Source organism: Nocardioides sp. 616, assembly GCF_002930065.1.
Taxonomy (GTDB): Bacteria; Actinomycetota; Actinomycetes; order Propionibacteriales; family Nocardioidaceae; genus Nocardioides; species Nocardioides houyundeii.
This window is the reverse complement of the sequence record NZ_POAG01000022.1, coordinates 171608-227713: the sequence shown is the minus strand read 5'-3', so window position 1 is coordinate 227713 and position 56106 is coordinate 171608. Positions and strand designations below refer to the sequence as shown.

At 72.1% G+C, this 56106-nt stretch carries 58 protein-coding genes and 1 tRNA gene (1 of these 59 running past the window's edge); 22 read left to right on the top strand and 37 right to left on the bottom strand.

The genetic code is table 11. The annotated features are described in order from the left end of the window. The 5 genes from C5H89_RS15960 to C5H89_RS15940 form a co-directional block, all read right to left on the bottom strand. A protein-coding gene (locus C5H89_RS15960; RefSeq protein WP_104107948.1) for an ABC transporter ATP-binding protein crosses the window boundary here: on the bottom strand, positions 1-633 show its 5' portion. Its footprint begins 423 nt before the window's first position; the window shows 633 of its 1056 coding nt (coding positions 1-633); it begins with the start codon at positions 631-633; its stop codon lies off the left edge, out of view. Then, entirely contained in the window at positions 630-1418 is a 789-nt protein-coding gene (locus C5H89_RS15955) for an ABC transporter permease subunit (protein ID WP_240181907.1), read from the bottom strand. Before C5H89_RS15955 ends, C5H89_RS15960 begins: the two co-directional genes overlap by 4 nt. Next, complete coding sequence (locus C5H89_RS15950) at positions 1415-2293, bottom strand: ABC transporter permease subunit (RefSeq protein WP_104107947.1); 879 nt, start codon at positions 2291-2293, stop codon at positions 1415-1417. Before C5H89_RS15950 ends, C5H89_RS15955 begins: the two co-directional genes overlap by 4 nt. A 2-nt stretch (positions 2294-2295) precedes the next feature. Next, positions 2296-3417, bottom strand: coding sequence for an ABC transporter substrate-binding protein (locus C5H89_RS15945; protein WP_240181906.1), 1122 nt, complete (start codon positions 3415-3417; stop codon positions 2296-2298). 70 nt (positions 3418-3487) lie between these two features. Continuing rightward, positions 3488-4552 (bottom strand): NAD(P)-binding domain-containing protein, encoded by a 1065-nt coding sequence (locus tag C5H89_RS15940; RefSeq protein WP_104107946.1) that lies wholly within the window; start codon positions 4550-4552, stop codon positions 3488-3490. A gap of 95 nt (positions 4553-4647) precedes the next feature. On the opposite strand from C5H89_RS15940, the gene C5H89_RS15935 reads away from it, so the two are divergent. Further along, entirely contained in the window at positions 4648-5064 is a 417-nt protein-coding gene (locus C5H89_RS15935) for a PLD nuclease N-terminal domain-containing protein (RefSeq protein WP_104107945.1), read from the top strand. 16 nt (positions 5065-5080) lie between these two features. Further along, positions 5081-6793, top strand: coding sequence for a fumarate hydratase (locus C5H89_RS15930; protein ID WP_104107944.1), 1713 nt, complete (start codon positions 5081-5083; stop codon positions 6791-6793). Positions 6794-6807: 14 nt separating this feature from the next. Here C5H89_RS15930 and C5H89_RS15925 read toward each other — a convergent pair whose 3' ends face one another. Further along, the gene (locus C5H89_RS15925) at positions 6808-7590 is read right to left on the bottom strand and encodes a cobalamin-dependent protein (protein WP_240181905.1); all 783 of its coding nucleotides are present in this window, start codon (positions 7588-7590) and stop codon (positions 6808-6810) included. 97 nt (positions 7591-7687) lie between these two features. Here C5H89_RS15925 and C5H89_RS15920 point away from each other — a divergent pair, with 97 nt between their 5' ends. Genes C5H89_RS15920 through C5H89_RS15910 form a run of 3 tightly spaced genes read left to right on the top strand, consistent with a single transcriptional unit; the run spans position 7688 to position 11315 of the window. Next, positions 7688-8392 (top strand): hypothetical protein, encoded by a 705-nt coding sequence (locus tag C5H89_RS15920; RefSeq protein WP_240181904.1) that lies wholly within the window; start codon positions 7688-7690, stop codon positions 8390-8392. 54 nt (positions 8393-8446) lie between these two features. Continuing rightward, positions 8447-9820, top strand: a complete 1374-nt coding sequence (locus C5H89_RS15915) for a class II fumarate hydratase (RefSeq protein ID WP_205305070.1) — start codon at positions 8447-8449, stop codon at positions 9818-9820. Between the two features lie 46 nt (positions 9821-9866). Then, the gene (locus tag C5H89_RS15910) at positions 9867-11315 is read left to right on the top strand and encodes an acyl-CoA synthetase (protein WP_104107942.1); all 1449 of its coding nucleotides are present in this window, start codon (positions 9867-9869) and stop codon (positions 11313-11315) included. Here the strand turns inward: C5H89_RS15910 and C5H89_RS15905 are convergent. The 6 genes from C5H89_RS15905 to C5H89_RS15880 form a co-directional block, all read right to left on the bottom strand. After that, complete coding sequence (locus C5H89_RS15905; RefSeq protein ID WP_162799415.1) at positions 11290-11940, bottom strand: lytic transglycosylase domain-containing protein; 651 nt, start codon at positions 11938-11940, stop codon at positions 11290-11292. The two genes, C5H89_RS15910 and C5H89_RS15905, sit on opposite strands and share 26 nt — an antisense overlap. Before the next feature lie 250 nt (positions 11941-12190). After that, complete coding sequence (locus C5H89_RS15900; RefSeq protein ID WP_240181915.1) at positions 12191-13468, bottom strand: PhoH family protein; 1278 nt, start codon at positions 13466-13468, stop codon at positions 12191-12193. 379 nt (positions 13469-13847) lie between these two features. Next, positions 13848-14507, bottom strand: a complete 660-nt coding sequence (locus C5H89_RS15895) for a TetR/AcrR family transcriptional regulator (RefSeq protein ID WP_104107940.1) — start codon at positions 14505-14507, stop codon at positions 13848-13850. A 54-nt stretch (positions 14508-14561) separates the two neighbouring features. Then, a complete protein-coding gene (locus C5H89_RS15890) occupies positions 14562-15272 on the bottom strand; it encodes an ABC transporter ATP-binding protein (RefSeq protein WP_104107939.1) in 711 nt (236 codons plus the stop codon). Next, positions 15269-16396 (bottom strand): FtsX-like permease family protein, encoded by a 1128-nt coding sequence (locus C5H89_RS15885; protein WP_104107938.1) that lies wholly within the window; start codon positions 16394-16396, stop codon positions 15269-15271. The genes C5H89_RS15890 and C5H89_RS15885 overlap by 4 nt, the downstream gene beginning before the upstream one ends. A 77-nt stretch (positions 16397-16473) precedes the next feature. Then, positions 16474-17250: an isoprenyl transferase gene (locus tag C5H89_RS15880; RefSeq protein ID WP_205305069.1), complete on the bottom strand. Its 777-nt coding sequence runs from the start codon at positions 17248-17250 to the stop codon at positions 16474-16476. Between the two features lie 173 nt (positions 17251-17423). Here C5H89_RS15880 and C5H89_RS15875 point away from each other — a divergent pair, with 173 nt between their 5' ends. From C5H89_RS15875 to C5H89_RS15840, 8 genes are all read left to right on the top strand, one after another. After that, positions 17424-18143: a hemolysin III family protein gene (locus C5H89_RS15875; RefSeq protein ID WP_104107937.1), complete on the top strand. Its 720-nt coding sequence runs from the start codon at positions 17424-17426 to the stop codon at positions 18141-18143. 34 nt (positions 18144-18177) lie between these two features. Next, positions 18178-18699, top strand: coding sequence for a hypothetical protein (locus tag C5H89_RS15870; protein ID WP_104107936.1), 522 nt, complete (start codon positions 18178-18180; stop codon positions 18697-18699). After that, positions 18699-19190 carry a YetF domain-containing protein gene (locus tag C5H89_RS15865; protein WP_104107935.1) on the top strand — a complete coding sequence of 164 codons (492 nt, stop codon included), beginning with the start codon at positions 18699-18701 and terminating at the stop codon, positions 19188-19190. Before C5H89_RS15870 ends, C5H89_RS15865 begins: the two co-directional genes overlap by 1 nt. Positions 19191-19279: 89 nt before the next feature. Continuing rightward, positions 19280-20740 (top strand): protein adenylyltransferase SelO, encoded by a 1461-nt coding sequence (locus C5H89_RS15860; protein ID WP_104108007.1) that lies wholly within the window; start codon positions 19280-19282, stop codon positions 20738-20740. A 27-nt stretch (positions 20741-20767) separates the two neighbouring features. Next, positions 20768-21439 carry a YcnI family protein gene (locus C5H89_RS15855; RefSeq protein ID WP_104107934.1) on the top strand — a complete coding sequence of 224 codons (672 nt, stop codon included), beginning with the start codon at positions 20768-20770 and terminating at the stop codon, positions 21437-21439. Further along, entirely contained in the window at positions 21436-23115 is a 1680-nt protein-coding gene (locus C5H89_RS15850) for a copper resistance protein CopC (RefSeq protein ID WP_104107933.1), read from the top strand. Before C5H89_RS15855 ends, C5H89_RS15850 begins: the two co-directional genes overlap by 4 nt. Positions 23116-23236: 121 nt before the next feature. Further along, complete coding sequence (locus C5H89_RS15845; protein WP_104107932.1) at positions 23237-24448, top strand: acetyl-CoA C-acetyltransferase; 1212 nt, start codon at positions 23237-23239, stop codon at positions 24446-24448. Positions 24449-24560: 112 nt separating this feature from the next. Next, entirely contained in the window at positions 24561-25136 is a 576-nt protein-coding gene (locus C5H89_RS15840) for a 1-acyl-sn-glycerol-3-phosphate acyltransferase (RefSeq protein WP_240181903.1), read from the top strand. Positions 25137-25267: 131 nt separating this feature from the next. Here C5H89_RS15840 and C5H89_RS15835 read toward each other — a convergent pair whose 3' ends face one another. Then, positions 25268-25543 (bottom strand): GlsB/YeaQ/YmgE family stress response membrane protein, encoded by a 276-nt coding sequence (locus C5H89_RS15835; protein ID WP_240181902.1) that lies wholly within the window; start codon positions 25541-25543, stop codon positions 25268-25270. A gap of 67 nt (positions 25544-25610) precedes the next feature. Here C5H89_RS15835 and C5H89_RS15830 point away from each other — a divergent pair, with 67 nt between their 5' ends. Next, positions 25611-26228 (top strand): class I SAM-dependent methyltransferase, encoded by a 618-nt coding sequence (locus C5H89_RS15830; RefSeq protein ID WP_104107931.1) that lies wholly within the window; start codon positions 25611-25613, stop codon positions 26226-26228. A 9-nt stretch (positions 26229-26237) separates the two neighbouring features. On the opposite strand, the gene C5H89_RS15825 is transcribed toward C5H89_RS15830, so the two are convergent. Continuing rightward, the gene (locus tag C5H89_RS15825) at positions 26238-26516 is read right to left on the bottom strand and encodes a hypothetical protein (protein WP_104107930.1); all 279 of its coding nucleotides are present in this window, start codon (positions 26514-26516) and stop codon (positions 26238-26240) included. A gap of 12 nt (positions 26517-26528) precedes the next feature. Then, positions 26529-27413: a mycothiol conjugate amidase Mca gene (mca, locus tag C5H89_RS15820; protein ID WP_101523704.1), complete on the bottom strand. Its 885-nt coding sequence runs from the start codon at positions 27411-27413 to the stop codon at positions 26529-26531. 30 nt (positions 27414-27443) lie between these two features. Between mca and C5H89_RS15815 the strand changes: the two genes are divergently transcribed. Both C5H89_RS15815 and greA read left to right on the top strand, forming a co-directional pair. Then, on the top strand, positions 27444-27839 hold the full coding sequence (locus C5H89_RS15815; protein WP_162799414.1) for a DUF4307 domain-containing protein: 396 nt from the start codon (positions 27444-27446) through the stop codon (positions 27837-27839). A gap of 148 nt (positions 27840-27987) precedes the next feature. Then, a complete protein-coding gene (greA, locus tag C5H89_RS15810) occupies positions 27988-28485 on the top strand; it encodes a transcription elongation factor GreA (RefSeq protein ID WP_101523702.1) in 498 nt (165 codons plus the stop codon). A 139-nt stretch (positions 28486-28624) separates the two neighbouring features. Here greA and ilvA read toward each other — a convergent pair whose 3' ends face one another. From ilvA to C5H89_RS15790, 4 genes are read right to left on the bottom strand one after another with little or no spacing between them, the layout of a single operon-like run. Beyond that, the gene (ilvA, locus tag C5H89_RS15805; RefSeq protein WP_104108004.1) at positions 28625-29857 is read right to left on the bottom strand and encodes a threonine ammonia-lyase; all 1233 of its coding nucleotides are present in this window, start codon (positions 29855-29857) and stop codon (positions 28625-28627) included. Next, positions 29850-31277 carry an AI-2E family transporter gene (locus C5H89_RS15800; RefSeq protein WP_240181901.1) on the bottom strand — a complete coding sequence of 476 codons (1428 nt, stop codon included), beginning with the start codon at positions 31275-31277 and terminating at the stop codon, positions 29850-29852. The genes ilvA and C5H89_RS15800 overlap by 8 nt, the downstream gene beginning before the upstream one ends. Positions 31278-31286: 9 nt before the next feature. Beyond that, complete coding sequence (locus tag C5H89_RS15795; protein WP_104107928.1) at positions 31287-32672, bottom strand: glutamate mutase L; 1386 nt, start codon at positions 32670-32672, stop codon at positions 31287-31289. Positions 32673-32676: 4 nt separating this feature from the next. Beyond that, the gene (locus tag C5H89_RS15790; RefSeq protein ID WP_104107927.1) at positions 32677-33849 is read right to left on the bottom strand and encodes a cystathionine gamma-synthase; all 1173 of its coding nucleotides are present in this window, start codon (positions 33847-33849) and stop codon (positions 32677-32679) included. Between the two features lie 96 nt (positions 33850-33945). On the opposite strand from C5H89_RS15790, the gene msrA reads away from it, so the two are divergent. Both msrA and C5H89_RS15780 read left to right on the top strand, forming a co-directional pair. Further along, entirely contained in the window at positions 33946-34590 is a 645-nt protein-coding gene (gene msrA / locus C5H89_RS15785; RefSeq protein WP_104107926.1) for a peptide-methionine (S)-S-oxide reductase MsrA, read from the top strand. Between the two features lie 35 nt (positions 34591-34625). After that, positions 34626-35966 carry an AarF/ABC1/UbiB kinase family protein gene (locus tag C5H89_RS15780; protein ID WP_104107925.1) on the top strand — a complete coding sequence of 447 codons (1341 nt, stop codon included), beginning with the start codon at positions 34626-34628 and terminating at the stop codon, positions 35964-35966. A 27-nt stretch (positions 35967-35993) separates the two neighbouring features. Here the strand turns inward: C5H89_RS15780 and C5H89_RS15775 are convergent, their stop codons facing one another. The 6 genes from C5H89_RS15775 to C5H89_RS15750 all read right to left on the bottom strand — a co-directional run bounded on the left by C5H89_RS15775 (position 35994) and on the right by C5H89_RS15750 (position 43026). After that, positions 35994-37103: an aminotransferase class I/II-fold pyridoxal phosphate-dependent enzyme gene (locus C5H89_RS15775; protein WP_104107924.1), complete on the bottom strand. Its 1110-nt coding sequence runs from the start codon at positions 37101-37103 to the stop codon at positions 35994-35996. 87 nt (positions 37104-37190) lie between these two features. Then, on the bottom strand, positions 37191-37946 hold the full coding sequence (locus tag C5H89_RS15770) for a hypothetical protein (protein ID WP_104107923.1): 756 nt from the start codon (positions 37944-37946) through the stop codon (positions 37191-37193). Positions 37947-38077: 131 nt separating this feature from the next. Further along, complete coding sequence (locus C5H89_RS15765; RefSeq protein ID WP_104107922.1) at positions 38078-40102, bottom strand: VWA domain-containing protein; 2025 nt, start codon at positions 40100-40102, stop codon at positions 38078-38080. Then, positions 40095-41507, bottom strand: coding sequence for a sigma 54-interacting transcriptional regulator (locus tag C5H89_RS15760; RefSeq protein ID WP_104107921.1), 1413 nt, complete (start codon positions 41505-41507; stop codon positions 40095-40097). Before C5H89_RS15760 ends, C5H89_RS15765 begins: the two co-directional genes overlap by 8 nt. 21 nt (positions 41508-41528) lie before the next feature. After that, positions 41529-42185, bottom strand: a complete 657-nt coding sequence (locus tag C5H89_RS15755; protein WP_275887132.1) for a hypothetical protein — start codon at positions 42183-42185, stop codon at positions 41529-41531. 70 nt (positions 42186-42255) lie between these two features. Beyond that, complete coding sequence (locus C5H89_RS15750; RefSeq protein ID WP_104107920.1) at positions 42256-43026, bottom strand: VOC family protein; 771 nt, start codon at positions 43024-43026, stop codon at positions 42256-42258. Positions 43027-43049: 23 nt separating this feature from the next. On the opposite strand from C5H89_RS15750, the gene C5H89_RS15745 reads away from it, so the two are divergent. Both C5H89_RS15745 and C5H89_RS15740 read left to right on the top strand, forming a co-directional pair. Next, positions 43050-43457 (top strand): YchJ family metal-binding protein, encoded by a 408-nt coding sequence (locus tag C5H89_RS15745; RefSeq protein ID WP_104107919.1) that lies wholly within the window; start codon positions 43050-43052, stop codon positions 43455-43457. A gap of 55 nt (positions 43458-43512) precedes the next feature. After that, positions 43513-45126, top strand: coding sequence for an FG-GAP-like repeat-containing protein (locus tag C5H89_RS15740; RefSeq protein ID WP_104107918.1), 1614 nt, complete (start codon positions 43513-43515; stop codon positions 45124-45126). 7 nt (positions 45127-45133) lie between these two features. Here the strand turns inward: C5H89_RS15740 and C5H89_RS15735 are convergent, their stop codons facing one another. From C5H89_RS15735 to C5H89_RS15725, 3 genes are read right to left on the bottom strand one after another with little or no spacing between them, the layout of a single operon-like run. Beyond that, positions 45134-45760, bottom strand: coding sequence for a YigZ family protein (locus C5H89_RS15735; protein ID WP_104107917.1), 627 nt, complete (start codon positions 45758-45760; stop codon positions 45134-45136). A 4-nt stretch (positions 45761-45764) separates the two neighbouring features. Continuing rightward, entirely contained in the window at positions 45765-46583 is an 819-nt protein-coding gene (locus tag C5H89_RS15730; RefSeq protein WP_240181900.1) for a TSUP family transporter, read from the bottom strand. Positions 46584-46634: 51 nt separating this feature from the next. Beyond that, the gene (locus C5H89_RS15725) at positions 46635-48047 is read right to left on the bottom strand and encodes a cystathionine beta-synthase (protein ID WP_104107916.1); all 1413 of its coding nucleotides are present in this window, start codon (positions 48045-48047) and stop codon (positions 46635-46637) included. A 42-nt stretch (positions 48048-48089) separates the two neighbouring features. Here C5H89_RS15725 and C5H89_RS15720 point away from each other — a divergent pair, with 42 nt between their 5' ends. Further along, the gene (locus C5H89_RS15720) at positions 48090-49130 is read left to right on the top strand and encodes an SGNH/GDSL hydrolase family protein (RefSeq protein WP_104107915.1); all 1041 of its coding nucleotides are present in this window, start codon (positions 48090-48092) and stop codon (positions 49128-49130) included. A 121-nt stretch (positions 49131-49251) separates the two neighbouring features. Here C5H89_RS15720 and C5H89_RS15715 read toward each other — a convergent pair whose 3' ends face one another. The 6 genes from C5H89_RS15715 to C5H89_RS15690 form a co-directional block, all read right to left on the bottom strand. Further along, positions 49252-50112 carry a Bax inhibitor-1/YccA family protein gene (locus C5H89_RS15715; protein WP_104107914.1) on the bottom strand — a complete coding sequence of 287 codons (861 nt, stop codon included), beginning with the start codon at positions 50110-50112 and terminating at the stop codon, positions 49252-49254. 137 nt (positions 50113-50249) lie between these two features. Beyond that, a tRNA-Leu gene (locus tag C5H89_RS15710) sits at positions 50250-50323 on the bottom strand. A gap of 19 nt (positions 50324-50342) precedes the next feature. After that, a complete protein-coding gene (gene def, locus C5H89_RS15705; protein ID WP_104107913.1) occupies positions 50343-50903 on the bottom strand; it encodes a peptide deformylase in 561 nt (186 codons plus the stop codon). Continuing rightward, complete coding sequence (locus tag C5H89_RS15700) at positions 50900-51448, bottom strand: ACT domain-containing protein (protein ID WP_104107912.1); 549 nt, start codon at positions 51446-51448, stop codon at positions 50900-50902. The genes def and C5H89_RS15700 overlap by 4 nt, the downstream gene beginning before the upstream one ends. Positions 51449-51452: 4 nt before the next feature. After that, entirely contained in the window at positions 51453-52274 is an 822-nt protein-coding gene (locus tag C5H89_RS15695) for a uracil-DNA glycosylase (protein WP_205305068.1), read from the bottom strand. Beyond that, a complete protein-coding gene (locus tag C5H89_RS15690; protein ID WP_104107911.1) occupies positions 52271-53203 on the bottom strand; it encodes an EamA family transporter in 933 nt (310 codons plus the stop codon). Before C5H89_RS15690 ends, C5H89_RS15695 begins: the two co-directional genes overlap by 4 nt. 73 nt (positions 53204-53276) lie before the next feature. Here C5H89_RS15690 and C5H89_RS15685 point away from each other — a divergent pair, with 73 nt between their 5' ends. Further along, entirely contained in the window at positions 53277-54260 is a 984-nt protein-coding gene (locus C5H89_RS15685; protein ID WP_104107910.1) for a LysR family transcriptional regulator, read from the top strand. On the opposite strand, the gene C5H89_RS15680 is transcribed toward C5H89_RS15685, so the two are convergent. From C5H89_RS15680 to C5H89_RS15670, 3 genes are all read right to left on the bottom strand, one after another. Then, positions 54188-55129: an exopolyphosphatase gene (locus tag C5H89_RS15680; RefSeq protein ID WP_104107909.1), complete on the bottom strand. Its 942-nt coding sequence runs from the start codon at positions 55127-55129 to the stop codon at positions 54188-54190. The two genes, C5H89_RS15685 and C5H89_RS15680, sit on opposite strands and share 73 nt — an antisense overlap. Next, entirely contained in the window at positions 55122-55643 is a 522-nt protein-coding gene (locus tag C5H89_RS15675) for a DUF501 domain-containing protein (RefSeq protein ID WP_101523682.1), read from the bottom strand. Before C5H89_RS15675 ends, C5H89_RS15680 begins: the two co-directional genes overlap by 8 nt. Beyond that, on the bottom strand, positions 55640-56106 hold a 467-nt coding region (locus C5H89_RS15670; protein ID WP_345840645.1), incomplete at its 5' end, for a septum formation initiator family protein. The genes C5H89_RS15670 and C5H89_RS15675, both read right to left, overlap by 4 nt.

The window sequence follows — 56106 nt, the reverse complement described above, 5'->3', positions numbered from 1 at the left end:
GTCTGCGACGGCGAGCGCCTCCTCCTGGTCGTGGGTGACGAACAACGTGGTGGTCCCGACCTCGAGCTGCACCCGCCTGATCTCGTCACGCAGCTGCACCCGCACCTTGGCGTCCAGCGCGGACAGCGGCTCGTCGAGCAGCAGCACGGACGGCTCGAAGGCCAGCGCGCGAGCCAGTGCCACCCGCTGCTGCTGACCTCCGGAGAGCTCGTGGGCGTAGCGGTCGGCCTGGGTGTGGAGCCCGACGAGGTCGAGCATCGCACCGGCACGCTCGCGTCGCGCCGCGCGGCCGGTGCCCCGCAGCCGGAGCCCGAAGGCCACGTTGTCGATCACGGTCATGTGCGGGAAGAGGCTGTAGGCCTGGAAGACCATCCCCATGTCCCGCTTGTTGGCCGGCACCCTGGTGACGTCCCGTCCGCCCACGCTCACGGTCCCCGAGGTGGCCCGGTCCAGGCCGGCCAGGATGCGCAGGGCGGTGGTCTTGCCGCAGCCCGAGGGACCCAGCAGCACGATCATCTCGCCGGGGTCGATCTCCAGGTCGAAGCCGTCCAGGGCGCGCACCGAGCCGTAGACGCGGGTCAGGTCCTTGAGCTGGACAGCGAGACCGCGTCCAGTCTTCGGTGGGGCGGTCATCGTCCGGCTCCTTGCTGGTGGCGGTTCCGGCTGAGGAAGGTGAACCCCAGCAGCAGGAACGTGGTCAGGGCCATGGTCGCGAGGGCGCCTGCCATCGCGGCCGGGCCGTTGCTCTTGTAGATGGAGGCCATCGCGACCGGCATGGTGTCGAAGTGCAGCAGCGAGGCGAAGGTGAACTCTCCCAGCACCAGGGCCACCGAGATGAAGGCGGCGCCGAGGACCCCACCGGTGATGTTGGGCAGGATCACCCGCAGGATCACGGTGGCCCAGCCCGCGCCCAGGGAGCGCGCGGCCTCGGCCAGGGTGGTGACGTCGATGGCGGACAGCGCTGCGTCGATCGACCGGTAGGCGTACGGCAGCACCAGCACCACGTAGGCGAAGGTCAGGGTCAGCGCGGAGTCACCGAGCAGCAGGGTGACCCAGGAGAAGACGTTGCTGAACCCGACCACGATGACCAGGGCCGGGATGGTCAGCGGCAGCAGGCACAGGAACTCGATGAGCCGGCGCGCCTGGGGCACCCGCAACCGGGTCCAGACCATCGTGGGCACGAGCAGCACCACCATCAGCACCACCGTGAACAACGCCAGCAGCAGCGAGGTGACGATCGCGGAGCGGAAGTCCTCGTCGGTGACCATGAAGCCCCAGTTGTCCCAGGTGCGACCCGGGGCGCTGCCCCGCACCTGGGTGGAGAAGTCGAACATCGCCAGCATCGGCACGAAGAAGTACGCCGCGAAGGCGATCAGGGCCAGGGCACGCAGCACCCGGAATCCACCGGTGACCCTCACGGCATCCACCTCGACGTCCGACGCAGCAGCAGGTTGTAGGCGAGCATGACCACCGAGACCACCACGATCATCTCCAGGGCCAGCGCGAAGCCGACGTTCGCCTGACCCAGCAGCACCTCGCTGGTGACGGCCTGGCGGATCAGCAGCGGCACGATCGGCTGGCCCTGGCTGACCAGCACCGCCGCGGTCGCGTAGGCGGCGAAGGCGTTGGCGAAGAGCAGCAGCGCGGAGCCGAGGAACGCGGGGAACAGCAGGGGGACCCCGACGTGGCGCCAGTACTGCGCTCGGGTGGCCCCGAGGTTGACCGCGGCCTCCCGCCACTCCTGCCGCAGCCCGTCGAGGGCGGGCGCGAAGACGATGACCATCAACGGGACCTGGAAGTAGGTGTAGACGACGACGAGGCCGGGGAGCCCGAAGAGCCACCCGCTGCCGTAGAGGTCGGCACTGAACCAGTCGCTCATCGCGTTCGTCACGATCCCGACCGGGCCGATGGTCGCGATCCAGGCGAAGGCCAGGGTGATGCCGCCGAACTGGGCGAGCACGCCGCTGACCGAGAGCGTGGCGCGACGGATGAGGCTGCTCGGCCCCATGGAGACCACGAGGAAGGCGAGCACCGCCCCGAGCACCGCACCGAGCACCGCGGTGGCGCCCGAGAGGATCAACGACCCGCGCAGCGCCGTGAGGGCGGCGTCGCTGGTCAGCGCGTCCAGGTTGCCCAGGGTGAATGCCCCGGACTCGTCCTGGAAGGCGCCGACGACCACCGTGAGCGTGGGTACCACCAGGAAGACGAGCAGGAACCCCAGGAAGGGCAGCAGCGGGAGGAAGGGGCCGACGGCTGGCCGACGGCCCCGCCCTCCCTCTGCTCGATCGGACATCGTCAGCGGATCGCCTTCGACCAGTTCTTGGCCAGGTAGGCGCCCGCGGTCTCGGTCTGCTCGTTGCTCGGGATCACCGGGTCACCGGTGACCTCCGGCAGGGCGTCCCAGAGCTTGGCGTCGATGGTGCCGGCCTCGGCCATGGCCTCGCCGCGCACCGGTCGGGCGCCGCCCTTGAGCCAGAGGTTCTGGCCCTCGTCGCTGTACAGGAACTCCTGCCACAGCCGAGCCGCAGCCGGGTGCGGGGCGTCGGCGTTGATCGCCTGGTAGTAGTACCCGGCGACCACGGCCTCTTCAGGCACGACGGTCTTCCAGGTGTCGACGTTGGCAGCAGCCGCGGCACCGAGGTAGTCCCAGTCGATGACGACCGGCGTGGTGCCCTGCTCGATGGTGGTGGAGTCGGGGTCCACGGTGAGGAAGTTGCCGGCCTTCTTGAGGTCGCCGAAGAAGTCCACCCCGGGAGCGATGTCGTCCGGCGAGCCACCGTTGGCGATCGCGGCCATCATCACGCCGCTGAACGCCGCGCCGGCCTGGGTCGGGTCGCCGTTGAGCGCCACCTTGCCCTTGAACTCCGGCTTGAGCAGGTCCGCGACCTCGGTGACGTCCGGCACGACGGCGGAGTCGTAGCCGATCGACATGTAGCCGCCGTAGTCGTTGACCCAGGAGCCGTCGGCGGCCTTGAACTCGTCGGGGATGGTGTCCCAGGTCTCGACCTGGTAGGGCGCGAACATGTCGGTGTTGGCCAGCGCGACGGACTGCCCGAGGTCGAACACGTCGGGAGCGCGCTTGGTGCCCTTGAGCTCCTTGGCGGCGTTGATCTCCTCCTGGCTGGCCGCGGTGGGCTGGTCGGAGTTGACCTTGATGTCGTACTTGTCCTCGAAGGTGGAGATCACCTCGCCGTAGTTGGCCCAGTCGGGCGGGAGGGCGATGACGTTGAGCTCGCCCTCTTCCTCGGCGGCCTCGACCAGGGCGTCGAGACCACCCAGGTCCTTGGCACTCGTGGCGCTGGCGGCATCGCTGTCGCCGCCCCCCGAGCCGTTGTCGGACTCGGGTGCGGCGCAGGCGGCCAGCGAGGCCACCGTGGCCATGGCCGTGAGCGAGACGAGCGTGCGACGGATCTTCACAGAACCTCCAGGCAGGGATCAGGGTCTTTGTGCAAGATAGCGTGCGAAGACTCGACTGCCTCGACGCCCATCATTCTACGCGTCGGTGTACGCCCGGTGAGCGCTGGTGGAACAGCAGGTGCGACCGGACCGCGACCGCGGCCGCGCGACCGGCCCGGTTGGCGCCGATGGTGCTGGCCGACGGGCCGTAGCCCACGAGCTGGACCCGGGGATCAGCCACGGCCGTGGTGCCGTCCAGCTGGATCCCCCCGTGGGCCGAGCGAAGCCCGAGACCCGCCAGGTGGCCGACCGCCGGGCGGAAACCGGTGGCCCACAGGATCACCTCGACCGGCTCGAAGCTCCCGTCGGCCCAGCGCACCCCGTCCGGCTCCACGCGGGCGAACATCGGGCGCCGCGCGTAGGCGCCTAGCCGGGCCGCCTGGGCCTCCTGGGGCCGCAGGTGCAGCCCGGTGACCCCGACGACGCTGAGCGGGGGCAGCCCGCGACGGACCCGCTCCTCGACCGCAGCGACCGCCGCCACGCCCTGCTGGGGGGTGAAGCGGTCCACCCACACCGGCTCCCGCCTGGTCACCCACGTGGTCCAGGCCACGGGCGCCAGCTCGCCCAGGAACTGCACCGCCGACGCGCCACCCCCCACCACCAGCACTCGCTTGCCGGCCAAGGGCCCGACCCCGGGATAGTCCCGGGTGTGCAGCTGCAGGCCCGCGAAGGTCTCCATGCCCGGGTAGTGCGGCACGAACGGCCGCGCCCAGGTCCCGGTGGCGTTGACCAAGGTCCGGGTGGTCCAGCGCCGGTCCCCCGCGGCCACCACGAGCAGCTCCCCGTCACTGCTCACCCGGTCCACCCGCACCGGTCGCTGCACCGGCAGCCCGTGGGTCCGCTCGTAGTCGGCGAACCAGGCGGGGACCACCAGGTTGGCCGGCTCCGCCCCGGCTCCCGGTGCCGGCCCCTCGGGCAGGTCGGCCACACCGTGCACGTCAGCCATCGTCAAGGAGTCCCACCGGTGCTGCCAGGCACCTCCGGGAGCGGCGTCGGCGTCCAGGACGACGTGGTCGAGCCCGAGCCGCCGGAGGTGGTGGGAGGTGGACAGACCCGCCTGGCCGGCGCCGATCACCAAGGAGTCGAGGACGGGCACGCCGCTGCAACACCGGGCCGCGTGTCGGTATGCCCGGACACCGACCCGTGCGAACCCCTACGATGCCGCGCAACCGAAGCTAGCCAGGGGGACACATGGGCCGGATCATCCTCTTCTACGTCGTGCCCCTGGTGCTCGGCATCTACTGCCTGGTCGAGGCGATCAGCAGCCGCGACGACGAGGTGCGCAACCTGCCGAAGGTGGGATGGATCCTGCTGATCCTGTTCTTCCCGTTCGTGGGCTCGATCGCCTGGCTCGCCGCGGGTCGGCCGGCCGGCGTGCGCACCGGCCGGTCGCCGTACGAGCGGGAGGTCCCGCAGTTCCCCGAGTACGACCGCCCGGGGCGAGCGGCCGCCCTCGACCCGGAGGCCGACGAGGCGTTCCTGCGCAAGATCCGGGAGCGGGCCGAGGAGCAGCGCCGCAAGGCGGCCGCGGACCAGGCCGAGGCGCAGGCCGAGGAGCAGCGCCGCAAGGCGGCCGCGGACCAGGAGCCGGACGACACTGCCAAGTGACGTAATCTCACCGGTCGTGAGCACTGCACCCACCGGCCCCGAGTTCCGCTACTCCGACCTCCTGCCCACCGGCCGGGACGAGACGCCGTACCGGCTGATCACCACCGAGGGCGTCTCCACCTTCGAGGCAGCCACCCAGGACGGCGAGGTGCAGACCTTCCTCAAGGTCACCCCGGAGGCGATCCAGCGCCTCACCACCGAGGCGATGCACGACATCAGCCACTACCTGCGGCCCGCGCACCTCGCGCAGCTGCGCAAGATCATCGACGACCCCGAAGCCTCGGGCAACGACCGCTTCGTCGCGCTCGACCTGCTCAAGAACGTCAACATCTCCGCGGGCGGCGTGCTGCCGATGTGCCAGGACACCGGCACCGCCATCGTGATGGGCAAGAAGACCGAGGGTGTGCTCACCGGGATCGACGACGGCGAGGCGATCAGCCGCGGCGTGTACGACGCCTACACCAAGCTCAACCTGCGCTACTCCCAGCTCGCTCCCCTGACGACGTACGAGGAGAAGAACACCGGCACCAACCTGCCGGCGCAGATCGAGATCTACTCCACCCCGCAGACCAGCGGCCGGCCGGAGTACAAGTTCCTCTTCATGGCCAAGGGCGGCGGCTCGGCCAACAAGTCGTTCCTGTTCCAGGAGACCAAGGCCGTCCTGAACCCGAAGCGGATGCTGGAGTTCCTTGACGAGAAGATCCGCTCGCTCGGTACCGCGGCCTGCCCGCCGTACCACCTGGCGATCGTGATCGGCGGCACCAGCGCGGAGTTCGCGATGAAGACCGCCAAGTACGCCTCGGCGCACTACCTGGACAACCTGCCCACCGAAGGTTCCATGGACGCCCACGGCTTCCGTGACCTCGAGCTGGAGGAGCAGGTCTTCAAGCTCACCCAGGAGTTCGGGATCGGCGCACAGTTCGGCGGCAAGTACTTCTGCCACGACGTGCGCGTGGTGCGGCTCCCCCGGCACGGCGCCTCCTGCCCGGTCGCGATCGCGGTCTCCTGCTCCGCGGACCGCCAGGCGCTGGGCAAGATCACCCCGGACGGCGTCTTCCTCGAGCAGCTCGAGATGGACCCCGCGCAGTACATGCCCGACGCCGGGATGGCCCACGACATCGCCGGCGGCGAGGTCGTCAAGATCGACCTCAACCAGCCGATGGCCGACATCCTCGCCGAGCTGTCGAGGCACCCCGTCAAGACCAGGCTCTCCCTGACCGGGCCGCTGGTGGTGGCTCGCGACATCGCCCACGCCAAGATCAAGGAGCGCCTGGACGCCGGCGAGCCGATGCCGGCCTACCTCAAGGACCACCCGGTCTACTACGCCGGTCCGGCCAAGACCCCCGAGGGCATGGCCTCGGGCTCGTTCGGGCCCACCACCGCCGGCCGGATGGACTCCTACGTCGAGCAGTTCCAGGCCGCCGGCGGCTCCATGGTGATGCTGGCCAAGGGCAACCGCTCCAAGCAGGTCACCGACGCGTGCGGCAGCCACGGCGGGTTCTACCTCGGCTCCATCGGCGGCCCTGCCGCGCGGCTCGCGCAGGACTGCATCAAGGACGTCTCGGTGCTGGAGTACCCCGAGCTCGGCATGGAGGCGATCTGGAAGATCGAGGTCGAGGACTTCCCGGCCTTCATCGTCGTCGACGACAAGGGCAACGACTTCTTCACCGACCCCTCCGGTGCGGTGACGGTGCCGCTGACCGGGATCCGGGTCCGCTCCGCCCAGTAGCGCGGGGTCAGGGGTCAGATCTTGGCGAGCAGCGCGTCGGTCATCCGGCGCGCTGCCGGGGCGATCTCGTGGCCGAGCCGGATCACGTCCCGCTCGATCTCGTCCTGGTGACTGCCCCCCACCATGATCGGCAGGTCCTGGTCGTGGCCGGTGACCGCCTCCACGACCTCCCGGGTGGCCAGCACGTCGTCGGGTGACGGTACCGCCAGCACCACGGCCGCGGGCCTGCGGGAGCCGACGGCGGAGAGCCACGCCTCGGTGGGGACGTCACCGCCCAGGTAGACCACGTCCACCCCGGTGCGACGCAGGGCGATGGCGAAGGCGAGCACCCCGAGCTCGTGCCGGGAGCCGCGAGCCAGACCCAGCAGCACCCGCGGCCCGCCGGGCTGACGGGGCGTCTGGTCGAAGAGCACCGCGAGGTGTCGCTGCACGCTGGCGCTGACGAAGTGCTCCTCCGCGACGCTCACCCGCCCGTCGCGCCAGGCGGCACCGAGACGTGCCAGGGCAGGCATCAGCCAGCCGTCGACGACGTCCTCGAACTCGCCCAGGGCGAATCCGGACTCGATGGCGTGGTGCAGTCCCGGGACGTCGAAGTGGACGGCGACGCGCGCCAGCGACTCCGGGTCACCCATGGTCACCGGTCGGGGCTCCGGCACGCCTGCCGGGTCGTCGCTCCTGCTGTGCACCCGCACCGCAGCTTGGCCGGGGCTCCAGCCGGAGCTGACCATGTCGGCCACTGCCCTGAGGCGCTGCAGCGCCTCGTCGTCGTACAGCTGCGTCGGAGTAGGTTCCGCCATCGTGCACCGCCTCCAGGTCAGGTCCCTGGCGGACGCCGTCAGGTCCATTGCTCAGGGACCTCGATGGTATACGCCGGCTGGCTGCGACCATGGGCCCGTGGAAGACGAGACGATCTCCGAGGTCGCCCGGGCCGAGACGCCCCGCGGCGAGCTGGTGCTGCGGCGCCGCTCCCGCGAGGGCGCGCCCGCGGTGCTGGAGCTGCGGGCCAACGGCGTCTTCGTGATGGACACCCTGGAGACCGGCTCGGAGATCGAGATGGCCGCACTGGCGCTGGACCTGGTGCCCGACCCGCGCGCCGTGGTCGTGGGCGGCCTGGGCCTGGGCTTCACCGCCCGGCGGGTGCTGGCGGACCCTCGGGTGGAACGGGTGCGGGTGGTGGAGATCGACGAGCCGCTGATCGGCTGGATGCGCGACGGCACCATCCCGCACGGACCGGCCCTGCTCGCTGACGGCCGTCTGGAGGTGCTCAACGCCGACATCTCCATGGCCGTCGCGGAGGCCCGGTCGACGTACGACCTGATGCTGCTCGACGTGGACAACGGCCCCGGCCACCTGGTCCACGAGTCCAACGCCGAGCTCTACCGACCGGAGTTCCTCCAGCGCTGCCGGGCCATGCTGAACCCCGACGGCGTCCTGGTGGTGTGGTCGGCGGCCCAGGCGCCGGTCCTGGAGCAGAACATCGAGCAGGTCTTCGGCGAGGCCACCGAGATCCGCTACGACGTGCTGCTCCAGGACCGGCCGGAGCAGTACTTCCTCTACAGCGCCCGCGCCGGCCGGCCCGGGCCCGATCAGCACGCCTAGCCCGGGCACCGCCGGCGCGGGTGAGCCCGAGGGCATCTGGGTACCGTCGCTGACATGAGCGACTTCCGTATCGAGCACGACTCCATGGGTGAGGTCCAGGTGCCCGCCGACGCCCTGTGGCGGGCCCAGACCCAGCGCGCCGTGGAGAACTTCCCGATCAGCGGCACCCCGATCGAGCCAGCCCTGGTGCACGCCCTGGCCCTGGTGAAGAAGGCTGCGGCCCGGGTCAACGTCGAGCTGGGCGTGCTGCCAGAGGCGCGGGGCGCGGCCATCGAGCGCGCCGCCGCGGCGGTGGCGGCCGGGGAGCACGACGAGCACTTCCCGATCGACGTCTTCCAGACCGGGTCCGGCACCAGCACCAACATGAACGTCAACGAGGTGCTGGCCGGGCTCGCCGGGGACGACGTCCACCCCAACGACCACGTCAACGCCAGCCAGTCCTCCAACGACACCTTCCCCACCGCCATCCACGTGGCCGCGACGCTGGCGGTGACCCGGGAGCTGGTCCCGGCGGTGCGGGTGCTGGAGGCCTCGCTGGGCGCCAAGGCCGAGGAGTTCGCCGGCCTGGTGAAGTCCGGCCGCACCCACCTGATGGACGCCACCCCGGTGATGCTCGGCCAGGAGTTCGGCGGGTACGCCGCGACCGCCGGCTACGCGGTGGAGCGCCTGGAGGCGGTGCTGCCCCGGGTCCGCGAGCTGCCGCTGGGCGGCACTGCGGTCGGGACCGGCATCAACACCCCGCCCGGCTTCGCCGCACGCGTCATCGAGGTCCTGGGCCAGGAGACCGACGAGCAGTTCACCGAGGCCCGCAACCACTTCGAGGCCCAGGGCAGCCGCGACTCCCTGGTCGAGCTCAGCGGGGTGCTGCGCACCTACGCGGTGGGCCTGACCAAGATCTGCAACGACCTGCGCTGGATGTCCTCCGGGCCCACCACGGGCCTGGCCGAGATCCACCTCCCCGACCTGCAGCCGGGCTCAAGCATCATGCCGGGCAAGGTCAACCCGGTCCTGCCGGAGGCGACGCTGATGGTGTGCGCCCAGGTCGTCGGCAACGACGCCTGCGTCGCCTGGGCCGGAGCCTCCGGCAGCTTCGAGCTCAACGTGATGATGCCCGTCATCGCCCGCAACCTGCTGGAGTCGATCCGCATCCTCGGCACCGCCAGCCGACTGCTGGCCGAGCGCTGCGTGGACGGCATCACCGCCGACGCCGAGCGGATGCGCCGGTACGCCGAGTCCTCGCCGTCCGTGGTCACCCCGTTGAACAAGTACCTCGGCTACGAGGCTGCGGCGAAGATCGCCAAGAAGGCGCTGGCCGACGGAGCCACCATCCGGGAGACGGTGATCGCGGAAGGCTACGTGGAGCGCGGCGACCTCACCGAGGCCCAGCTCGACGAGGCCCTCGACCTGGAGTCGATGACCCACCCCTGAAGACGCCCCCGACGAGGCGCCGGACGCCGGCGGCGATCATGGACCCATGCTCACCGGACTCATCCAGGGCCACGGACGCCACCCGGTCACTGTCGCCGGCACCACGCTGACCCATCCCGAGCTGCTCGGCGCCGCAGCCCGGGTAGCCGCCGACCTGCCCGGGACCAGCCGGGTCGCGGTGCTGGCCACGCCGAGCATGGAGACCGTGGTCGCGGTGGCCGGCGCCCTGCTGGCCGGCGTCGAACTGGTACCCGTGCCGCCGGACTCCGGCCGGGCGGAGCTGGCGCACGTGCTGAGCGACTCCGCACCCCAGGCGTGGCTGGGCTCCGCTCCGCCCGGCAGCAGCCTGCCTCGGCTGCCGGTCGACCTGGCCGGGCGGACGCCGTACTCCCCGGTCGAGGTGCCGCCGGAGCGGACGGCGTTCGTCCTGTACACCTCCGGCACCACCGGCCTGCCCAAGGGCGTGCTCCTGTCCCGCCGAGCCGTCGCCGCCGGCCTGGACGCGCTGGCCGAGGCCTGGGCCTGGACCTCGGACGACGTGCTGGCCCACGGGCTGCCGCTCTTCCACGTGCACGGACTCATCTTGGGGGTGCTGGGGCCGCTGCGGGTGGGTGGCGGGCTGGTGCACGTGGGGCGGGGCACGCCGCAGGCCTACGCCTCGGCGGCAGCGAGCATGTACTTCGCGGTACCCACGATCTGGTCGCGGATCGCTGCGTCTCCCGAGGACGCGGCGGCACTGCGCCCGGCCCGGCTGCTCGTCTCCGGCAGTGCGGGGCTCCCGGTGCCGGTCTTCGACCGGCTGCGCGAGCTCACCGGCCACGAGGTGGCCGAGCGCTACGGGATGAGCGAGACGCTGATCACCGTGGCCACCCGTGCCGACGGGCCCAGGCAGGCGGGCTGGGTCGGGGTGCCGGTGGCCGGGGTGGAGACCCGGCTGTGCACCGAGTCCGGGGAGCCGGTGCCGCACGACGGCGAGTCCGTGGGTCGCCTGGAGGTGAGGGGGGCGACGCTGTTCGACGGCTACCTCAACCGGCCCGAGGCCACCGCCGAGGCCTGGACTCCCGACGGCTGGTTCCGCACCGGCGACGTCGCGGTCCTCGACGCCCACGGCCGGCACCGGATCGTGGGCCGGGAGTCGGTGGACCTGATCAAGTCGGCCGGCTACCGGATCGGCGCCGGAGAGATCGAGTCGACCCTGCTGGGCCACCCGGACGTGGCCGAGTGCGCGGTCGTCGGGGAGCCCGACCCCGACCTGGGCCAGCGGATCGTGGCCCACGTCGTGCCGTGGGTGATGGCCGAGCGCGACCCGGAACCCGACCTGGCCCAGCGGCTGGTCGAGCACGTGGCGGCCGAGCTGTCGGCGCACAAGCGTCCGCACGAGGTCCGCTTCGCCACCAGCCTGCCCCGCAACGAGATGGGGAAGGTGCAGAAGGCCCGGCTGCTGGCTCAGGCTCCTGGGGGCACCGGAGTCAGTACCAGCCCCGGGCGGCCTTGAAGCTCCAGGCCGAGCACGGGCTGCCGTAGCGGGACTTGATGTAGTCCAGACCCCAGCGGATCTGCACCTCGGCCGAGGTCATGTAGCCCTCGGGGAGGTCGTGGGTCTGGGTGAGTGCCTGCGGGATCCCGTACGCCGAGGAGCTGGGGTTGTCGGCGTCGACGCGCCAGTTGCTCTCGCTCACGTAGAGGCTGTTGAGACAGTCGAACTGTTCCGAGCCGTAGCCGTACTGGGGCAGCAGAGCCCGGGCGATGTCGCGCGGGTCGCCCTGCGAGACCTGCTGGGTACGGGTGGTGCCGAGACCGGCGGCCGTGGAGAGCACGGTCGCCTTGACCGGGTCCTTGGCCTGACGCCGGTCGGCGCGGGTGACGGGCGCGTCGCCCCGGTCGGCCAGCACCTCGCCGGCCCGCGCCTGGCCGGTGCCCTGCGAGCCGCCGGAGTCCGGGGTGTCGGAGGCGGTGAGCTCAGTCCCGGTCGCCGCCATCCCGCCCGCCACGGCTACGCCGGTGGCGACCATGGCCAGTCCGCTCAGCACCAGCGGTCGCAGCGCCCGCGCAGGCTCACGCTTGCGTCGGCGCGCTCCGGGCGCGCGGTGCTTGGGGGCAGGGTTCTCGGGCGTTGACAACAGCTCTCACAGGATTTCGATCGGCAGCGGCCGGCAGGGCCACTCGGGGGGACCACGCGGAGTCACCCGGGGCCACGGCAACCATGCAATGCGGTCGGGGCCCACGCAAACCAAACACCCTAATTGCGGGACGGATCACGTGGCAGCACCGTCACAAGAGCGACTCCAGCCCCAACAGGCTCAGGAGTCACGTCGGCCCGTACGTCCACGCAGGACGCAGGGGCCGACGTACCAGGGACGAAGGTCCCGGCTACTCGGTGACGTTCTCCAGCATCTCGGTGACCAGGGCCGCGATCGGGGAGCGCTCGGAGCGGGTCAGGGTGACGTGGGCGAAGAGCGGGTGTCCCTTGAGCTTCTCCACCACCGCGACCACCCCGTCGTGCCGACCGACCCGGAGGTTGTCGCGCTGGGCCACGTCGTGGGTCAGCACCACCTTGGAGTTGGCCCCGATCCGCGACAGCACGGTCAGCAGCACGTTGCGCTCCAGGGACTGCGCCTCATCCACGATGACGAACGCGTCGTGCAGCGAACGGCCCCGGATGTGGGTCAGGGGCAGCACCTCGAGCATGCCCCGGTGCAGGACCTCGTCCACCACGTCCGGGGAGACCAGCGCACCCAGGGTGTCGAAGACCGCCTGACCCCAGGGCGACATCTTCTCGCTCTCCGAGCCGGGCAGGTAGCCGAGCTCCTGTCCGCCCACGGCGAACAGCGGCCGGAACACCACGATCTTCTTGTGCTGCTGGCGCTCCAGGACCGCCTCCATGCCGGCGCACAGCGCCATGGCCGACTTGCCGGTCCCGGCCCGTCCCCCGAGCGAGACGATCCCCACGTCCGGGTCCAGCAGCATCTCCAGCGCGATCCGCTGCTCGGCCGAGCGTCCGTGCACGCCGAACACCTCCCGGTCCCCGCGCACCAGGTGCACCCGCTTGTCCGCGCCGACCCGCCCCAGGGCGGTGCCGCGGTCCGAGAGCAGCACCAGGCCGGTGTGGCAGGGCAGGTCCCGGGCCACGTCGTGGTCCAGCACGCCCTCGTCGTACAGCGTGTCCAGGTCGGCGGCCGCGACGTCGACCTCCGACATCCCGGTGTAGCCGGTCGCGGAGTCGCTGATCCCCTCAGCCCGGTACTCCTCGGCGTCGAGCCCGACCGCGGACGCCTTGATCCGCAGCGGCAGGTCCTTGGAGACCAGCGTGACGGCGTACCCCTCGTCGGCCAGGTTGCGTGCCACCGCGAGGATCCGGGTGTCGTTGTCGCCGAGCCGGAACCCCGAGGGCAGCAGCTGGGGATCGGTGTGGTTGAGCTCGACGCGGATCGTCCCGCCCTGCTCCCCCACCGGCACCGGCTCGTCGAGACGGCCGTGCACCACCCGGAGCTCGTCGAGCATCCGCAGCGCGGTGCGTGCGAAGTAGCCCAGCTCAGGATGGTGCCGCTTGCCCTCGAGCTCGGTGATCACTACCACCGGGAGCACGACCTCGTGCTCGGCGAAGCGGCGCGCCGCCCCTGGGTCGGCCAGCAGCACGCTGGTGTCGATGACGAACGTACGACGGCCCTGCGGAGCTGGTGGCCCCTCGGTGCGCGGCGCTGAGGTGGTGCGGGACTGCTTGATGGCGGCCACTTCGATCTCACCCTCGCGAGCCGGTGCGCGCACTCCTCGCCCGGCCCTAGTTCGTGCTGACGGACCGGGAAGGGACCCGAGGACCGGAGTGCCGGCCCCCCTCGCAGCCACCCGGCGCGGGCTGGCCCGCGCGGTGTGCTGTGAAGTCGTGACTGTCCACGAACGGCCTCCCGGTTCAGCGAGCTTCCCCACTCGCCGATGCATCAGGAAATTACGCCCCGGGGGCCCCCCGCCGTCAACGACACGCGGCAACTCCGGCGTGAACTCCAGGTGACCGACCGGGTGCCTGGTCGGGTCAGGCCCCGGAGTCAGGCCCGGAGTCAGGCCCGGCGTCAGGCCCCGGAGTCAGCCCGGAGTCAGGCGGCTCCAGTCCCAGGTAGCCGTGCAGGAGTCGACCCAGCAGGTCCAGGGCGTCGGCGCGGACGGTGGCGGCGGCCTCGGCGGTGCCGGCCGCCGGGGACCGCGACACCTGCATCACCATCGAGTCGATGAGCTCGGCGACCTGCTGCGGTCGCGCCTCGCCCAGCTCGGCGAGCGCCGCGACCAGCGGTTCCTGGAGCTGGCGGTGGAAGGCCTCCATGGGCGCCTTGAGCAGCCGAGGCTCGACCACGGCGGCCAACGCCCGCGCCACGGCCTGCTCGGAGCTGGCGAAGAGGTGGACATTGGCCTGGACGTAGGCCCAGACCCGGGCGCCGGGCGTCTCAGCAGCGTCCACCTGCTCCCGGACCTGGCGTGCCCAGTCGGGAAAGACGTCGGCGACCACGGCCGCCAACAGGTCCTCCCGCGAGTCGAAGTACTGGTAGACGCTGGACCGGGCCAGCCCGGCCCGCGCGCCCACGGCACCGAGCGCCGGAGCCTGTCCGGTCTCGGCCAGCAGAGCACGGGCGGCGTCCAGCAGGGCACGCACCTGGCGCCCTCGGTGCTCCGCCACCGTTGCTGCCTGGATCTTCGGCACCGCCGCACCTCCTGCCTGACTGGACACTCCCGGCGACCCGAGGGCCGCACGGCCTCACACCGGTGAGGGGCTCACCGCCGCCAGCCGCCCGTCGATCATCTCGTAGACCTCGTCGCAGTGGTGCAGCACCTCCTGGTCGTGGGTCACCATGACCGTGGCGACACCGTGCCGGTGGCTCTCGTCGGCGAGCAGGGCGACGACCTCCTGGCTGCGCTGACGGTCCAGGGCCGCGGTGGGCTCGTCGACCAGCAGCAGGGCCGGCCGGGTCATCAGTGCCCGGGCGATGCCGACTCGCTGGCGCTCGCCACCGGAGAGCTGGTGCGGACGCCGGTCCACCTTGTGCGACATCCCGACCTCCGCCAGCAGCTCGGCCGGGTCGCGCGGGTCCGCCACCCGACCGAAGGTCAGCGGCAGTCGCAGCTGGTCCCGTGCGGTCAGCGCGGGCACCAGGTTGCCGCTCTGGAAGACGTAGCCGATCCGGGTCCGGCGCACCTCGGCGACCTCCCGCTTGCTCGCGGTCCCCAGGTCGGTGCCGCCGACGAGGGCGGTTCCCGAGGTGGGCTTGGCCAGCCCGCCGGCCACCGCCAGCAGGCTGGACTTGCCGGACCCCGAAGGGCCGACGATGGCGACGAGCTTGCCCGGCTCCACTCGCAGGTTCACCGAGTCGAGGGCGGTCACCGTCTCGTCCCCGTCACCGAGGAGCAGGGAGACGTCGCGCAGCTCCAGGGCGGGGGTTGCGGCTGAGGTGGACGGTACGGCGGTCATCGGTTGCCTCCGAGTGCAGTGAGGGGGTCGACCTTGGTGATGCGCAGCACGGCGATTCCCGCGCCCAGCATTCCCAGGAGCACCAGCAGCACGCTGGCCAGCGTGATCGGTGCGGCTTCGAGGGCGAATGGCATGGCCGTACCCGAGAGTCCGGCGCCGGCAGCCAGACCGAGCCCGACGCCGACTGCGACGGAGACCACCAGCAGGAGCATCGACTGGAACAGGCTGTCGCGCAGCAGGTAGCCCGTACCGGCACCCATGGCTCGCATCACCGCGATCTCCTGCTTGCGCTGGATGGTCAGCACCGTGAAGAAGGCGCCGACGACCAAGGCGGAGATGGCGTAGAGGAAGCCCTGGATCAGGCTCAGGGTCGAGGTCTCCGCGGAGTAGCCCGGCGAGGCGCCGAAGGACTCCTCCAGCGTCATCGACGTGGTTCCGGCCGCCTTGTCGCCGGCCGTCAGGTCGAGGTCGTCGCCTCCCTTGACGGCGACCGCGGTGATCTCGTCGTAGACCCGCTCGGGCACCTCTTCTCCGATGCCCGCGCCGCTGCTGATCTCCTGCCAGCTGGCCAGGGGTAGGTAACCCACGTCGACGTGGCCGAAGGTGTTCTGCTCCTCCATGATCCCGACCACGGTGAGCTCGGCGCCCATCGGCTCGATCACCAGCACGTCGCCCACCGAGACGCCTTCGTCGGCGGCGGTGGAGCTGAGCACGACCTCGTCGGGCTCCCCGGTCAGCCCGTGACCCTCCGCGACCTCGGGAGCCAGGAACGAGTCGACCTCGATGCCGAAGAGGGCCAGGTCGATCTCGGCCCCGTTGGTGGACTCGGCGTTGACCAGGACGTTGCCGAAGGGAGCCGCCTCCTGCACGCCGGGCTGGTCCTTCCAGTCCTCGACCGCGGTGGTGTCCACCACGCTGCGGGAGAACGCGGAGTCCTTGGAGACGTCGTCCTGGAAGGCGAAGGACGTCACGGGCATGCGCTGCAGGCCCGAGACCCCGTCATTGACCAGCCCCACGGACAAGCCGGAGAGCAGGACCATGAGCAAGGCGATCAAGGACACCACGGAGCCCATGAGCACGAAGCGGCCCTTGGCGAACACAAGTTCGCGGATAGCGAGGAACATGCGGCCTCACCTGACCTGGAGAGTTGACAGAGACATGCCGTCAACTTTACCGACACCGTGTCGGGAACCCAAATGTCTCAGGAGCCGAAGCGGCGCTCCCGCTCGGCGTAGGCCCGCAGGGCGCGGAGGAAGTCGACGCGGCGGAAGTCGGGCCACAGGGCCTCGCAGAAGTAGAACTCGCTGTTCGCGCTCTGCCACAGCAGGAACCCGCTGAGCCGCTGCTCCCCCGACGTGCGGATCACCAGGTCGGGGTCCGGCTGCCCCTTGGTGTAGAGGTGCTCGGCGATGTGCTCCACGTCGATGGTCTCGGCCAGCTCCTCCAGGGTGACCCCGGCGGCGGCCTGCTCCTGGAGCAGGGAGCGCACGGCGTCCGCGATCTCCCGGCGGCCGCCGTACCCGACGGCGACGTTGACCAGCAGGCCCTTGACCTCCCGGGTGGCGTCCTCGGCCTCCTTCAGCTTGGCCGCGGTCGTGGCCGGCAGCAGGTCCAGGGCGCCGACCGGGTGGATCCGCCAGCGGCCGGTGGCGGCCAGGGACTCCACCGCACCCTCGATCACCGTGAGCAGCTCCTCGAGCTGGTCGGCGGGACGGTTGAGGTTGTCGGTGGAGAGCAGCCAGAGGGTGACCACCTCGACACCGAGCTCCTCGCACCACCCGAGGAAGGGGTCGATGTTGTCGGCGCCGGCCTGGTGCCCCTGGGCGATCTCGGCCCCCACGGCGCGCGCCCAGCGCCGGTTGCCGTCGAGGAGCACCCCCACGTGCTTGGGGACCCGGTCCGGCGGGAGGAACTTCGCGACCCGCGACTCGTACGCCGGGTACAGCACCCGGCGCACGGCGTCCTTCCACTTTCCCACGGCCCCGATGCTACCGACCGCGGCGGGCGCGGCGGTCCGGGTCCGCGCAAGCACCCTGACCGGCCGGCTCCGGCACAAGTCAGCAGCGGCGGGTCGAAACCTGCGGAGGAGGTGAGGATCATCTCCCCGGACACACTCGTCTCCCCAGCCGACGTACCGGTAATTTTGACCACATGACCGATTCGGTGCGCACCCGCATGGACCATCTGCACGACCGGGTGGAAGGCGCGATCGTCGAGGTCAAGCCGAAGCTGAGGGGCTGGCTGCACGCGGCCAGCGCACCCCTCACGCTGGCTGCCGGCGTCGTGCTCGTCGCCCTCTCCCCCGACACCCCCACCAGGGTCGGCTCCGCGATCTTCGCTGCCTCGGCCCTGCTGCTCTTCACCGTCTCGGCGCTGTACCACCGGGGCCACTGGTCACCGGGGGTGCACGCGCACCTGCGCCGCTTCGACCACTCCAACATCTTCCTGCTCATCGCCGGCTCCTGCACCCCCTTCGCGGTGCTGCTGCTCGACGGCACCGAACGCTGGCTGATGCTCTCCATCATGTGGGGCGGCGCCCTGGCGGGAGTGGTCATGAAGGTCTGGTGGCTCAACCACCCCCGGTGGCTCTCGGCGCCGATCTACATCGCCCTCGGCTGGGCGCCGGTGTTCTTCTTCGGGTCCTTCATCGAGGGCGCGCAGGTCTACGGCGAGACGGTGGGACGCGCCGTGCTGGTGATGGTGCTGCTCGGCGGGGCGTTCTACACCTTGGGCGGCATCGTCTACGGCACCAAGCGACCCAACCCGTGGCCGAAGTGGTTCGGGTTCCACGAGGTCTTCCACACGTTCACGATCCTGGCGTTCATGGTGCACTACGTCGGCGTCTCGCTGGCGACCTACTCCCTGCGCTGACGACCGCGCCGACGCGTCGCACTAAGGTGCCCGCGTGACCGGCTCCGACTCCACCATCGCCGACCTCCCCGACCGGCCTCGTGGCAGGGCGGGACGGTGGGCCCACCGCGGCGGCGTCGCCCTGCTCGTCGTACTGGTGGCGGCGGGAGCATCGGGCGCCCTGGGTCCGCGCGCGGGTCACACCGCGGCCACGGGCGGCGGGTACCACCTGCGGGTCACCTACCCCGAGATCACCCGGGCCGGTCAGCCGGCACCGCTGCACCTGGTCATCACCCGCGAGGGCGGGTTCGAGAAGCCGGTGCAGGTGGCGCTGTGCGACGACTTCTTCGACAACCTCGACTTCCAGGGCTGGTTCCCCGCACCGGCAGCCGAGGCGGGCGACCCCGACGCGGTCGTCTACGAGTTCGACCCGCCGCGCGCCGATGAGCTCGAGATCAGCCTGGACGCGCGCAGCGCCCCGGGACAGTTCGCCGGCGCCGAGAAGTGCTCGGTCGAGGTGCTGGAGGACGACGAGCCCGTGGCCGCGGTCTCGTTCACCAGCTGGAGGATGCCCTGATGGACATCGTGATCCGCGCCGTCGTCGTCTTCGCCTTCCTCTGGGTGGCGATCCGCATCAGTGGCAAGCGCGAGGTCGCCCAGCTCTCGGCCTTCGACATGATCCTGCTGGTCACCGTGGGCGACCTGATCAGCCAGGGCATCCTGCAGGAGGACTACTCGCTCACCGCCGCGATGCTGGCCGTGTCCACGTTCGCCCTGGCGGCGATGGCCCTGGCCTTCCTCACCCGCCGCTTCCCCAGGGCGAGGCCGGTTCTGGAAGGGCTGCCCCGGATCGTGATCCGCGACGGGGAGCCCCTCCTCGACGTGCTCGCCAGCGAGCAGCTCACGTTCGACGACCTCGCCGAGGGAGCCCGGCAGAATGGCATCCGCCGGTTCAGCGACGTCGAGCTGGCGGTGCTGGAGACCGACGGGGTCTTCTCGTTCTTCACCCGGCCCGCCGACGAGAGCGACCCTCGCGACGGCGCGGTCGCCGACGACCGCCCGCTGTAGCTCCCTGCCGGTCCAGCACTGCCGGTCCAGCACTGCCGGTCCCTCCCGTCTCCCCACCCGGCTGCGGTGGGGGTCGTACCGTGGACGGCGTGACCACCTCTCCACTCTCCGTCGCTCTCACCACCTCGTTCGCGGACACGCTGCCCGAGCTGGCCCTGCCCTGGCAGGCCGAGGAGGCCCCCGCCCCGACGCTCCTGACGCTGAACGAGCCGCTCGCCACCGAGCTGGGCCTGGACCCCGACCAGCTCCGCACTCCCGAGGGGGTGGACTTCCTCCTGGGCCGCTCGGTGCCGCCCGGTGCCCGTCCGGTGGCCCAGGCCTACGCGGGCCACCAGTTCGGGGGCTACTCCCCCCGCCTGGGGGACGGCCGCGCCCTGCTGCTGGGCGAGCTCACCGACACCGAGGGCCGGCTGCGCGACCTCCACCTCAAGGGCTCCGGACGCACTCCGTTCGCCCGCGGCGGGGACGGGCTCGCCGCCGTCGGTCCGATGCTGCGCGAGTACGTGGTGAGCGAGGCGATGCACGCGCTGGGCATCCCGACCACCCGCTCCCTGGCGGTGGTCGCCACCGGCAAGGGCGTACGACGCGAGACGGTGCTGCCCGGTGCTGTGCTGACCCGGGTCGCGGCCAGCCACCTGCGGGTCGGCACCTTCCAGTACGCCCGAGGCCTGGACGACCTCGACCTGCTGCGCCGTCTCAGTGACGCCGCGATCCAGCGCCACCACCCCTCCGCCCGCGACGCCGAGCACCCGCCGCGGGCGCTCTACGAGGCGGTGGTGGCCGCCCAGGCGCAGCTGGTGGCGAAGTGGATGCTCGTGGGTTTCGTGCACGGGGTGATGAACACCGACAACATGACGATCTCCGGCGAGACCATCGACTACGGTCCGTGCGCCTTCATGGAGGCCTACGACCCGGCCACGGTACACAGCTCGATCGACGAGGGTGGCCGCTATGCCTACGGCAACCAGCCGGCCGCCGCGGAGTGGAACCTGGCACGTCTCGCCGAGGCCATGCTGCCGCTGCTGCACGAGGACCAGGAGATCGCGATCTCCATGGCGGTGGAGTCCCTGGGCACCTTCGGGCCGCTGTACGTGGAGGCCCTGCTGTCCGGCATGCGGCGCAAGATCGGGCTCCCCCCGAGTGTCGACGGCGCCGAGAGCACTGCGCTGGTCGAGGAGCTGCTGGGGCTGATGGAGGCCGACCACGTCGACCACACCTCGTTCTTCCGTGCCCTGGGGCAGGCCGCCCGCGGCGAGGTGGAGGCCGCCCGGAGCCTGGTCGTCGACCTGGCCCGGGTGGACGCGTGGCTGGCACGGTGGCGGGCCCTGGGTCCGGACGCGGCAGCGATGGACCGGGTGAACCCGGTGCGCATCCCGCGCAACCACCTCGTGGAGGAGGCCCTCGACGCGGCCACCACGGGCGATCTGGCGCCGGTGCACCGGCTGCTGGAGGCGGTCACCTCGCCCTACGACGAACGACCCGGCCTCGAGCGGTACGCCGAGCCGGCACCGGACCAGTTCGGTCCCTACGTCACTTTCTGTGGCACCTGAGGCGCTCGACCTGCCATCATCGCGGGCATGTCGACCCCCGTCCGTGCCGGTCTCGCTCTGACCGTGGCGGGGGTCCTGCTCGCGGCCCCTCCCGCCGCGGCCCACGTCAGCGTCACCCCCTCGACCGCCCAGGCCGGCACGACGCTGCTGCTCCAGGTCGGGGTGAACCACGGCTGCGGTGACTCCGCGACCACGGCCCTGGAGGTCAAGGTGCCCGAGGGAGTCAACTCCGTCACCGCGACCCGGACGCCGTTCTGGGACGTCTCGCGCACGGTGGTCCGGCTGGACGAGCCGGTCACCGACGCGCACGGCAACGAGCTGACCGAGCGCGTGGACACCGTGCTGTTCACCGCCACCGAGCCGCTGGCCTCGGACCTGCGCGACACGGTCGAGCTCACGTTCCAGGTGCCAGACCAGGTCGGTGAGGCACTGGCCTTCCCGACCGTGCAGACCTGCGAGCAGGGAGAGAACGCCTGGATCCAGGTGGCCCAGGACGGGCAGGACCCCGAGGAGCTGGAGAGCCCGGCGCCGGTGGTCCAGGTCCTCGCACCGGGCACCACCGGGTCGGCCACCGGGTCGGCCTCGAACTCCTCCGAGGTCGTCGCCTGGATCGGCTTCGCCGCCGGCATGCTCGGGCTGCTCCTGGGGGGACTCGCCTTCGCCCAGGCCCGCAGGCAGCCGGGCGCCGTTCCCGAGTGAGCACCCAGGGCCTCACACTGCGCCGGTGGCCGGCTCTGCTGGCCGCCGCGGCCGCGCTGCTCCTCTGTCTGCTGGCGGCCTCGCCGGCCTGGGCGCACGCCCAGCTAGTGGGCACCGACCCGGTCTCCGGCACGGTGCTGCCCGAGGCCCCCGAGCAGGTGACGCTCTCGTTCAGCGAGCCGGTGCTGCTCACCAGCAGGCGCGTCACGACGTACGACGCACAGGGCAGCGTCGTCGCCTCGTCCGCCTCCACCGCCGATGGGCAGGTCAGGGTGGTCTTCGAGGACCGGCTGGCGCGTGGCACCTACGTGGTGGCCTGGTTCGTGGTCTCCTCCGACGGCCACCCGATCTCGGGCTCCCTGACGTTCTCCGTGGGCGAGCGCAGCGCCTCGGTGCGTCCTCCGCCCCCGCCGGCGGAGTCCTCGGCGACCGTCACCAGCACCCAGGCGGTCGCCTCCTGGGCCACGTACCTGGGCCTGCTGACCAGCGCAGGGTTGGTCGTCTTCGTCGTCCTCGTGCTCCCCCGTCGGTACGCCGGCCGGCTGCTCCTGGCGCGCGTCCGCCGGTTGCTCCGGCTGGCCGTGGCACTGGCGCTGGTCGGCGCCGCGGTGGGCGTGGCGGTCGCGGGCCTGTACGCCCAGGGACTGGAGCTGGACGCCGTCCTGACCTCGTTCGACGCCTCGCTGGTGCGCAAGGAGCTCGGCTCGGCCCTCCTGCTGGCTGCCGCCCTGGTCACCGCGGCGGCGGTGTTCGGCTCGACTCCGCCCGGCCCGCGCCGCTCGGCCCTGCTGCTGACCTGCGCGGCGCTCGCCGTGTGCGCCCCGGCCCTGGTCGGGCACACCCGGTCCTACGGCCCAGCCCCGCTGGTGCTGGGCGCCGACGTGCTGCACCTGGCCGCCGGCGCAATCTGGCTGGGCGGCCTCGCCGGGCTGACGCTGACGCTCCGCTCGGGCACCTCCGACGTCTCGTCGCGGCGCGACGCGGAGGTGCTCGCCCGGTTCTCCGCGGTCGCCGGCCCCCTGGTGCTGGCCGTGGCTGTGGCGGGTGTGCTGCTGGCCTGGCGCATCCTCGGGTCGTGGTCGGCGCTGGTGGAGACCACCTACGGCACCCTGCTGCTGGTCAAGGTGGCCCTGGGGCTCGCGGTGGCCGCGGTGGCCGCCTTCAACCGGTTCCGGTTGCTGCCCCGGGTGCGTCGCTCCCCCTTCGGGGATCCGAGCGCGGGGGCCCTGGTACGACGTACCGTGCTCGCCGAGCTGGCTCTCCTGGTCGTGCTCCTCGTGGTCACGGGGTTCCTGGTGGGTCGGGCGCCGTCCGAGCCCCCCGGAGCCCCGGCCGCTCCGGTGCCGATCTCCCGCACGCTCCAGCTCGGAGGCGTGGAGGTGGAGGTGCTGCTCACCCCCGGCACCTCGGGCGGCAACACGCTGGTCGTCTCGACCGTCCACACCGAGGGCCGGTCGGCGGACCAGGTGGGGCGCCCCGACGTGGAGCTGCGCTCCTCGGAGTTCGATCTCGGTGCCGTGCCGTTGCGCAGCGACCGACCGGGCAAGTGGGAGGCGCTGGTGCTGCTGCCGCGGGGCGGCGACTGGGAGCTGCAGCTGGGGCTGCGGGTGGGGCAGTTCGAGAACCCGGTCACCACGTTGGAGCTGGACGTCCCCGATGCTCCGGGGACCGGCTGAACCAGGGCGCGACGTGCTTCACGAAGGTCACCAGGGTCGAGGCCTCCTCCATCTCAGGCACGACTCGCGGCTCGAACCCGGCGTCACGGCAGATTTCATGGGACTCCCCTAACGTGCAGCCATGAGCGATGTCGTTATCTGCGAGCCGATCCGTACTCCGGTGGGCCGGCAGGGCGGCGCTTTGGCCGCTGCGAGTGCCGTCGACCTCGCCTCCACGGTGCTCGCGGAGCTGGTACGGCGGACGGGTCTGGTCGAGGGCGACGTTGACGACGTCATCCTGGGCAACTGCTACCCCAGCGGCGAGAACCCGGCCATCGGCCGGATCGCCGCGCTCGACGCGGGCCTAGGCACCGGCGTCCCCGGACTCCAGATCGACCGTCGCTGCGGCTCCGGGCTGCAGGCAGTGCTCTACGCCGCCGGCCAGGTCGCCGGAGGCGCCGCGTCGCTGGTGGTGGCCGGCGGCGCAGAGTCGATGTCGCAGGTCGAGCACTACGCGCTGCTCCGCCAGGGCGTGGGCAACGGAGGCGTCCAGCTGCTGGACCGGCTCGACCGGGCTCGCCAGACTGCCGGCGGCAGGCGGCACCCCGTGCCGGGCGGGATGCTCGAGACCGCCGAGAACCTGCGCGCCCACTACGCCATCGGCCGCGAGGAGCAGGACGAGTACGCCGCCCGCTCACAGCAGCGTGCGGTGGCCGCTCAGGAAGCCGGCCTCTTCGACGACGAGCTGGTCCCGGTGACGCTCCCCGGCAGCCGCGGGACCCCCGACAGGATCGTGGACACCGACGAGCACCCGCGTGCCGACACCACGGCCGAGTCCCTGGGCCGGCTCAAGGCTCTTCGCCGAGGCATCGATCCGGCCTCGACCGTCACGGCCGGCAATGCCAGCGGGCAGAACGACGGCGCCGCGATGTGCGTGGTCACCACCCGCGCCGAGGCGGAGCGACGCGGACTGCGCCCGCTGCTGGCACTCCGGTCCTGGGCGGTCGCCGGGGTCGGCCCTGAGATCATGGGTATCGGACCAGTACCGGCCACCACGGCCGCGCTGGAGCGGGCGGGTCTCACCCTGGCCGACATCGACCTGATCGAGGTCAACGAGGCGTTCGCCTCCCAGGTGCTGGCCTGCCTGCGGGAGTGGAAGATCGACGCCGAGGACGAGCGCCTCAACCCCCTTGGCTCCGGTATCTCGCTGGGACACCCCGTAGGGGCAACGGGCGCCCGGATCCTTGCCACGATGGCCCGGGAGGCCCAGCGCCGCGAGAGTCGCTACGTCCTGGAGTCCATGTGCATCGGCGGTGGGCAAGGCCTGGCCGCCATCTTCGAGGCGGTCCGCTGAACACGATCGTGTCTCCCGACGTCCGGTCGGTCGTGGCCCGGCACCGCGCCAGGGTGCCCGGCGCCCGACGTCCCAGCACTAGGGTGCAGAGCATGTCGAAGATGGTGAACACGTGATCCGCCGAACCCTGGCCCGCACCCTGCTGCGCGTCGCCCGCTGGCGCGTCGTGGGCCAGGTCCCGCGCACCGGGATCATGGTCGGCGCTCCGCACACGTCCAACTGGGACTGGGTGGCCACCCTGATGATGCTCTGGTCCCAGGACGTGACGCCCAGGATCCTCATCAAGCGGGAGCTGTTCCGGGGCCCCCTGGGGTGGCTGATGAAGGCGACCGGGGGCATCCCCGTGGACCGGGACAACGCCTCGCAGGTGGTGGGTGACCTAGCCGCCCACGCGGCCCGGGACGAGTCCTTCCTCATCGCCATCGCCGCCGAGGGCACCCGGGAGCGCAGCGCCTACTGGAAGAGCGGCTTCTACCGCCTGGCCCAGGACACCGGACTCCCGGTGTCGCTGGGCTACATCGACGGACCCAGCCGCACCGTCGGCTTCGGGCCGACGTTCACCCTGACCGGCGACGTGCGAGCCGACATGGACCGGATCCGGGAGTTCTACTCCGACAAGCGAGGGATCCACCCGGAGCTGCGCACCGAGCCCCGGCTGCGCGAGGAGCTCACGTCCGAGCAGAGCTGACGCCTCGGCGCGGGGGATGACCGATGACGGCAGGCCGACTCCCCCGAAATGCCGGATGGCCGCGCACCCGGAAGGGTTGCGCGGCCACCGACGTCGGACGGCGACCCGGGGCGGACCCCGGAGTCACCGGCTCAGACGGAGTGCTTCTTCTTGCCCAGGACGGCCTCAGCGACACCGACCAGCAGCACGGCTGCGATCACGGCGAAGATGAAGCCGAGGAAGTTGAGCTCGAACGGGTTGGTGCTGTCGTTGAAGAGGCCGCCGATCAGGCCACCGATGATGGCGCCGACAACACCGAGGATCATGGTGCCGACCAGGCTGAGGGTCTGCTTGCCCGGCTTCAGCAGCCGAGCGAGCGCGCCGATGATGAGACCGACCACGAGAAGACCAAGAATTTGAAAGATCATGGACCTCCTTTACCCGCAGCGATGCTGGACCAAACGTGCCCGCACGCATCGCCGCTAGCGTGGCCTGATGGACCGTCACCACTGGGACGCGCGGTACGCCGAGCACGGGCTGGTCTGGCGCGCCGGCCCCAACGAGTTCGTCGCCGCTGAGCTCAGCGACCTCCAGCCGGGCCGCGCGGTCGACCTGGGTGCAGGTGAGGGGCGCAACGCGCTCTGGCTGGCCGAGCGCGGGTGGCGGGTGACTGCGGTGGACTTCTCGCTCGTCGGGCTCGAGAAGGGGCGACAGCTGGCAGGCGACCTCCCGGTCTCCTGGGTCTGCGCCGACGCCACCACGTGGGTCTCGTCCGTGCCGGTGGACCTGGTGGTGCTGGCCTACCTCCAGCTGCCGGCGGCGGCCCGGCGCGCCGCGATCCGCAACGCCTTCTCGTCCCTGGCGGCAGGCGGCACGCTGCTCGTGGTCGCCCATGACGCCACCAACCTCACCGAGGGCACTGGCGGGCCGCAGGACGCCTCGGTGCTGATGACGGCCGAGGATCTGCTGGCCGACCTGGACGGGTTCGACCTCGAGGTGCTGCGCGCCGACCGGGTGGCGCGCCGGGTCGCCGCTCCCGAGGGCGACGAGCCGCACCGGGGCCAGCAGGACCGCACCGCCTGGGACGCCCTGCTCAGGGTCACCCGGCGCTGAGGTCGCAGATCACTGGCCCTCGGGCCGCTCGTCCTCGCGCTGCTGGTCGTCCTTCGATCGCGACACGGGCTCGTCGCCGAAGACGCCGGCGTCCCGGTTGGCGTTGGTCCGGCGCAGCTGGCGGATGAGGCTCCAGGCGAGCAGTGCCACCGCGAGCGCCATCAGCAGCCACACGATGAGGGCGGTCCAGCCGGCCTTGACCTCGGTGTCCTCGGGCTGCGGGTCGTCGACGAGACGGACGACGTCGATGACGTGGGAGACCAGGTTGGCGTCGAAGAGGTCAAGCATGGCGCCAGTCTCTCAGGCCCACCCAGAGATGCCGGCGAAGAGGTCGTCCTCGGGGAGCTGGGTGGGGACGTGGCTCACCACCAGCTCGTAGTCCTCGGTGGGCCAGACCTCCTCCTGGATGCTCCGCGGGACCGCGAACCAGGCACCGTCGGGGTCGATCTGCGTGGCGTGGGCCAGCAGCGCCTGGTCCCGGACGCCGAAGTAGTCGGCGCACGGGACGCGGGTGGTGATCCGCTCGTCCCACTCCGGGTTCGCCTCCCACTTCTCCAGCCGCTCGGCGTACGGCGACTCCAGGCCGTGCGCCAGCATCGCCTCGTGCAGGGCGACGCTCTTGGGGCGGTTGAACCCGTGGTGGTAGTAGAGCTTCAGCGGCTGCCAGGGCTCACCGGCCTCGGGGTAGCGCTCCGGGTCCCCCGCGGCGTGGAACGCCTCGACGGAGACCTCGTGGCACTTGATGTGGTCCGGGTGCGGGTAGCCGCCGTTCTCGTCGTACGTGGTCATCACGTGCGGACGGAACTGGCGGATCAGCCGCACCAGGGGCGCCGCGCCCTCCTCCGGGGTCACCAGCCCGAAGCATCCCTCGGGCAGGGGCGGCTTGGGGTCGCCCTCGGGCCAGCCGGAGTCGACGAAGCCGAGCCAGTCCTGGCGGACGCCGAGGATGTCGCGGGCGCGCTCCATCTCCTGGCGGCGGATCTCGGTCATGTTGGCGAGGATGTCGGGGCGGTCCATCTTGGGATTCAGGATGGAGCCGCGCTCACCGCCGGTGCAGGTCACCACGTGGACGTCGACACCTTCGGCGACGTACTTGGCGGTGGAGGCGGCGCCCTTGCTCGACTCGTCGTCGGGGTGGGCGTGCACGTGCATCAGGCGAAGGCCGGCGCGGGGGTGGTCGGGCATGGCGGAAGTCTAGGTGGCACCCTTGATGGCGTGACATCACCGGCAGAGCTCGCTGAGCGCTACGGCGCCCCGTCGCCGCGACGGCGTCTCGTGGCCATCGTCGCGACCGTGGTGCTGGCCGTGGTGTTCGGCGTCTGGCTCGCCTGGGCCGCGCTGTTCCACGGCAACCCCTCGGTGCGGTCCGGGATCGTCGGCTTCGACGTGGTCGACGACCACACGATGGAGGTCAGCGTCGAAGTCGACCTCGACGACGTCGAGGAGGCCGACTGCCTGCTCCGCGCACTGTCCGAGGACAAGGCGACCGTCGGGGAGCTCTCGTTCGCGCCCGTCGACGGCGTCCAGACGGTGACGGTCCGGACCGAGCGGCGGGCGACCAGCGTGGAGAACGTAGGCTGTCGTGCCGAGGGTCAGTCGCGCCGACGCTGAGCCTTTCTCGTCGTCGCTGAGCCTTTCTGCGCCAAGGTTGCTACAGTCGTTAGTCAATCTGACACCCGCAGGGCTCCAAAGGCACCGGTCGCGAACCCAGCGCGACGAGCCCGGCGGGTTTTGCTTTTGCCCAAACAGGAGTGGAGCCATGACCCAGTCGACCGACCAGTCCACCATCTGGTTGACCCAGGACGCCTACGACAAGCTGCAGACTGAGCTCGATGACCTCAAGGGGCCGAAGCGCCAGGAGATCATCGAGAAGATCAGCGCTGCCCGAGACGAGGGCGACCTGAAGGAGAACGGCGGCTATCACGCCGCCAAGGACGAGCAGGGCAAGCAGGAGGCCCGGATCCGTCAGCTTGAGGACATGCTCCGCCGCGCCGAGGTGGGCGAGACCCCCGCCGACGACGGCGTGGTGGAGCAGGGCATGAAGGTCACGGTGAAGTTCGTGGACTTCGGCGAGGACGAGACCTTCCTGTTCGGCGCCCGCGAGATGGAGGAGGACGGCCTGACCGTCTACTCCCCGCAGTCGGCCCTCGGTGCCGCCATCAACGGCAAGAAGAAGGGTGACACCGTCACCTACGAGGCGCCCAACGGCAAGGACGTCAGCGTCGAGATCATCGACGCCAAGCCCTACACCGGCTGAGTCCTGCTCTTTCGCACCACCGAACGGCGCCGGGTGATCCCGGCGCCGTTCGTCCATTTCGCGCGGAGGCGGCGCCCCGGAGCCACCCCACCGGTGCACATGCGCAGTGGCGGCGGCGGCGTACGACGTACGCCGGGGGTCACTCCTCGACCCGGTAGCCCCGCTCACGCAGGCGGGCGAGCAGCTGCTCGGTGTGCGGTCCCCCGCGCGTCTCGAGCTGGAGCCGCACCTCGACCTCGTCGAGCGCCAACCGGGGAGAGGTCCGTTCGTGAGCCACCTCGAGCACGTTGCCGCCGGCGGCGCTGACCTCGGCGAGCAGGCTGGCCAAGCCGCCGGGCCGGTCCCCGATGATCACCCGCAGGTAGAGGAAGCGACCGGCGGCGGCGAGGCCGTGGCGGATCACCTTGCCCAGCAGCAGCGGGTCGATGTTGCCCCCTGAGAGCACCGCGACGACCGGCGTCTCGAAGGCCCTCGGGGCGTCCAGGAGCGCCGCGACCGCCACGGCACCGGCGGGCTCGACCACCATCTTGGCCCGCTCCACCAGGGCCAGCAGCGCCCGGGACAGCGACTCCTCCGAGACCGTGACCACGTCGTCGACCAGGTCGCGGATCGCGGCGAAGGTGATCGCCCCCGGCAGGCCGACCGCGATGCCGTCGGCCATGGTGCGCATCTCCCCCAGCGCCACCGGGGCTCCCGCGGCGAGCGAGCCGGGGAAGGCAGCGGCGTGCTCGGCCTGCACGCCGACCACCCGGACATCGGGGTGCCTGGCCTTGATCGCGATCGCGATCCCCGCCAGCAGCCCGCCGCCGCCGGTCGGCACCAGCACCGTCCTGGCCTCGGGGGCCTGCTCCATGATCTCGAGGCCGCACGTGCCCTGCCCGGCCACCACGTCGACGTGGTCGAAGGGGTGGATGAGCACCGCCCCGGTCTCCTCGGCGAAGCGTCCGGCGGCGACGAGCGCGTCCTCGAGGTACCGGCCCGCGAAGACCACCTCGGCGCCGTACCCGCGGGTCGCGTTCTCCTTGGGGATCGGCGCCCCCTCCGGCATGAAGACGGTCGCCCTGATGCCCAGGGTCTGGGCGGCGAGCGCCACCCCCTGGGCGTGGTTGCCCGCGGAGGCGGCGACCACGCCCCGGGCGCGCTCGGCGTCGGTGAGCCGGGCCATGCGCACGTAGGCGCCGCGGGCCTTGAACGAGCCGGTGCGCTGGAGGTTCTCGCACTTGAGGCTGACCGGCCCGCCGACCAGTCCGGAGAGCCAGCGGGACTCCTCCATCGGGGTCCGCACCGCGACGCCGGCCAGGGTGAGCGCGGCCTCCTCGATGTCCTCGAGGCTCACCTGGCCCGGGCTGCCGGGAGTCTGGCCCTCAGCCATCCGCACCGTCCCTGCCACCGTCGTCGCCCACCGGGGAGGTGACCGCGGGGACCGGCTCCGCGGCACGCCCCTCGGCCCTTGCCTCGCCTATGTCCTGCGTCAACGCGTCCTCGGGATCCGGCTCCCCCAGGTCGGTGTCGTTGGCCAGGTACTGGACCACGGCGTTCACCGCCGCGGCCAGTGGGACCGCGACCAGGGCACCGGCGATGCCGGCCACGATGATGCCGCAAGCCAGCGCGATGATGACCCCGAGCGGGTGCAGGGAGACGAAGCGTCCCATCAGGAACGGCTGCAGCACGTGGCCCTCGATCTGCTGCACCAGGACCACCCCGCCCAGCATCAGCAGCGCGGTGACCGGCCCCTGGTCCACCAGGGCCACCAGGACGGCGACGGTGCCCGCGACGGTCGCGCCGATCATCGGCACGAACGCCCCCAGGAAGACCAGCACGCCGATGGCGAGGATGAACGGCACCCCGAGCACGGCGGCCACGATCATCACGCCCACCGCGTCGGCGAGGGCCACGAGCACCGTGGCCCGCACGAACATGGTCAGCGAGACCCAGGCCACACGGCCGGAGTTGTCCACGTGCTCCCGCGCGGCGCGCGGGGCCAGGCGCACCAGCCACGCCCAGATCCGCTCGCCGTCGGCGAGGAAGAAGTACGTCCCGAAGAGCACGATGAAGAAGCCGGCCGCGACGTGGCTCAGGGCGGACCCGACCGAGCCGACGCGGCCGAGCGCGCCGTCCTTGCTCTGGTTGGTGATCGCGTTCTGGGTCTCTTCGATGTAGTCGTTGATCTGGCTGTCGCTGGCCTGCAGCGGCCCGTCCCGCAGCCAGGTGCGGATCTCGTCCAGTCCCTTGACCACCTGGTCGGCCAGGTCCGAGGCACCGTTGGCGACCTGCTGCCCGGCGAAGGTGATGAGCAGTCCCAGGAAGCCCAGGGTGAAGATGACCGTCCCCAGGGTGGACAGGGATCGTGGGACCCCGATCTTGCACAGCATCCGCACCATGGGGCTGACCAGGGCAGCCAGCAGCAGCGCGATCGCGATCGGCATCGTGACCACCGCGAAGTCGGCGATGGTGCGCGCGATCAGGTAGCCGGCCAGGGCGATGACGACGAAGCGCCACGACCAGGCTGCGGCCAGGTCGACGCCCCACGGCACCTGGGCCCGACTGAAGTTGGAGGGCCCGGTGGCGATCTGCGGCGGCGGCTCGGCGCGCCGCTCGGCGCGGATCAGCGCCCACTGGCTCGCCAGCTGCTGGGTGATCCGCTCGCCCAGGGACTCGTGCGCGTCGGAGGTCTCCCGGGGCTCGGTGGGACCGAGGTCCCCGCGCACCTCGTGAGGGGCCGGGTCCAGGCCTGTCCCGTCGGACTCGTCCCGCCGCAGCCTGAAGGTCTTGCGACCGGAAATGTTGCTCACCGCGTCAGGCTACCCACCACGGGCGAGCAACATGCCACGCGCCAACCGGTACGCCGTACCGGGATGGTCCCCGGCCAGCAGCCCGGTCCAGGCCAGCAGGCAGTCGGTGTCCACCACCACCCGAGGCGCACCCGGCAGCTGCCAGCCGCCGTCCACCTCGGTCCCCGTGCTGCCGGCGAGCACCCGCTGCGCGACGCCGGGTCGCCCGTGCCTGAGCACCCCGCCGGAGGTCACCAGCAGCGCGACCTCCCGCAGATCGGCCCCGGTCCGCTCCACCACCCGTCCCTGTGGGCCGAGCACCACCCGGGAGCGGCCGGCGTGGCGGCGCAGCGCCAGGCCGACGGCCGCCCGGGCGATCGCCTCGTCGACGGCCGCGCCCTGCTCGTCACCCGGCAGCGCCCCGGGGTCGTCCCGTCGCCGGGCGGCGGGCTCGACCAGGTCGACCAGGCCGGCCGCCGCGACGGTGCTGGGCGCGGACCAGCGCATCCCCAGGTCACCCTCGACGGTGCGGGCCACCCCGGTGCTGGCCACCACCTCGCGCGAGAGGCCGGCGCTGCCGCTGTGCGCGGAGTCGGGGTCGACCTCCAGGACGCTGTAGACGTCGGTGGTCGCGCCGCCGACGTCGACCACCGCCACGTCGCCGGCACCGGGGTGCTCCTCGTCGAGGCCTCGCGCCAGCAGCTCCACCCCGGTCAGCACCACGTCGGGGGTGGCCCCGCGCACCATGGCGGTGAACTCTGCGCGCGCGGACAGGTGCTTGCCTCCGATCACGTGGCTCAGGAACATCGACCTGATCGCGGCCCGCGCCGACTCCGGGGTGAGCACTCCGATCCGGGGCACCACGTTGGCCGCCCGCACCGACGGCACCCCGGCCGCGCCCAGGATCTCCGCGACCTCCGGCTGAGCCTCCACGTTGCCGGCGACCACCACCGGTCCCCGCCAGCCGGCGGCCACCAGAGCCCGGGCACAGCTCAGCAGGGCCTCGGCGTTCCCGCCGTCGGTGCCGCCGGTCAGCAGCACCACGTCCGGAGCCGCCGCGGACAGGGCGGCGGCCTCCGGCATCGCCCGCGAGGCCGCCAGCACGGCGACCACGGAGCCGCCGCTGGACAGCGCGACACGCCGTCCGGCCTCGGCGGTGACCAGCTCCTCGTTGCCGACCACAGCGATCCGCAGTCCGCCGCCGGCCGAGGAGCAGGCCAGCACCTGGGCCCGGGCGACACCCGCGTCGACCCGGGCCAGCTGCGCGAGGCAGTCGTCGTACCCGTCGAGGACGTCGGTGCCCAGCGTCGTGGGGTGACTGGCCGAGGCCAGCACCCGGGCCTCGACCAGGTCGATCAGGGCCGCCTTGGTGAAGGTCGAGCCGAAGTCGACGCAGACGGCCAGCCTGCCAGCCAACGCCTCAGCCCAGGGCGCGGTCGAGGTCGGCGAGCAGGTCCTCGCACGTCTCGATGCCGACGCTGAGCCGCACCAGGTCGGCGGGCACCTCCAGGTCGGTGCCGGCGACGCTCGCGTGCGTCATGCGTCCCGGGTGCTCGATGAGCGACTCCACGCCGCCCAGCGACTCCCCCAGGGTGAAGACCTCTGCCCTGGCGCACGCGTCCAGCGCGGCCTGCTCGCCCGCGGCGACCCGGAAGCTGATCATCCCGCCGAACCGCTTCATCTGGCGGGCCGCGACCTGGTGCCCGGGGTGCTCGGGCAGGCCGGGGTAGATCACCTCGGAGACGGCCGGGTGGGAGACCAGGAACTCCACGATCCGCTCGGCGTTGTCGCAGTGCTTGTCCATCCGCACCGCCAGCGTCTTCAGGCCGCGGTGGGTCAGGAAGCAGTCGAAGGGGCCGGCCACCGCGCCCATCGCGTTCTGGTGGAAGGCGATCGCCTCGGCGACCTCGAGGTCGCGCACCACCAGCGCCCCGCCGACCACGTCGGAGTGCCCGCCGACGTACTTGGTGGTCGAGTGGACCACCACGTCGGCACCCAGGGTCAGCGGCTGCTGGAGGTACGGCGAGGCGAAGGTGTTGTCGACCACCAGCAGCGCCCCGGCCTCGTGGGCGACGGCCGCCAACGCCTCGATGTCGGCGATGTTGAGCATCGGGTTGGTGGGGGTCTCCACCCACACCAGCTTGGTGCGGCCGGGCTGGATCGCCGCGCGGACCGCGTCCACGTCGGAGACCGGAGCCGGGCTCAGGTCCAGGCCCCAGACCTTCTCGACCTTGTCGAAGAGCCGGAAGGTGCCACCGTAGGCGTCGTCGGGCAGCACCACGTGGTCCCCGGGACGGCACAGCGCCCGGACCACGGTGTCCTCGGCCGCCAGGCCGGAGGCGAACGCGAACCCGCGCTCCCCCTCCTCCACGGCCGCCAGCGCGCCCTCGAGCGCGGTGCGGGTCGGGTTCGCGGAGCGGCTGTACTCGTACCCGCCGCGCAGGCCGCCCACGCCGTCCTGCTTGTAGGTGCTGGTGGCGTAGATCGGTGGGATCACCGCCCCGGTCATCTCGTCGGGCTCGTAGCCGGCGTGGATGGCCCGCGTGGCGAACCCGGACTTGGCGGTGTGCTCACTGCTGCTGGACTGGGTCACGCCCCGAGCCTAGACGCCACCGGCCACGGGCCGGGAACGGATCACGGCTCGCCAGTGTTAGGAAGGTTGGATACCCCCGACCCCCTTGGAGTCCAGATGCTGTTCGGCCGCACCAAGAACGACCTGCCCACCCCCGACGACGCGCTGCCCGGTCGTCCCAGCCAGCCGTGGACGCTGCGCGAGCACGTGGTGCTGGGCACCCCGGTGATGAGCGAGGAGGTGCCCGAGGGCATGGAGGTGGCGATCTTCGGCCTCGGCTGCTTCTGGGGCGCGGAGGAGATCTACTGGCAGATGCCCGGTGTCTGGTCGACCTCGGTCGGCTACGCCGGCGGCTACACCCCGCACCCGACGTACGAGGAGGTGTGCTCGGGCCGGACCGGCCACACCGAGGCCGTGCGCATCGTCTTCGACCCCACCGTCGTGGGCTACGCGGACCTGGTGAAGCGGTTCTTCGAGATCCACGACCCGACCCAGGGCATGCGGCAGGGCAACGACGTCGGCACCCAGTACCGCTCGGCGATCTACTTCACCTCCGCGGAGCAGGAGCAGGTCGCCCGGGACCTGACAGGCGTCTACGCCGACGAGCTGGCGCGCCGCCAGCTGGGCACGGTCACCACCGAGATCCGGCCGGCGCAGGAGGCGGGCTGGTACTACGCCGAGGACCCGCACCAGCAGTACCTCGCCAAGAACCCCATGGGCTACCGCTGCCACGCCAACACGGGCGTGAAGTTCCCCGGCTGAGCCTCGCCTAGCCACCCATCGGCCACACTGGAGCCATGGTCGACCTCCCCCGCAGGGCTGTCATCCGCAGCGCCCGGCTCGCCGCGCTGCCGCTGGGGTACGCCGGTCGCTCCGCGCTGGGGATCGGCAAGCGGATGGGTGGCAAGTCGGCCGAGGCGGTGCTCAGCGACGTGCAGCAGCGCACCGCCGAGCAGCTCTTCCGCACGCTCGGGGAGCTCAAGGGCGGGGCGATGAAGTTCGGCCAGGCGCTCTCGGTGCTGGAGGCGGCGCTGCCCGAGGAGGCCTCGGCGCCGTACCGCGAGCACCTCACCGCCCTCCAGGACAACGCGCCGACGATGTCGACCCAGGACGTGCGGGACGCGATCGAGGCCGGCATGGGGCCGGACTGGCGCGAGCGGATCGTCTGGCTCGACGGGGCCGCCGCCGCGGCGGCCTCCATCGGCCAGGTGCACCGCGCCCGGTGGCACGACGGCCGGGAGGTGGCGGTCAAGGTGCAGTATCCGGGCGCCGACGAGGCGCTGCTGGGCGACCTGCGCCGCATCTCGATGGTGGCGCGCGGGATGTCGCCGGTCTTCCCCGGTCTCGACCTGGTCCCGCTCATCAACGAGCTGCAGGCCCGCGCCGCCGAGGAGCTCGACTACGCCCTGGAGGCCCAGGCCCAGGAGGTCTTCGCCGAGGCCTTCGACGGCGACCCCGAGATCGTGGTGCCGCACGTGGTGCACGCCGAGCACACGGTCCTGGTGACCGAGTGGATGGAGAGCGAGGGATCTCTGGCCCGGATCATCGCCGAGGGCACCCAGGCCGAGCGCGACCACTACGGCGAGCTGCTGGTCCGGTTCACCTTCGCCGGGCCGGCGCGCACCGGGATGCTGCACGCCGACCCGCACCCCGGCAACTTCCGCACCATCCCCGAACCCGACGGCACGCCCGGTCGGCTCGGGGTGCTGGACTTCGGGGCGGTGGCCCGGCTGCCCGCGGGCACGTTCCCACCGGCGATCGGCCGTCTGCTGCGAGCCGCGCTGGAGGACGACGCCGACCTGCTGCTGGCCGGGCTGCGCGAGGAGGGCTTCGTCAAGGACGGCATGCGGGTCGACGCCGAGGTGCTGCTGGACTTCCTGCGCCCCTTCGTGGAGCCGATGCGCGAGGACCGGTTCCGCTTCACCCGGGCCTGGATGCGGGACCAGTTCGAGCGGCTCAACGACCCGCGCTCCCCGGGCTTCACGCTGGCCACCAAGATCAACCTGCCGCCGTCGTACCTGTTGATCCACCGCACCTGGCTGGGCGGGATCGGCCTGCTCTGCCAGCTTGAGGCCGAGGCCCCCTTCCGGGCGCTGCTGGAGGAGAGCCTCCCCGGCTTCGCGCCCGAGGCGTCCTGAGACCGACCCAGACGCCGCTGAGGCAGCTCAGCCGGCCATCCGGCGTACCGCCTCGGAGATCACCTCGGCCGAGGTGCCGAAGTTGAACCGGACCCAGCTGGTGGCGCGCGGGTCGTAGCGGGTGCCGGGCACCACGGCGACGCCGCGCTCCAGGAAGGTCGCGGCCGGGTCGTCGAGGCCGAGGGCGGCGCAGTCCAGCCAGGCCAGGTAGGTCGCCTCGGACGGCGCCACCGCCACCTCGGGCAGGTGCTTGCCCAGCAGCTCGAGCAGCAGCGCCCGCCGGTCGGCGAGCTCGCCCAGCAGCTGGTCCAGCCACGCCTCCCCGTGGTCGTAGGCGGCGGTCTGGGCGATCACCGCCAGGTGCTGGGCACCGTGGGTGACGACCTCGTGCAGCCCGTGGCTGGTCTGGTGCCCGGCGACCAGCAGGGCGGTCTTGAGGCCCGAGAGGTTCCAGGTCTTGGAGCCGCTCACCACGGCCAGCCCGCGACCCGCCTCCGGCAGCGAGAGGTACGGCGTGAAGGTGCTGCCCGCCTGCACCAGCGGAGCGTGGATCTCGTCGGAGACGACGAGGATCCCGTGCTCCTGCGCCAGGGCCGCGACCATCCGCAGCTCCTCGGGGGTGTGCACGGTGCCGGTGGGGTTCTGCGGGTTGCACAGCAGGTAGGCCGAGCCCATGCCCGCCTCCTCGAAGGCCAGGGCCAGGGCCTCGGGGTCAAGCCGGTGCGCGGGGGTGAGCGGGGCTTCGAGGAGCCGGCGCCTGGTGGAGGCGACGAAGCCGAAGAACGAGTCGTAGACCGGCGGGCTGACCACCACCGAGCCACCGACCGGGACCCGGGCCTGGATGACCTCCTCGATCCCGAGCATCACGTCGGGGACCTGCATCACCCGGGCGGGGTCGACCTCCCAGCCCCAGCGCCGTCCCGCGAACCCGGCGAACGCCTGGACCAGGGGCGGTCCCCAGGCGTAGCCGGTGTCCCCCCGGCTCACGGCCGCGGTGACGGCGTCCACGACGGGCTGGCAGGGCTGGGCGTCCATCTCGGCCACCCAGACCGGGATCACGTCCTCGGGGTAGAGCCGCCACTTCACGCTGCTGCGGGTGGCACGGAGCTCGTCCAGGCTGGCGCTGAGGATCTGCATGCCTCAGGCTCCCACCCCCCGGCGGGCACGGCCAGGGCGGGCCACCCGGTGGTCACCTCGCCTGCTTCCCGGGTCAGGCCCGCCGCCTCAGGAGATCACGCCGTTGCCCTCACCCTCGATGCGGTCGTCGTGGAGCAGCTCGCCCTCGGCGTCCACCGGGGTGATGGTCACGTCGAAGGTGATCGGGGAACCGGACTGGTAGATGAAGTTCTCGCCGTAGGAGACCTGCTGGCCGGCGCCGAAGGTGTACACCGGCGGCTCGACGTAGGACCCGACCGCGAAGGCGCCGTCGTTGACGTCCTGCTCGGCGTAGAGCTCGGCTCCGGTGATGGTGTCCATGCCCTGCATGTAGGGCCAGTCGTCGTAGCGGGCCTCCACCGAGACGCCGCTGGAGCCCAGGTCGACGTCGTCACCGTTGTTGGTGATCACGTAGTTGACGAAGACGATCTCGTCACCCTCGGCGATGAGCGGCTTGTTGGTGTCGGGGTCGGCGAAGAGGCCGTCCTTGGGGGACTTGGTGGTAGCCACCTGGAAGACGTCGACGGTGATGTCCCCCGCCTCGATGGTGGCGATCTGCTCGCCGGGCGTGGTCACCGGCTTGGCCCACTCGGGCTGGTCGCCGGACGCCGCCGGTGCGTCGCTCTCCTCGGTCTCGGCCTCCTCCGTGGGCTCCTCCGGCGCGGTGCTCTCGGTCGGCTCGGACGACTCCGTGCTCTGCGCCGACGTCTCCTCACTGTCCGCGGTGTCCGCGTCGTCGGAGCAGGCGCTCAGCCCCAGGAGGGCGAGCGATGCCACGGCCGCGACGGCCAGCCGGGTGGTGGGGCGATGGGAGGGAATGCGCATGAGGCTCCTTGGGTGAGGCCAATTCGGCATACTCCGAATTGGGTAGATGTGCTCACCATCACTTCCCTCGATCTGCCCCGGTCAAACCATTGGCATGGATCGCGCCCAGGGAGGCTCGCAGGCAGCCAGGCTCAGCCCGCCCAGAAGCCCCGCTCCCCCCAACCGCCGAACTGGTCGGTGTAGGAGGAGCCCGGGGCGCGCGAGCCCAGGTAGCTGCCGACCACGGCCGCCCCCAGGTCGTCGAGCTCCGGGGAGACCATGCGGCCCTCCACCCGGCGGGCCATCGACTCGATGAAGCGGGCCAGGCCGGGGTCCTCCCCCAGCCGGAAGAAGGTGGTCTGAGCGCCGAGCCGACGGGAGTTGTCCAGCTCGCGCACCGAGTGGGCGATGGTCAGCGGGTGTGGCGGATAGCTGAACCACACCTCGCCGTTCGACTCCAGGTGCGCGGTGGGCTCACCGTCGGTGACGATCAGCAGCACCGGCTGCGCGTTCGGGTGCTTGCGGAAGTGCCGGTTGGCCAGCAGCAGCCCGTGGTGCAGGTTGGTGCCCTTGGCCCACTTGGCGTCGAGCCCCGTCAGCTCCTCGATCTCCATCACCTGGGCGTGCCGGCCGAAGCCGATGAGCTGCAGGTGGTCCCCGCGGAACCGGGTGCGGATCAGCTGGTGCAGGGCCAGCGCGGTCCGCTTCATCGGCACCCAGCGGCCGTCCATCGCCATCGAGAAGCTGGTGTCGACCAGCAGCGCCACGCACGCCTGGGTCCGGGCCTCGGTCTCGGCGATCTCGATGTCCTCGATGCTCAGCCGCACCCCGGAGGCGGGTGACCCGCCCTCGGCGACGGTGCGCCGTACGGCGTTGGTCAGGGTCCGGGTCACGTCCCAGGGCTCGGTGTCGCCGAACTCCCACTCGTGGGAGGCGCCGTTGAGCTCGCCGGCCGCGCCGGAGCGCCGTACGTCGCGCTGCCCCTGGCGACCCGAGAGCCGGGTGGCTACGTCGCGGAGCAAGGCCTTGCCGAGCTGGCGCATCGCCTTGGGGCTCAGGCGCAGGTCCCCGTCGGAGCCGCGCTTGAGGTAGCCGGAGTCGCGCAGCGCCCGCTCGAGCTCGGCCAGGGTGCGCGCGTCGACGGCTGCCTGCTCGCCCAGCTGGCGCGAGAGCTTGTCCAGGTCCACGTCGTCCAGCCGCGCGCCGCTGTGGGACTGGGCGAGCTGCTCGGCGAGCTGGTCGAGGTCAGCGAGGTCCTGGAGCACCCCGGTGCCGTCCCCCAGGCCCAGGCCCTCCTCGCCGTCGAACCGCTCGGCGCCGGACCAGTCCTCGCCGGGCCGCAGCGACTGCAGGTTGGCGTCCATCCGGGCCAGCTGCTCCATGAGCTCGGGGCTGCCGAAGGCCTGGCCGGAGAGCTGCATCAGCTCGGCCCGCTGCTCGGGGGTCATCGAGTTGAGCATCCGCTGGGCCGCGGCGCTGCGCTGTGCCAGTGCGTCCAGCAGCTGGTCGATGTTCTCGGGCCCTTCGGGGAAGAAGTCGCCGTGCTTGTCCATGAACTCGGCGAAGTCGGCGTCGGTGTCCTCCCCGCGCTGGTGCTTCTCCAGCAGCTCGTTGAGGTCGCCGAGCATCTCGTTGATCGCGGCGCGGTCCTGCTCGGTGGCGCCCTCGAGCGCCTCCTTCATGCCGGCGAACCGCTGGTCGAGCAGCTCGCGGCCGAGCAGGTCCTTGATCTCCTCGTAGGCCTGCCGCGCCTCGCTGCTGCTCCAGTCGTACGACGACAGGTCGGTCACCGCGGCCGAGGGCGAGGCGGGGAGGTTGTCCAGGCGCAGCTCCCGGAAGGCGCGGTCGCCGTCGTCCATGCTGACGTCGCGGGCCAGCTGCTTGCGCTCCTCGAGCACCGCGCGCTCCAGCAGCTCCCGGACCTGCTCCAGGGTCCCGTCCAGGTCGTGGCGCTGCAGCAGCTCACGCCGCTTCGCCGCCACCCTGGCGCCCAGCTCGTCGAGACCGGGCTGCTGCTCGCCGCCGCGACGCAGGAACTCGCGCATCGCGTGCTCCGGGGAGTAGCCGGCCATCACGTCCTCGCCGATCGCGTCCAGCGCCTCGGCCAGGTCGACCGGAGGCGCCAACGGGTCGCCGCCCTGGTAGCGCCTGAACCGGCTGGTGTGTCGCTCAGCCATAGACGGTCTCGGTGCCCTCGGAGTCCTTGCCGATGCGCCGCGCCAGGTACAGCCCCTCCAGCGCGAGCTCGACCGCACAGGCGATCTCGCCGTCGGTGCTGGCGTCGATGCGGGCGGCGATGTCGTCGTACAGCTCGGACTCGCCCAGCACCGGGAGCCCGGCGAGGAAGTCGCGGGCGGTCACCTGCTCGCCGGTGGAGATGGTCGCACCGTCCTCGATGGCCTCGACCAGCATCCCGAGGTCGAGGCCGCGGAAGTGCTCGCGCACGGTGGCTGCCAGGGCGGTGCGCAGCAGGTGGGTGAGGATCTCGATCTCACGGCCCTCCTCACCGGTCTCGAACTCGATCTTGCCGCGCAGCACCTCCACCGCCGTCTCGAGGTCGACCACGCGGGCCACCGCCTCGTCCTCTCCCTGCCGGGAGGCCCGGTGCAGCGCGGAGGCCGCGATGGTCTCGGCGCCGGCGATCGCGAAGCGGGCGCTGACGCCCGAGCGCTGGTCGACCGCGGAGGACTCACGCAGGTTGCCGGTGAAGCGGGCCAGCACCTCCAGCAGGGCGTCCGGCACCTCGGCGACCAGCTGCGCCTCCTGGCGGATCACGGCGATCTCGTCGGCCAGCTCCACCGGGTAGTGGGTGCGGATCTCGGCGCCGAAGCGGTCCTTCAGCGGGGTGATGATCCGCCCGCGGTTGGTGTAGTCCTCCGGGTTGGCACTGGCCACCACGAGCACGTCCAGGGGCAGCCGCAGCACGTAGCCGCGGATCTGGATGTCGCGCTCCTCCATCACGTTGAGCATGGCCACCTGGATGCGCTCGGCGAGGTCGGGCAGCTCGTTGATCGCCACGATCCCGCGGTGGCTGCGCGGGATCAGGCCGAAGTGGATCGTCTCCGGGTCGCCGAGGTGCCGGCCCTCGGCGACCTTCATCGGGTCGACGTCGCCGATCAGGTCCGCCACCGAGGTGTCCGGGGTGGCGAGCTTCTCGGCGTACCGCTCGCTGCGGTGCACCCACTCCACGGCCAGCTCGTCGCCCTGCTCGGCGGCGATCCGCCGCCACTGCGGGGTGATCGGGTCGTAGGGGTGCTCGCCGAGCTCGGAGCCGGCGATCACCGGCGACCACTCGTCGAGCAGCCCGACCAGGGTCCGCAGCAGCCGGGTCTTGCCCTGCCCCCGCTCCCCCAGCAGCACCACGTCGTGGCCCGCGATCAGGGCCCGCTCGAGCTGCGGCACCACGGTGTCGGAGAACCCGTGCAGACCGGGCCACGGGTCCTCGCCCGCCCGCAGCTTGGCGAGCAGGTTCTCCCGCAGCTCGGTGCGCAGGCTGCGCAGCTCGTGCCCGGACTCCCGGAGCTGGCCCAGGGTGCGCGCTGCTGGTGCTTCGGTCTGGCCTTCGGCGGGGTACGTCGTCACGGGTCCCACGCTAGACCTGGGTCACAAGGCCGGACCCTGGCCGCGCAGCTTGTCCACCTCGGACATCGCGTCGCGGAGCTGACCGAGCCACTCGTCGGCGTGCTCGCCCACCAGCCGCACCGACCAGGCCAGGGCGTCGGAGCGGGAGCGTGCCACCCCGGCGTCGACCAGGGTGTCGAGCACCTGGCGCTCGGGCTGGCGCAGCCGCGTCATCACCGGGGCCGCCACGTGGGTGAAGAGCGCCTCGACGTCGCCGAGCCGCACCCCCCAGGAGACCTTGCGCTGGTAGCGCTCCTCGGCCTCACGGGCGATCTCGATCCGCTCGTCCCGGGTGTCGGCGCGGAACCTGCTGATCCGTCCCTCCACCGCGGCACCGCTGACCTCGCCGCCGGCCGCCTCCTGGGTCAGAGTGCCCACCACCAGGATCTCCTCCCGGTCGCTGGTCACGGTGACCTCGTCGAACCAGCCGTCGGGCAGCCGGCCGGCGAACCACTGCGCGGCGTCGTCGGCAGGCGGCAGGTCGGCGACCTGCCAGCCACCACGGCGCCCCCCGCGACCTTCACGACCTTCACGGCCGCCACGGGGGCCTTCGTGGTGCGGACCGCCTCGTCCACGGCGCTCGCCCCTGGGTCCGCGTCCTCGGGTCTCTTCTTCTTCGTTGTCCTGGGTGTTCATCATGTGTCCCTTCGTTTCGTTACATGATTACACCGTTACAACGTTGCGAGCGCAAGAGTATTCCCAGGGTTGCTCAGACCTGCCCATCCCTCGCCGGTCCGGCGTTCGTCGTCGGGTTCGCAGTACCCGGCGTGCGACCGGTGATGCAGTACGACGATCCCGCGGGGTCGGTCATCACGCTCCACTGGAGGTGCTCGGCGCTGACCCGAGCGCCCAGCGCCAGGTGCCGACGTACCTCGGCGTGCCGGTCCTCGGCGGCGAGGTCGAGGTGGGCGCGGACCCCTCCCTCGGCCTCGGCCACCCGCTGGAGCAGCACGCCGAGCGGCAGCCCGGGCAGCACGATCCGCCGGAACTCCACGTGGGTGGGAGAGGGCCGCCAGGGCGCGCCCAGCACGGCCGCCCAGAAGTCGCACTCGGCGTCGTAGTCGAGCGCCGGGATGTCGAGGGTGACCTGGTCGACCATGCTGGCGCCCTCGGGCCACTGGGCCGGCGACGCCCTCCGGGAGGCCGGGTGGGTGACCAGGCAGAAGTCGAGCCCACCGGGAGAGCGCATCACCACGTGGCCGGCCTCGGCCACCCGGGTAGCCCCGGCCTCCTCCGCGGACCAGGCCGCCGCCGCGGGGTCGGCCACGTGCAGGTCGAGGTGGATCCGCGGCTCGCCGTCAGCGACGCGCTGCACTCTCAGGTGCTCGTCCCCGGCGGGCGGGAGCAGCGAGGCGAACTCGCCGTCGGCGCCCCGCACCGGTGAGACCTCGTAGCCGGTGACGTCGGCCCAGAAGCGGACGGTCCGCCCGAAGTACGGCGTGGGCAGGTCCAGGAAGGCGGTCAGCCAGAAGGGGGTCACGACGCAGACGCTAGCCTCGTGGGGTGCTGGATCGGGAGTGTCCTTGTGGCGCGGCGCGCGGCTATGACGCGTGCTGCGGTCGGTTGCACCGTGGCGCCGCCAGGGCCGAGACCGCCGAGGAGCTGATGCGCGCCCGCTACAGCGCCTTCGCCCTGGGCCAGGAGAACTTCCTGTTCGCCAGCTGGCACCCCGCGACCCGGCCCGAGGACGTCTCCGTGGACCCGACCACGCGGTGGACCGGGCTGGAGGTCGTGGAGTGCCTCGACGGCGGTCCGGACGACGCGGTCGGGGTGGTGGAGTTCGTGGCCCACTTCACCGGCGGCAGCCTGCGGGAACGGAGCAGGTTCGAGCGCCGTGCTGGACGATGGGTGTATCTCGACGGTGCCGGCCCGGGGACCTCCCGAGCACCTGGGGGCGCCCCCGCCGCCTGACCCCGCCGCCTGACCCCGACCCGACCACCGATCCGTCCTCCACCGACAGGCTCACATGTTCGAGCTCCTCTGGGTCCGCGCGCTGCTCGTCGCGGTCGCCACGCTCACCTCCTCGCTAGGAGCGGGCACCCTCCAGGTGCCGAGCACGCCGCTGGTGGCCAGTGCGGTGCAGCTCGGCCCGCAGGAGATCTTCGCCGACTCCTTCGACGCGGCAGCCGGACCGGTCACCGACCGGTGGGAGCACCAGGCCAGCTCCACTCCCGAGCGCACCGAGCTGGTGACCCACGACGGGCGGAGCGCGCTGCGCGTGCGCCCCGAGGGCAACCTCATCTCGCTGCAGGCGGTCCCCTTCTCCGTGGGCACCACCTACCGGGTCTCCGCCGTGATCAGCATGCCGCGCCGCACCGGGACGCATCCCGCGTTCTGGCTGCGCACCAAGGACGCCGCCCAGGTCGCCGAGATCGACGTCGTGGAGAGCTGGGGTGGCGAGGACCGGTGCGGACGGGTGCACCTGGCGTTCTACTGGCAGTACTTCCCCCGCCTGGGCAACATGAGGTGCCGGGGCGAGGCGTACCCCGCTGACATGGTCGCCTGGCACGAGTACGCCACCGAGTTCACCTACATGGGCCCCGGCCGCGATCCCGCCAACGGGTTCGCCACCCCCACCCGGTTCTTCGTCGACGGCGTGGAGACCTGGTCGGTGGACCGCTCCCCGATGGCACCCGAGTTCCTGCGCATCCAGCACAAGCGCAACTGCCCCGACGCCGAGCAGCCCGGCTGCGGCGAGACCGGCACGGGTCCGTCGATGTACGTCGACCACGTCTCGGTGCAGGTCGTGGGGCGGCCGCCCACCGGGGACCCGGCGGCCGGCGTGCACGCGGTCACCACCACCCCGTCCGGGGTCCTGGAGCTGCACGCCCTGGACCCCGCCACCTCCTACTCCTCCTTCGCCACCCAGACCAGCCTGCCGCTGGGCGGCCAGGGCTGGCGCACCGCGAAGGGGGACTACAACGGCGACCTGGTGACCGACCTGTTCGCGGTCGACCCGGCCGGCACGGTGCACGTGCTCGACGGCGCGACCGGCTTCCAGACCTTCCTGGCCCAGACCGGCGTGGCCGGGATCGTCGACCTCTCGCTGGCCTCGGGGACCGAGATCAGCGTCGGTGACGACAACGGCGACGGCCGCGCGGACCTCTACGTCATCAGCAGGGACGCCGAGAACCGCACCGCGGTGACGGTGCTCGACGCGGCCAACACCTTCCAGGCGGTGCTGGTCCAGGGCGGCACGGCGTTCCCCGCCCTGGACCCGCTGGTCTGGACGATCGCGGCGGGAGACCACGACAACGACGGTCGAGCCGACCTCTACGCGATCAGCTCCGGCCAGGACGGCGGCAGCGCCGCGGTGCACGTGCTCGACGCCCGCACCGGTTTCCAGACCTTCCTCACCCAGACCGCCACCGCACTGACCGCCCCGGACCTGGCCACCTGGAAGTTCACCGTCGGGGACTACAACGACGACGGACGGGCCGACCTCTACGCCCTGGACCGCGACGACAACGGGCTCACCGCGGTGCACGTGCTCGATGCCGCGACCGGTTTCGAGAGCTTCCTCACCCAGACCACGACCGCGCTGCACCAGACCACCGACCCGGCGTGGGACCTGTCCTGAGCGCGGCTCAGGCCCGGTCCACCCACCGCTCCCCCGTCCTGGCCGGGGCGACCCGGCCGGCGGTCGACTCCGCGAGCAGGCGCTCCAGCCCCGCGCCGTCCTCGGTGCCCAGCAGCAGCCGCACCCGGGTGCCGTACTCCACGCCGAGCACCTCCACGCCGCGAGTGCGCAGGTCGCTCTCGACCCTCCCCGCCTCGGCATGGTCGAGCTCCACGGCGTACTCAGCGAGCAGCCGTCGCTGCACCAGACCGACCTCGTCCAGCCCGGCGCGCACCGCGTCGCCGTAGGCCCGCACCAGTCCGCCAGCCCCCAGCAGCACCCCGCCGAACCACCTGGTCACCACCGCCACCACGTCGCTGACCTCGCGCCCGCGGAGCACCTCCAGCATCGGGGCGCCCGCGGTGCCCGCCGGCTCCCCGTCGTCGCTGGAGCGCTCCAGGGCGCGGTCGGGTCCGAGCACGAACGCCGAGCAGTGGTGGCGCGCCTCCCAGTGACGCCGCCGCTGCTCCTCCACGACCGCCCTCGCCGACTCCTCGTCGGGCACCCGGCGCAGGGTGCAGAGGAAGCGTGAGCGCTTCACCTCGATCTCGGCCTCGCCGTCCCGGGCCAGGGTGAGGTACGACGTGGGGGTCACCGGCTCAGCTCCACAGGCCGAGCAGCTCGCCGCCGATGCGCACCACGAAGCCGCCGACCACGACGATGAAGAAGACCCGCACGAACGCCGCACCGCGGCCGATCGCGGTGCGGGCGCCCAGGTAGCCACCGAGCATGTTGGCCGCTCCCATCAGCAGCCCGATCCCCCACAGCACCGCCCCCTGGGGCACGAAGACCACCAGCGCGGCCAGGTTGGTGGCCCAGTTGGCGAGCTTCGCCTTGGCCGAGGCCTCCAGGAAGCTGTAGCCCAGCAGGCTGACCAGGCTGATCACGAAGAACGAGCCGGTGCCGGGACCGAGCGCGCCGTCGTAGAACCCCACCACCAGGCCGGTGCCCACCGCGGCCAGCGTGTGGTGCCCCCCGGTGAACCGCAGCTCGGTGACCCCGCCGAGCGTCGGCTTGAGCACGACGTAGCCGCCGACGGCCACCAGGGCCACGAGCACGATCGGGTCGAAGGCTTCCCGCGGCAGGTGGCTGGCCAGCACCGCGCCGCCGGCCGAGCCGGCGAACGCGGCCAGCATCAGCGGGCCGAACGTCCGGGGGTCGGGGCGGATCCGCCGTCCGTAGGTGGCCGCGCTGACCGTCGTCCCGCAGATGGAGGCGAGCTTGTTGGTGGCCAGGACCTGGATCGGGGAGGCGCCGGGCAGCGCCAGCAGCAGCGCCGGGAGCTGGATCAGGCCGCCTCCTCCCACCACGGCGTCCACGAAGCCGGCTGCGAAGGCCGCCAGGGCCAGCAGCACGACGACGTCGGTGGCGATCTCCACGCAGGCCTCCTTGACCCAGTCGGTGTCGCGGACCCGCACCGAGGTGAAACGACCCGCCGGGCTCGAGGGTCAGCCCGGCGCGACCCGGCGTCAGCCCTTGGCGAGCACACCCAGCAGGTCGTGCCGGGTGAGCACTCCGATGGGCTTGCCGTCCTCGTGCACCAGCACCGCGTCGGCCTTCTCCACCAGCAAGACCGCGTCCCGGGCGGCCTCGGTGGAGCCGATCGTGGGCAAGGGCTCGGACATGTGGTCCTCGACGGCGTCGGTGAGCTTGGCCTGACCGGTGAACAGCGCGTCGAGCAGCGCCCGCTCCGAGACCGAGCCGGCCACCTCGGCCGCCACCAGCGGCGGCTCGGCGCGCACCACCGGCATCTGGGAGACGCCGTACTCGGCCAGGATGTGCACCGCCTCGGCGATGGTCTCGCCGGGGTGGGTGTGCACCAGGTCGGGCAGCTGCCCGGACTTGCCGCGCAGCACCTCGCCCACGGTGAGGGTGTCGGCGTCCGCGGTCTCGGTGGCGAAGCCGTACTGCCCCAGCCAGGAGTCGTTGAACACCTTCGTCAGGTAGCCGCGCCCGGAGTCGGGCAGCAGCACCACGATCACCGCGTCCTCGCGGCCCTGCGCCGCCAGCTCGGTCGCGAGCTGCTTGGCCGCGTACGCCGCCATCCCCGAGGAGCCGCCCACCAGCAGCGCCTCCTCGCGGGCGAGGCGACGGGTGAAGGCGAAGGAGTCGGCGTCGGAGACCTCGATGATCCGGTCGGCGATGTTGCGGTCGTAGGTGTCGGGCCAGAAGTCCTCGCCCACGCCCTCGACCAGGTAGGGCCGTCCGGTGCCGCCGGAGTAGACCGAGCCGGCCGGGTCGGCGCCGATGATCTGCACCTCGGGGTTCTGCTCCTTGAGGTAGCGCCCGATGCCGCTGATCGTGCCGCCGGTGCCGACCCCGGCCACGAAGTGGGTGATCCGGCCCTCGGTCTGCTCCCAGATCTCAGGACCGGTGGTCTCGTAGTGGGACCGGGGGTTGTGCGGGTTGGAGTACTGGTCGGGCTTCCAGGCGCCGGGCTGCGAAGCCAGCCGGTCGCTGACGTTGTAGTAGGAGTCGGGGTGCTCGGGGGCTACCGCGGTAGGGCAGACCACCACCTCGGCGCCGTACGCCTTGAGCACGTTGCGCTTGTCCTCGCTCACCTTGTCGGGGCACACGAAGACGCACTTGTAGCCGCGCTCCTGGGCCACCATCGCCAGACCGACGCCGGTGTTGCCCGAGGTCGGCTCCACGATCGTGCCGCCCGGCTGCAGCGCCCCGGAGGCCTCCGCCGCGTCGATCATCCGGGTGGCGATCCGGTCCTTCACCGACCCACCGGGATTGAGGTACTCCACCTTGGCCAGCACCAGCGGCCCCGGGCTGTCCTCACCTCGTCGGACCGTGAGCTCGGGTCCCAGGGAGCCGGAGAGCCGCAGCAGGGGCGTGTTGCCGATGAGGTCGAGGAGCGAGTTGACGAAGCGCATACCCGCAAATGTAGTTGCAACCCCCCTCACTACAGTGAGGCCGTGGGTAAAGCAGCAGCCGCACGCAAGCTCGCCTCCGCCGCCGCGTTCGGGGGCGGAGGTCTCTCGGTGCTGGGCGCCGGCCTGTACGGCGTACTGATCGCGGAGGCGAAGCTGGCCAGGAAGGTCATCGGCAACGCCAGCAAGACCCCGCCGGACGCCACCGGTTGGTACGGGCGCGGACGCCCGGGTCCGGCGATCAAGATCGCGATCCTCGGGGACTCCAGCGCCGCCGGCTACGGCGTGGACCGGGTGGAGCTCACCCCCGGAGCGCACCTGGGCTCGGGGGTGGCCGCCGAGGCCGGACGCAGGGTCCACCTGCGCTCGGTGGCGAAGGTCGGCGCCAAGTCCTCCGACCTCGCCGCGCAGGTCGACCGGGCGCTGCCCGGCCAGCCCGACGTCGCGGTGATCCTGGTCGGCGCCAACGACGTCACCCACACCGTGCGCCCCTCCGTGTCGGTCCGCTCCCTCGCCGAGGCGGTACGCCGGCTCCGCGCCGAGGGCGCCGCGGTCGTGGTCGGTACCTGCCCCGACCTCGGCACCATCCGGCCCATCCCGCCGCCGCTGAAGCAGGTGGCGCGGGAGTGGTCGCGCCGCATCGCCGCGGCGCAGGCGATCGCGGTGGTCGACGAGGGCGGCCGGACCGTCTCGATGGGCACCGTCCTGGGGCCCGAGTTCGAGACCGCTCCGGCGCTGTTCTTCGGCCCCGACCAGTTCCATCCCTCCGCGGACGGCTACAAGGCAATGGCCGCGGTCCTCCTGCCCTCGACCCTGGCCGCGCTCGGCCTGGCGCCCGAGGAGGAGTCCGCCCCGGAGCCCGGGCGCGGCGAACGGGTGATGCCGGTGGCCGCGGCCGCGGTCGAGGCCGCCCGCAACACCGGGACCGAGCTCGGCGGCACCGAGGTCGGCGGCGAACAGCGTGGCCTGCGCGGGCGTTGGGTGGAGCTGCGGCACCGTCGGCGCAAGCCCGCCACCGAGGCCGAGCCGCCCGAGCAGAGCGAGGGCGAGGACCCGGGCCCCGACGGCGGGCTCGCCACGCAGTAGGGCTGCACGCCGCCCCCGAGCGTCGCCCCAGCTGCGCATCTGCGCGGCGGAGGCGCCCGTCCCCGGGAACGACGAAGGGCCCCGGATCACTCCGGGGCCCTTCGCGTGGTCTCGCGCTGTGTCAGTCCGAGCTGAAGATCGCCAGGATGCGCAGCAGGTTGGTGTAGATCCAGACCAGGCTCACGGTCAGGCCGAAGGCGGCACGCCACGACTCCCGCTCGTCCAGACCGGCGGCGACGCCCTTCTCCACGAAGTCGAAGTCGAGCATCAGCATGAAGACACCGAGCACCAGGCCGGCGACGGCGAAGAGGAGGCCGAGGGCTCCGGTGCCGAAGAAGCCGAGGTCGATGCCGGCGAAGCTGAGCACCAGCGAGAGCAGGCCGAGGCCCACCATGCCGAACATCCCGGCGATGACGCCCCTGCGGAACTTGTCACCGACCTGGATGTCGAAGAACTTGTACGCCGCCAGGGTGCCGGCGAAGGCCGCGAAGGTGCCGAAGACGGCGTTGGTGACGATGCCGTTGCCGAAGGTGGCGTCGAAGTACTTGCTCAGGGCGCCGAGCGCCACGCCCTCGAGCGCCGCGAAGGCGACGACGAGCGCCGGGCTGATGACCCGCTTGAACGAGTTGACCATCGACAGCGCGAAGGCGCCGAGCGAGCCGATCATCAGGGCCGAGTACAGGCGGCTGGCGGTGACCTCGTTGACGTCACCGATGTACCACCAGGTGGCGAACGCGGTCGCCATCACCACGGCGAGGCTGATCGCGGTCTTCTGCACGACCGAGTCGATCGTCATCCGCCGCTCGGGCGCCGCCACGTCGGGCATGTTGGAGACGCCGGTGCCCCAGGTCGACGGGTCGCCGTACGCCGGCTGGCCGCCCTGCGGGGCCTGGCCGTATCCCGGGTTGGTCTGGTTGCCGTAGGCGTTCGACTGGCCGTTGAACTCTTCGGACCGGGCGAACACCGGGTTTGTGCTCTTCATGTGTGGTCTCTCCTTGGAGGCCGGTGGGCGCAGTCTCCCTGACCACGCTCCGCAATGACACCTACTCTACGCAGCCGTCACGGTTCTAAACGTCCGGGGAACTCCCCATGTTCCCGAATTCGGGTGCGGCGTGAGAGTGCCCCCGCTGGGACTCGAACCCAGACTGAGCCGCTTTTAAGGCGGTTTCCTCTGCCGATTGGGATACGGGGGCCGAGCCGAGGTCGCCGGCTCTAGAGATACGTCTGGCGAGCGTAGACGGCGTGGGCGCCGGCCACCCGGTCCAGGAAGAGGAACCCGTCGCAGTGATCGATCTCGTGCTGCAGGCACCGGGCCTCGAACGCCTCGGCGCGCACCTCGATCTCCTCGCCGGTGCCGGGCAGCTGCCCGCGCACCAGCACCCGGGAGGCCCGCTTCACGTCGCCGGTGAAGTCCGGCACGCTCATGCAGCCCTCCCGCGCCTTCTCGTTGCGCGAGGACTCCACCACCTCGGCGTTGCACAGCACGAAGGTGCCGTGGTGGCCGCGGGTCTTGGGGTGCTCGGAGACGTCGACGCAGAACACCTTCGCCCCCACCCCGACCTGCGGCGCGGCCAGGCCGACGCACCCGGGAGAGACCCGCATGGTGGCGACCAGGTCCGCGGCCAGCTGCACCACGTCGGGGTCCATCGGGTCGACCTTGTCGCCGTCCGCGGACAGCACCGGCGCCGGCGCGCGCACCACGTCGCGGACGCGCCCGACCACCCCCAGCTCGGCCTCGGTCCAGGCGGCGAGCCGGTCGTTGCTGGCACTCACAGCTCGTCGGCCTCCGCTGGCCGCAGGGTGGCGCCGACACCCAGGTCGGTGGCGGCCTGCTTGATCGCCGCGGCCAGCGCCGCGGTGTCGGCCTCGCCGGGCAGTGCCACCTCGGCGACGAGCAGGTAGAGGTCGCCGGCCAGCCGGGTGGTCAGGTCGGTGATGTTGCCGCCCACGGCCGCGACCTCGCCGACGATCCGGGACACGATGCCCGGACGGTCGCCTCCGTGCACGGTCAGCACCCAGGGGGTCGCCGGTGCCCGGGCGCTCCCGTCCTCGTGCGGCACCTCGCGCACTGTGACGGTGAGGCTGCCGTCCGCGGTGAGCGGCGCCAGGGCCGTCTCGACCTCGGCATCGCTCGCCGGGCCGGCGCAGATCAGGGTCATCGCGAAGTGGCCGCGCAGCAGCGTCATCGACGTGTCCTCGATGTTCAGCCCCAGCGCCGCCAGCCTCGCGGTGGTCTCGGCGATGATCCCGGGCCGGTCGTGACCCAGGACGGTGATGGCGTGGAGGGTCCCGCCCCCGGTGCTCTGCGCGCTGCTCATGGGCTCATTGTCCACCGAGGCCGCCGAGCTCCCGGGCGCGCCCCAGCACCTCGTCGAGCATCACCGGGGTCAGGCGCCCGGTGAAGGTGTTGTGCTGGGAGGGGTGGTAGCAGCCGAGCAGGGTGATCCCGTCCAGCTCCACCTCCGCCCCGTGCCCGAACCGCGGCTTGGGCACCGGCACCGACACCCCGGCTCCGCGCAGCGCCCGCAGCGCTCCGTCCCAGCCGTAGGCGCCCAGCGCCACCACTGCCCGCAGGTGCGGGCGGAGCAGCGCGATCTCCCGGTTGATCCACGGGGCGCAGGTGTCCCGCTCCTGCGGTGTCGGCTTGTTCGCCGGAGGCGCGCAGCGCACGGTGGCCACCATCCGGGCCCCCAGCAGCCGCTGCCCGTCCCCGGCGTGCACGGAGGTGGCCTGCGTGGCCAGGCCGACCCGGTGCAGGCTGGCGAAGAGCCAGTCGCCGCTGCTGTCCCCGGTGAAGACCCGCCCGGTGCGGTTGCCGCCGTTGGCGGCCGGGGCGAGCCCGACGATCAGCACGCTGGGCTCCGGATCCCCCCAGCCGGCGATGGGCCGGCCCCAGTAGGGCTGGTCGGCGAACGAGGCGCGCTTGTCCCGGGCCACGTCCTCGCGCCACCGCACCAGGCGGGGGCAGGCCGAGCAGACGCTGACCCGCGCGTCGAGCTCGGCCAGGTCGTCGGTCGCGGCGAGCCGTCGTACGCCGGCGGGGGTGCGCGCCGCCGGGGTCTCCGGCTGCGCGGGGTCCTCGGGCCAGCCGGTGCCCGGCGGCACGGGCGAGTCGAAGTCCTGGCCCGTCAGCGGGTGCCTCACCCGGGCATGCGCGCGGTCTCGTCCGGCTCCTCCACGGTCTCAATGTACGACGACCCGTCGCCCTTCCCGCGGCGCCCGGGGAGGCCGAGGGCGGCGGTGGCCACCCCGAGCAGCAGCACGGCACCGCCCACCGCCTCGGCCACGTTCGGGGTCTCCCCCAGCACCAGCCAGGCCGCCGTCATCCCGACCAGAGGCACGAGCAGGGTGAACGGCACCACCGCGGAGGTGCGGTGCCGGGCCAGGAGCGAGTTCCAGATGCCGTAGCCCACCCAGGAGGCCAGCACCGCGGTGTAGACCGTGGACAGCACCGCGGCCAGCGAGAGCGACGTCAGCGCGTGGCCCACCGCGTCGGGACCGTCCACGACCAGGCTCAGCGCCAGCAACGGGAGGGGTACGACGGTGGCCGACCACACCGTCAGGGAGAGGCCCGAGGCGGTGCCGACCCGGCGGGCCACCACGTTGCCGCAGGCCCAGGAGGCCGCGGCGGCCACGGTGACCAGCAGGGCCAGCAGCGGGGTGGCCGCGCTGCGCCCGAGCGCGACGACCCCGAGGCCGACGGCACCCAGCACCACCCCGGCGAGCTGTCCTGCGGTGGGCAGCTCGGAGAGCCGGACCGCGGCGAAGACCACCGTCAGCACCACCTGCGCCTGCAGCACCAGCGAAGCCAGCCCGGGCGGCATGCCCATCGCCAGCGCGGAGTAGAGCAGCCCGAACTGCCCCACGCTCATGAACGCCCCCACCAGCGCCACCTGGGCGAACGGCACCTGCGGACGGGCTATCACCACCACCGCCAGGGCGACCATCGTGAAGCGCAGCGCCACGAAGAGCAGGGCCGGCATGTCGTCGTCCAGGCCGGCGTCGATGACGACGAAGTTGACGCCCCAGATCACGGCGACGAGCGTGGCGAGCAGGCTGTCCTTGAGGGGCATGACCCCATCCTCCGCAACCATGACCGTTCACGTCCAGTGGATAGTGGTGGGCGTGAATCGGTAATGTTGCTACATGATTGATGTGGTCGCCCTCCAGTCGCTGATCGCCCTGGCCGCCCACGGCACGGTCGGCGCCGCTGCCGCCAGCCTCGGCTACACACCGTCCGCGGTCTCCCAGCAGATCAAGCGGCTGGAGTCCCAGTCCGGAGTGCCGCTGCTGGAGCGGATCGGCCGGGGCGTGGTGCTGACCGAGGCGGGCCGGCTGCTGGTCAGCCAGGGGCGCGAGGTGCTGGCCCGCATGGAGTCGCTGGAGTCCTCGTTGCGCGCCGAGGCCGCAGGACTCGGGGGGACGCTCCGGCTGGCCGCCTTCTCCACCGGCGTGCGCGGCATCGTCGCCCCGCTGGCCGGCGACCTGGCCCGCACCGCGCCCGACCTCGCGCTGGTCGTGACCGAGAAGGACCCGGCGGACGCGGTCGAGCTCGTGGCCACGGGACAGGTCGACGTCGCCCTGGTGCACAGCTGGACCGGCGTGGCGCTGCCACTGCCGGCCCACCTGTGCGCCGAGCACGTCGGGCACGACGTGGCCGACCTGCTGGTGCACCGCGAGCACCGGCTGGCGGCACGCGAGCAGGTCACCCCCGGCGACCTGCTCGAGGAGCTGTGGGCCTCCACCGCACCCGGCACCATCTGCCACGACTGGTTCACCCACATGTTCTCCGCGCACCGCCGGCCGCCCCAGGTCCGGTTCTGGTCCTGGGAGTTCGCCTCCCAGGTGCGGCTGGTCGAGGAGGGCGTGGCGGTGGCCCTGGTGCCGCGCCTGGGGCGTGGCCCGCTGCCGGCCCGCGTGGTGCCGGTCCCGGTCCTGGACCCGATCCCCCGGCGCGAGGTGCGGCTGCTGTGGCGCGAGACGATGGAGGCCAGCCCCGCCGTCCGGCACCTGCGAGCACGGCTGGCCGCCGTGGTCACTCAGAGCCAATCGCTGGATCAGTCGCTGCGGTTGGCCACCGACCAGGCGATCCCGTCGAGAATGTCGGCCTCGGAGACGATCCAGGAGTAGACCGAGGTACGCCGCAGCACCCGGTCCAGGATCAGCGCGCCGGCGTCGATCACGTCGGCACGGCCCGGGTGCATGAAGCCCAGCGCGCGGCGCTGTGCCACGCTGGCGGCGACGATACCGTCGATGAAGGCGTGGGAGTCGCTGACCGAGATCACCGACTGGTCGATCGCCTCGGGGTCGTAGGCGCTCAGCCCCAGGCACCCGGCGGCGACGGTGGTGCAGGTGCCGGCGGTACCGACCACGGTGGCCGCCGAGCCGATCTCCACGCCGAGGGCCTCGGCCTCGTCGAGCGCCGTCTCGATGTCCGCGACGCAGGCGGCGACCTCGGCGGCGGTGGGCGGGTCGGAGCGCAGGTGCCGCTCGTGCAGCCGCACCGACCCGATGTCCATCGAGCAGGTCGCCAGTGGCGCCTCGTCACCCAGGATCAGCTCGGTGGAGCCGCCTCCGATGTCGATGACCAGCACCGGCGCCTCGACCGAGGCCTGGAGGTTGCGGACGGCGCCGTCGAAGGACAGCTCGGCCTCCTCGTCGCCGGCGATGACCTCGGGCCGCACGCCGAGGCACTGCTCCACGCCGGCCGCGAACTCCTCGGCGTTCTCGGCGTCCCGGGTGGCGGAGGTGGCGCAGAAGCGGATCCGCTCCGGGGGCACGCCGTGCTCGGCGATCAGCGCGGCGTACTCGTCGAGGGCGGCGAAGGCCCGCGCCAGCGCGTCGTCGGCCAGCCGGCCGGTGGTGTCCACGCCCTGGCCGAGGCGGACCATGCGCATCTCGCGGACGGCGACCTCGGGCAGCGCGCCGATCAGCAGCTTGATGGTGTTGGTGCCGCAGTCGATGGCGGCGATGGTGGCGGGCGCGGTGGGCTCAGCCATCGGAGGGCTCCGCACAGGGCTGCACGCAGGGCCCGGCCGACCACCACTCGCCCAGCAGCTCGAGCACCTCGTCGCCGAGCGGGTTGACCCCGGGCCCCTGGGCGAGGGACTGCCCGGCCAGCACGTGCAGGCACTTGACGCGGTCGGGCATCCCGCCCGCGGAGATCCCCTCGATCTCGGGCACCTCCAGATGCGCCTCCGCGCCGATCCGGTCCCGGGCTTGGAGATAGCGCTCGTGCGCGGCCCGGTAGGCCGCGGCCAGCTCCGGGTCCTCGGCGAGCCGGTCCTGCATCTGCTTCATCAGCCCCCCGCCCTCCAGCGTGCCGATGCGCGAGGCAGCCCGGGGGCAGGTCAGGTAGAAGGTGGTCGGGAACGGGGTGCCGTTGGGCAGCCGAGGCTCGGTGGTGACCACGTCGGGGTTGCCGCACGGGCAGCGGTGCCCGACCTCGTGGATGCCGCGGGGGGTGCGCCCCAGCTGCTGGGCGATGGCCTGCTCGTCGCGCGCCTCGATCACTGCTTCGACTCCTGGTTGGACTTCTTCACGCCGTTGATCGACTTGGGGGCACGGGGTTGGGCGGGCGGCGGGTTGCCGGCCAGCTCGACGGAGTCCCAGGCGTCGCTCCACCACGGCGTGGGCGTCGTGGTCAGCACGTCGTCGGGGTCGTCGAGCCCGCCGCGCCCGTCCAGCGGCTTGCCGTCGGCGTCAAGCACCTGGAACCCGGTCTGCCCCGGCATCACGTAGCCGAAGCGCTCCCGGGCCTGGGCCCGGACGAACGCCGGGTCGTCCCAGCGCCCCTTCTCCCGCTCCAGCTCGGCGATGCTCACCTCGCGGCGGGCGATGGACTCCTGCAGGTCATCGATGAGGGCCCGCTGGTCCAGGTAGGCACGCAGCGAGGAGGCGTAGGACACGGTCAGCACCGCCAGCACCAGCAGCAGCACGCCGGCGCGGCCGGTGAACCGGGGCCGGCGCCGTGGGG

Coding starts and splice junctions, on each gene's coding strand:
- C5H89_RS15950 (WP_104107947.1), bottom strand. CDS start 2,293: ATGTCCGATCGAGCAGAGGGAGGGCGGGGCCGTCGGCCAGCCGTCGGC.
- C5H89_RS15935 (WP_104107945.1), top strand. CDS start 4,648: ATGGGCCGGATCATCCTCTTCTACGTCGTGCCCCTGGTGCTCGGCATC.
- C5H89_RS15925 (WP_240181905.1), bottom strand. CDS start 7,590: ATGGCGGAACCTACTCCGACGCAGCTGTACGACGACGAGGCGCTGCAG.
- C5H89_RS15915 (WP_205305070.1), top strand. CDS start 8,447: ATGAGCGACTTCCGTATCGAGCACGACTCCATGGGTGAGGTCCAGGTG.
- C5H89_RS15910 (WP_104107942.1), top strand. CDS start 9,867: ATGCTCACCGGACTCATCCAGGGCCACGGACGCCACCCGGTCACTGTC.
- C5H89_RS15890 (WP_104107939.1), bottom strand. CDS start 15,272: ATGACCGCCGTACCGTCCACCTCAGCCGCAACCCCCGCCCTGGAGCTG.
- C5H89_RS15885 (WP_104107938.1), bottom strand. CDS start 16,396: ATGTTCCTCGCTATCCGCGAACTTGTGTTCGCCAAGGGCCGCTTCGTG.
- C5H89_RS15875 (WP_104107937.1), top strand. CDS start 17,424: ATGACCGATTCGGTGCGCACCCGCATGGACCATCTGCACGACCGGGTG.
- C5H89_RS15865 (WP_104107935.1), top strand. CDS start 18,699: ATGGACATCGTGATCCGCGCCGTCGTCGTCTTCGCCTTCCTCTGGGTG.
- C5H89_RS15855 (WP_104107934.1), top strand. CDS start 20,768: ATGTCGACCCCCGTCCGTGCCGGTCTCGCTCTGACCGTGGCGGGGGTC.
- C5H89_RS15845 (WP_104107932.1), top strand. CDS start 23,237: ATGAGCGATGTCGTTATCTGCGAGCCGATCCGTACTCCGGTGGGCCGG.
- C5H89_RS15835 (WP_240181902.1), bottom strand. CDS start 25,543: ATGATCTTTCAAATTCTTGGTCTTCTCGTGGTCGGTCTCATCATCGGC.
- C5H89_RS15830 (WP_104107931.1), top strand. CDS start 25,611: ATGGACCGTCACCACTGGGACGCGCGGTACGCCGAGCACGGGCTGGTC.
- C5H89_RS15825 (WP_104107930.1), bottom strand. CDS start 26,516: ATGCTTGACCTCTTCGACGCCAACCTGGTCTCCCACGTCATCGACGTC.
- mca (WP_101523704.1), bottom strand. CDS start 27,413: ATGCCCGACCACCCCCGCGCCGGCCTTCGCCTGATGCACGTGCACGCC.
- greA (WP_101523702.1), top strand. CDS start 27,988: ATGACCCAGTCGACCGACCAGTCCACCATCTGGTTGACCCAGGACGCC.
- ilvA (WP_104108004.1), bottom strand. CDS start 29,857: ATGGCTGAGGGCCAGACTCCCGGCAGCCCGGGCCAGGTGAGCCTCGAG.
- msrA (WP_104107926.1), top strand. CDS start 33,946: ATGCTGTTCGGCCGCACCAAGAACGACCTGCCCACCCCCGACGACGCG.
- C5H89_RS15780 (WP_104107925.1), top strand. CDS start 34,626: ATGGTCGACCTCCCCCGCAGGGCTGTCATCCGCAGCGCCCGGCTCGCC.
- C5H89_RS15775 (WP_104107924.1), bottom strand. CDS start 37,103: ATGCAGATCCTCAGCGCCAGCCTGGACGAGCTCCGTGCCACCCGCAGC.
- C5H89_RS15770 (WP_104107923.1), bottom strand. CDS start 37,946: ATGCGCATTCCCTCCCATCGCCCCACCACCCGGCTGGCCGTCGCGGCC.
- C5H89_RS15765 (WP_104107922.1), bottom strand. CDS start 40,102: ATGGCTGAGCGACACACCAGCCGGTTCAGGCGCTACCAGGGCGGCGAC.
- C5H89_RS15755 (WP_275887132.1), bottom strand. CDS start 42,185: ATGATGAACACCCAGGACAACGAAGAAGAAGAGACCCGAGGACGCGGA.
- C5H89_RS15740 (WP_104107918.1), top strand. CDS start 43,513: ATGTTCGAGCTCCTCTGGGTCCGCGCGCTGCTCGTCGCGGTCGCCACG.
- C5H89_RS15725 (WP_104107916.1), bottom strand. CDS start 48,047: ATGCGCTTCGTCAACTCGCTCCTCGACCTCATCGGCAACACGCCCCTG.
- C5H89_RS15715 (WP_104107914.1), bottom strand. CDS start 50,112: ATGAAGAGCACAAACCCGGTGTTCGCCCGGTCCGAAGAGTTCAACGGC.
- C5H89_RS15700 (WP_104107912.1), bottom strand. CDS start 51,448: ATGAGCAGCGCGCAGAGCACCGGGGGCGGGACCCTCCACGCCATCACC.
- C5H89_RS15690 (WP_104107911.1), bottom strand. CDS start 53,203: ATGCCCCTCAAGGACAGCCTGCTCGCCACGCTCGTCGCCGTGATCTGG.
- C5H89_RS15685 (WP_104107910.1), top strand. CDS start 53,277: ATGATTGATGTGGTCGCCCTCCAGTCGCTGATCGCCCTGGCCGCCCAC.
- C5H89_RS15680 (WP_104107909.1), bottom strand. CDS start 55,129: ATGGCTGAGCCCACCGCGCCCGCCACCATCGCCGCCATCGACTGCGGC.